The organism is Micromonospora sp. NPDC049051, from assembly GCF_043197575.1.
GTDB lineage: Bacteria > Actinomycetota > Actinomycetes > Mycobacteriales > Micromonosporaceae > Micromonospora.
In genome coordinates, this window is sequence record NZ_JBICTL010000002.1 from 817858 (window position 1) to 875015 (window position 57158).

Here is a 57158-nt window from a genome sequence, read left to right on the forward strand (position 1 = left end):
CCCAGGTCCGCCGGGGTACGCAGCCGCAGCGCCACGCCGATCAGCAGGAGCAGCACGCCGAGCACCTGCGGCTTGGTGGCGGCGTGCATCCGGTCCAGCGTGCTGGGGAAGCGCAGCACGCCGATCCCGGCGGCGAGGCTCAGCAGGGCGCCGACCACCAGGCAGCCGCCGCCCAGCCAGTCGGCCAGCGTGTCCCACATCAGGCTCCCCCGCCCTCGCGGACGGCGAAGCGGACCAGCGACACCGATCCGACGAAGCCGAGCATGGAGAGCACCACCAGCACCGGCAGGGTGGTGGCGTGCCGGTTCACCGCGGCCTCCGCGCCGACCGCGCCGACCAGGGTGGCGAGCAGCATGTCGGCCGCGACCACCCGGTCGATCAGCGACGGCCCCCGGTAGAGCCGGATCAGGGCCAGCATCGCGGTCACCGAGAACAGGGTGGTGAGGATGACGGCGAGGAACGTGGTCACGGGTCGGGTCCCCTCTCGACGGGATCGGCGCTCACCCGGTGGACCTCGGCGGCGGAGCCGACCGCGCGGACGATCCGCCGCTCGACGGCGAGGATCCGCCGCCGGCTGCCGTCGAGGTCCTGCGGACCGTGGGTGTCGAACACGTGCACGTAGAGGACCCCGAGGTCCCGGTCCACCTCGACGATCAACGTGCCCGGCACCAGCGAGATCGCCTCGGCGGTGAGCGCGAGGTTCAGGTCGGTGCGGACCCGCAGGCGGACCGCGATGATCGCCCCGCGGGGCTGGTACCCGGGCTGCACCGCGACCCGGGCGACGTGCGCGCTGGCGCTGACCAGTTCGGCGGCGAAGCGCACCGCGAAGACCAGGAGCGGTCCGGGGCGCAGCCGGCCGCCGAAGCTCACCGGTGGCAGCGGGAAGAACACCAGCACGGCGGCGGCCACCAGCATCCCGCCCGCGAGGTTGCCCCAGGAGAAGTCCCCCCAGAACAGGCTCCAGACGAGCACCAGCCAGCCGAACGCGATGAGCTGGTCCCGCCGCCGTCCCCAGCCGCGTCCCCGTGCCGGGGTCACGGGGCACCGACCGGCAGCACGGAACGGATGTACGGGGTGCGCTCACGCAGGTCGGCCGCCGCGTCGGCGGTGACGTCGAACAGCGGTCCGGCGACGACGGTCAGCGCCAGCCCCAGCCCGACCAGCGCGATCGTGGCGCCGACCATCAGCGCGGGCAGGCGCACGACCGGGGCGGTGGTGGCCAGCTGGGGGGACCGCCAGAAGGCGATGTTCCACACCCGGGAGGCCACGTAGAGGGTGAGCAGGCTCGTCACCGTGCCCGCCGCGACCAGTACGCCGGGCAGCGGCTCGCCGGCCGCGACGCCGGCCTGGAGCAGGCCGAGCTTGCCGAGGAACCCGGAGAAGGGCGGGATGCCGGCGAGGTTCATGGCCGGGACGAAGAAGAGGACGCCGAGCAGCGGGGCCACCCGGGCCAGGCCGCCGATGCGACGCAGGTCGGTGCTGCCGGCCCGCTCCTCGACCAGCCCGGTGACCAGGAACAGCGTGGTCTGGATGGTGATGTGGTGCACCACGTAGAAGATCGCGCCGGAGAGCCCCGCGACGCTGCTCAACGCCACCCCGAAGATCATGTAGCCGATGTGGCTGACCAGGGTGAACGAGAAGAGGCGCTTCATGTCCGACTGCGCCACCGCGCCGAGGATGCCCACCACCATGGTCAGCCCGGCCACCACCATCAGCAGCCCGGCGAGCTCGCCGCCGGGGAAGAGCAGCGTCTCGGTGCGGATGATCGCGTACACGCCGACCTTGGTGAGCAGGCCGGCGAAGACCGCCGTGACGGGGGCCGGCGCCGTCGGGTAGCTGTCGGGCAGCCACGCCGAGAGCGGGAAGACCGCCGCCTTGATCCCGAAGGCGAGCAGCAGCATCAGCTGGAGGGTCAGCCGTACGCCGTCGGGCAGCGCGTCCAGCCGGTGCGCCAACTGGGCCATGTTCAGGGTGCCGGTGGCCGCGTACACCATGCCCACCGAGGCGAGGAAGATCATCGAGGAGAGGATGCTGACCACCACGTACGTCGAGCCGGTGCGGATCCGGGTCTCGGTGCCGCCGAGGGTGATCAGCACGAAGCTCGCGGCCAGCAGGATCTCGAAGCCGACGAAGAGGTTGAACAGGTCGCCGGCGAGGAACGCGTTGGTGACGCCGGCGGTCAGCACCAGGTAGGTGGGGTGGTAGATGGTCACCGGGACGGTCTCGCCGAAGTCCCCCTGCCCCTGGCCGACAGAGTAGAGCAGCACGCACAGGGTCACCGCCGAGGAGATCACCAGCATCAGCGCGGCGAGCTGGTCGGCGACCAGCACGATGCCCACCGGCGCCGGCCACCCGCCGACCTGGACCACCACGGGTCCGTGCCGGTACGCCTGCACCAGCAGCACCGCCGCCACCGCCAGCGTGGCCGTCAGGCAGGCCACGCTGACGAACCGTTGCGCCCCGGGCCACCGGGCCAGCAGCAGGGTCAACGCCGCGCCCAGCAGCGGCACCACCACGGGCAGCGGCACGAGCCGGCTCATCGGGCGCCCCGTCCCGCGTACCCGGTCATCCGAGGCCGTCCCCGCGCCGGAGCCGGCGCGGCGGCTCCGGGTCGACCTGTTCGGGGTCGGCGTCGGGGCCCTCGCCGCCGAGGTCGACGGCGGCCAGGTTGTCGTGCTCGGCCGCCTCCCTGATCTGCCGGTCCTCGATGTCGTCGGGCACCTCGTCGTCCCCCGTGAGGTACCAGCTGCGGTAGCTCACCGACAGCAGGAACGCGGTCAGCCCGAAGGTGATCACGATGGCGGTGAGGATCATGGCTTGCGGCAGCGCGTCGCTCAACCTGCCCGGGGGCGCCGTGCCGACCACCGGGGCGGCCCCCGCCCGCCCGCCCAGGAGGATCAACACGTTGACGCCGTTGCCGAGCATGATGACGCCGAGCAGGATCCGGCTCAGGCTGCGTTCCAGCAGCAGGGTGACCCCGCAGCCGACCAGCATCCCGGCGGCGACGACGAGCGCCAGGGCCGGCCCCGCGGCGTCCGTCGTCACGTCCGCTCCCCCTGCCGGTCGACGCGCAGCCCGCCCCCGGGCTCGCCGGCCGCCTCGATGTGCCGGTCCACCTCGGCGCCGAGGCTGCGCAGGATGTCCAGCACCAGCCCGACCACGACCAGGTACACGCCGACGTCGAAGAAGAGGGACGTGACCAGGTAGAACTTCCCGATCACCGGCAGCCACAGGTCGACCCGGGTGCTCTCCAGCACCGACCCGCCCGCGAACAGGGCGACGGCCCCCGCGCCGACCGAGACGAACAGGCCGGCGCCGAGCACCGTGCCGGCCCCGACCGGGGCGGCCTCGGCCAGCTCGTAGCGCCCGCCGGCCAGGTAGCGCACGGCCAGCGCCAGGCCCGCCACCAGACCACCGGTGAAGCCGCCGCCCGGGGCGTTGTGGCCGGAGAAGAGCAGGAACAGGGAGAAGACCACCACCGTGTGGAAGACCAGCCGGGTCACCACCTCCAGCACGATCGAACGCTGCCGCTTGTGCAGGGTCGCCCCGCCGCGCAGCCAGACCCGGTGCCCCGGCAGCTGAACCCGGTTCGGCGGCTGTGGGCGGCGGGGGCGGGGTCCGGTCCGGGACTGCTGGAAGACCAGGCTGGCCACGCCGGTCGCGGCCACCACCAGCACCGCCAGCTCGCCCATCGTGTCCCAGGCCCGGATGTCGACCAGGGTCACGTTGACCACGTTGCGGCCGTGCCCGTAGGTGACGGCCAGGTCCGGGAACGCGTCGGAGATGGTGGGCGCCTGCCGGGCCGCGGCGGCGGTCAGGGCCAGCCCGCCGACCACCACGCCGACGACCGCCCCGATCGTGCGGCGTACCCACCGCCTGCGTCTCGGGCGGGCCGAGAACCGCTCCGGCAACCGGCGCAGCACCAGCACGAACACCGCGATGGTGGCGGTCTCGACGAGGAACTGGGTCAGCGCCAGGTCCGGCGCGCCGTGGATCACGAAGAGCATCGCGGTGCCGTAGCCGGTCATGCCGACCAGCAGCATCGCCGTCAGCCGCCGCCGGGCGCCCACCGCCAGCAGCGCGGCGACCGTCACCACCGCCGTCACCACCACCTGCAACGGGCTGTCCCAGAGGGCGATCCGGTCCTGCCACGGACGGGTCGCCAGCATCGCCCCGCCGGGCACGACGGCGAGCACGACCAGGATCACGCCGAGGTACTGGGGCAGGGAGCCCCGCTGGGTGGCGCCGGTGACCTCGATGGCGAGCCGGTCGAAGCGGCCGATGAGCCACTCGTATCCCTGGTTGCCGCTGACCGGGACGTGCAGCCGGGCCAGCACCGGGGCGAGCGGGCCACGCAGTGCGAACAGCGCCGCCCCGCCGGCCACGGCGAGCGCGGAGAGGCCGAGGGCCGGGGTGAGGCCGTGCCACAGCGCCAGGTCCTTGCCGACGGCGCCGAACAGCTCGGCGTACGGGCGCAGCAGGCCGTCGAGGATCCCGGCGGCCGGACCGGCGGCCAGCCCGACGGCGGCCAGCAGGACCGGCGGGGCGAGCATCGACGCGGGGATCCGCCCGAGGACGGTCGGCTCCACGCCGGGGCGGGTGGCGAACGCGCCCCAGACGAACCGGGCGCTGTAGGCGACGGTGAGCGCCGTGCCGGCCACCAGCACGGCGACGACGGCGGGCTGGTCGGTGAAGGCGGCCAGCACGGCCTCCTTGGCGACGAAACCGACCAGCGGCGGCAGTCCGGCCATCGACGCGGCGGCGAGCACCGTCACGGTGACGAGCAGCGGCGCGCGCCGCCCCAGCCCCGACAGCTCCCGCAGGTCACGGGTGCCGGCACCGTGGTCGATGATGCCCACGACGAGGAAGAGCGGCGCCTTGAACAGGGCGTGGGCCAGCAGCATCGCCGCCCCGGCCAGCGCGGCGTCCGGGGTGCCCGCCCCGACCGCCACCGCGAGCAGGCCGAGCTGGCTGACCGTGCCGTACGCCAGCAGCAGCTTCAGGTCCGTCTGCCGCAGCGCCGCCCAGCCCCCGGCGAGCATGGTGACCAGACCGGCGACCACGACCACCGGCCGCCACGGGCCGGCGCCCGCGAGCACCGGGGCGAGCAGCCCGATCAGGTAGATGCCCGCCTTCACCATCGCGGCGGCGTGCAGGTACGCGCTCACCGGCGTCGGCGCCGCCATCGCCACGGGCAGCCACGAGTTGAACGGCACCAGCGCCGACTTGGACAGCGCCCCGGTCAGGATCAGCAGGACCGCCGTGACCAGGTACGCCCCGCCCGGCGGCGGGCCGGCGGCGATCTCCGACCAGCGGTAGGTGCCGGCGTGCTCGCCGAGCATGATGAACCCGACCAGCATCGCGAGCCCGCCGAGGGTGGTCACGGTCAGCGCCTGCGCCGCCGCCCACCGGCTGGAGCGCCGCTCGGTGCTGTGCCCGATCAGCAGGTACGAGAAGACGGTGGTGAGCTCCCAGCACGCGTAGAGCAGCAGCAGGTCGTCGGCGAGGACCAGGCCGAGCATCGCCCCCGCGAAGGCCACCAGCACGGCCGCGAAGCGGGCCACGCCCCTGGACTCCCGGCCGAAGTAGTGGGCGCTGTAGACCAGTACCAGCGCGCCGACCCCGCCGACGAGCAGGACCATCAGCCAGGACAGGGTGGTCAGCCGCAGCGCCAGGTCGACGCCGAGCTGACCGATCCACGGGTACGTCTCGACCACCTCGCCGCCGTCGCGGACGGCGGGGGTGCGGGCCAGCGCCCAGCCGAACGCGGCGGCCGGCGCCAGCGCCAGCGGGTAGCAGGCGCGGGGGCCCCACCACCGGACGAGCAGCGGCGCGACGAGGGCCGCCACGAGGTGGAGGATCAGCAGTACGAGCACCCGCGCTCCCGGTCGAGGTTGCTGCGGCGCGCGCCGGAGGTGGGACGGCACCTAGGTGCGATCTCACGCCAGTTCGTCGCCCTGCGGGCGGTTTTGCGCGAATTCGCCCCTGTCGCGGCGTACGTCAGGCGACGGTGACTTCGGCCGCGGGGGCCGCGGATTCCCGGACGGGGCGCTCGCCACGGGGCTCCACCAGCAGGTCGGGACGGCCGAGCTGGACCACGACCTTGTTGACCACCCGCTGGGCGGCGGCGAGGGAGCGCACCGGCAGCAGCCGGCCCCGGCCCTCGCGGCGCAGCACGAAGTAGTGCACCGCCGCACGGACCTGGCCCCGGTCGGCGGCGCTGGCCTGCGCGGTGGAGACGACCAGCTCCCGCAGCGCGGCGGCGAGCCGCTCGGCCAACTCCAGCTCCGGGCCGGACAGGCCGGTGCGGACGGCGGCGAGGTGACTGTCGACCTTGCGGATGAGCACGTCGGTGCCGGGCTCGAAACTCCGCTGCTCGACGGCCAATCCGATCCCCTCCACCCAGGCTGACGCTCCGGGTGAAGTTACTTTATGTTGCGGTACACAATCAAGCTGTTAAGTAAGACTTAATGGATTAAACGCTCAAACACCGCCAGTTGCCCAGCCGTGCCGGCACCGATCCGGAGCCGATGAGCCGGAGCGAGGCGCCCGTGGCCCGCCGGCGAGTCAGGATGTCGGCCCCGCGGGGCAGGATGGATGGCGTGACGGAGGCGATGGCGGGTTTCGGCGCGGCGACCAGAGAGTGGTTCGGCGCCGCGTTCGCCGCGCCCACCGCCGCCCAGACCGGCGCGTGGGCCTCCGTCTCGGCGGGGCGCAGCGCGCTGGTGGTGGCCCCCACCGGCTCCGGCAAGACGCTGGCCGCGTTCCTCTGGTCACTCGACCGGTTGGCCCGCGAGCCCGCCCCGGCCGATGCCCGGCACCGGTGCCGGGTGCTCTACGTCAGCCCGCTCAAGGCGCTCGCGGTCGACGTCGAGCGCAACCTGCGCACGCCCCTGACGGGCATCCGGCAGGCCGCCACCCGGCTCGGCGTGGCGCCTCCGGAGATCACCGTCGGGATGCGCACCGGCGACACCCCCGCCGACGAGCGGCGGGCCTTCGCCCGCACGCCGCCGGACATCCTCATCACCACGCCCGAGTCGCTGTTCCTGCTGCTCACCTCGGCCGCCCGCGACTCCCTGCGCGGCGTCGAGACCGTGATCGTCGACGAGGTGCACGCGGTCGCCGGCACCAAACGCGGCGCCCACCTCGCGCTCTCCCTGGAACGCCTCGACGAGCTGCTGCCCGCCCCGGCGCAGCGGATCGGCCTCTCCGCCACCGTCCGGCCGGTCGACGCGTGCGCCCGCTTCCTCGGCGGCGCCCGCCCCGTCGACGTGGTCGCGCCGCCCACCGCCAAGACGATCGAGGTCAGCGTCCAGGTCCCGGTGGAGGACATGACCCGCCTCGACGAGCAGGAGCCGCCGGAGGACGATCCCGGTGGTCTCGGCGCCCGTCGGGCGTCGATCTGGCCCGCGCTGGAGGAGCGCGTCTTCTCCCTGGTCCGGGCGCACCGCTCGACCATCGTCTTCACCAACTCGCGGCGTTCCGCCGAGCGCCTCTGCGCCCGGCTCAACGAGCTGGCCGGCGAGGCGGCGGCCGGGCAGGAGCCGACCGGCGCGTCCACGGCGCCGGAACGCGAGGCGGACGGGTGGGGCGGCCCCGCGGGGCCGGTACGCGTCGGTCGTACGCCCGCGGAGCTGATGGCGCAGGCGGGCGCGGCGGCCGGCGCACCCGCCGTGATCGCCCGCGCCCACCACGGCAGCGTCTCCCGGGAGGAACGCAAGCACATCGAGGAGGCGCTCAAGTCCGGCCAGCTGCCCGCCGTGGTGGCCACCTCCAGCCTGGAGCTGGGCATCGACATGGGCGCCGTCGACCTGGTGGTGCAGATCGAGGCGCCGCCCAGCGTGGCCGCCGGGCTGCAACGGGTGGGCCGGGCCGGCCACCAGGTCGGCGCGGTCTCCCGGGGGGTGGTCTTCCCGAAGCACCGGGGCGACCTGCTCTCCTGCACGGTGGTGGCCGAGCGGATGGTCGACGGCGCCATCGAGGAGCTGCACCACCCGCGCAACCCGCTCGACGTGCTGGCCCAGCAGATCGTCGCCATGGTGGCGCTGGAGCCGTGGCGCGTCGGCGACCTGGCCGTGCTGGTACGCCGGGCGGCGCCGTTCGCCGAGCTGCCCGACTCGGCGCTGCACGCCGTGCTCGACATGCTCTCCGGCCGCTACCCGTCGACCGCGTTCGCCGAGCTGCGGCCCCGGCTGGTCTGGGACCGGGCCACCGACACGCTCACCGGCCGGCCCGGCGCGCAGCGGCTCGCGGTGACCAGCGGCGGCACGATCCCCGACCGGGGCCTGTTCGGTGTCTTCCTGGCCGGGGCGGAGCGGGCCGCCCGGGTCGGCGAGCTGGACGAGGAGATGGTCTACGAGTCGCGCATCGGCGACGTGTTCCTGCTCGGCTCGTCGTCCTGGCGGATCGAGGAGATCACCCCCGACCGGGTGCTGGTCTCCCCGGCACCGGGGCAGGCGGCGAAGATGCCGTTCTGGAAGGGCGACCAGCTCGGCCGGCCCGTCGAGCTGGGTCGGGCCATCGGCGCGCGCGTACGGGCCCTGCTGCGGCAGGACGACGAGACGGCGACCGCCGCGCTGCGGGCCGGCGGCCTGGACGACTGGGCCGCGGGCAACCTGATGGCCTACCTGCGCGAGCAGCGCGCCGCCACCCGTTCCCTGCCCGACGACCGCACGGTGGTGGTCGAGCGGTTCCGCGACGAGCTGGGCGACTGGCGGCTGGCCGTGCACAGCGTGCTCGGCGCCCGGGTCAACGGGCCGTGGGCGCTGGCCATCGGCCGCCGGCTCGCCGAGCGCTACGGCGTGGACGCCCAGGTGATGCCGTCCGACGACGGCATCGTGGTCCGCCTGCCCGACACGGCCGACGAGCCGCCCGGCGCCGACGTGGTGGTCTTCGAGCCGGAGGAGATCGCCCAGCTCGTCGAGGAGTCGGTCGGCACGTCCGCGCTCTTCGCGTCCCGGTTCCGCGAGTGCGCCGCCCGGTCGCTGCTGTTGCCCCGCCGCGACCCGCGCCGCCGCCAGCCGCTGTGGCAGCAGCGGCAACGCGCCGCCCAGCTCCTCGACGTCGCCCGCGAGTACGCCGACTTCCCGGTCACCCTGGAGGCGGCCCGGGAGTGCCTCCAGGACGTCTTCGACCAGCCGGCGCTGGCCGAGCTGATGCGCGACCTGGCCGCCCGGAAGGTGCGCCTGGTCGAGGTGGAGACCGCCCAGCCGTCGCCGTTCGCCCGGTCGCTGCTCTTCGGCTACGTCGGGGCGTTCCTCTACGAGGGCGACGCGCCGCTGGCCGAGCGCCGGGCCGCCGCGCTCGCGCTGGACTCGACCCTGCTCGGCGAGCTGCTGGGCCGGGTCGACCTGCGGGAACTGCTCGACCCGGCGGTGCTGGCCGAGACCGAGCGGCAGCTGCGCTGGCTGACCGAGCAGCGCCGCCCGCGCGACGCGGAGGACGTGGTCGAGCTGCTCCGTGTGGTCGGCGACCTCTCCGAGGCCGAGCTGGTCGGGCGGGGGGCCTCCCCCGGGTGGCTGACGGAGCTGGCGGCGACCCGCCGGGTGCTGCACGTACGCGTCGCCGGGGAGGAGCGCTGGGTCGGCATCGAGGACGCGGCACGCCTGCGCGACGCCCTCGGCGTGGCCCTGCCGGTCGGGGTGGCCGAGGCGTACCTCGCCCCGGTGGCCGATCCGCTCGGCGACCTGGTCGCCCGCTACGCGCGTACGCACGGGCCGTTCGCCGCCGCCACCTGCGCGGCCCGCTTCGGGCTCGGCGTCTTCGTGGTCGAACAGGCGCTGCGCCGGCTCGCCGCCACCGGGCGGGTGGTCGCCGGCGAGTTCACACCCGACACGGCCGGCAGCCAGTGGTGTGACGCGGAGGTGCTGCGGCTGCTGCGCCGCCGTTCCCTGGCCGCGCTGCGCCGCGAGATCGAGCCGGTGCCGCCCCGCGCGCTGGCCGCGTTCCTGCCCCGCTGGCAACAGGTGGGCTCGTCGGCGCGGGGGATGGAGGCGCTGGCCGCCGCCGTAGAGCAGTTGCAGGGGGCGGCGGTGCCGGCGTCGGCGCTGGAACGGCTCGTGCTGCCCGGCCGGGTGGCCGACTACTCCCCCGCCCAGCTCGACGAGCTCTGCGCCAGCGGCGAGGTGCTCTGGGCCGGCTCCGGGGCGATCTCCGGCGGGGACGGCTGGGTCACCCTGGCCTACGCGGACGTCGCGCCGCTGCTGCTGCCCCCACCCGACGAGGCGCTCACCCGTACCCCGCTGCACGACGCGGTCCTGGACGCGCTCGACGGCGGGCAGGCGCTGTTCTTCCGCTCGCTGTCCGACCGGGTCGGCTCGACCGACGACGCCGCGCTGACCGCCGTCGTCTGGGATCTGGTGTGGGCCGGTCACCTCACCAACGACACCCTGGCGCCGCTGCGCGCGGCGCTCGGCGGCGGCGGGGCGCACCGGTCCCGTCCCGCCGCGCCGCGCACCCGCTACCGCCGCCCCGGGCGGGTGACCCTGCCGACGCGTGGCGGCCCGCCGACCGTCGCCGGCCGCTGGTCGCGGCTGCCGGAGCGCGACACCGACCCGACCCGCCGCGCCGCGGCCCTGGCCGACGTGCTGCTGGAGCGGCACGGCGTGGTGACCCGGGGCGCGGTCATGGCCGAGCAGGTGGCCGGCGGTTTCGCCGCGGTCTATCCGGTGCTCGCCGCGCTCGAGGAGCGCGGCGCCGCCCGGCGGGGCTACTTCGTCGAGGGCCTGGGCGCGGCGCAGTTCGCGGTGCCGGGTGCGGTGGACCGGATCCGGGCGCTGGCCGAGACGGCGGACGGCGGGCGGGGGCGCGGCGGCCCCACCCTGGTGCTCGCCGCCACCGATCCGGCCAACCCCTACGGCGCGGCGCTGTCCTGGCCGGAGCGGGTGGTCGACTCGGGCGACGGGGCCGCCCCGGCGTCCGGGCACCGGGCGGGGCGCAAGGCCGGTGCCGTGGTGGTGCTGGTCGCCGGTGACCTGGTGCTCTACGTCGAACGCGGCGGGCGGACGATCCTGTCGTACACCGACGACGGCGACCTGCTGGCGGCGGCCGGGAAGGCGTTGGCCGACGCGGTCCACTCCGGCGCGCTGGGCGCGATGTCGGTGGAACGGGCCGACGGCGAGGCGGTGCGTTCCTCTCCGCTGCGCGACGCCCTCACCGCCGCCGGCTTCCGCGCCACCCCGCGCGGCCTGCGCCTGCGCGGCTGACCCGCCCCGACACACGCCGGTGTCGAGGGTCCGCCGGTCCGGAGGGCCGCCGACGGGCCGCGCGAGCCGGGGGCGGGTGTCGGTACGCGGGGCCGGGGCGTCAGCGCAGGCTCGTGAGCACCTTCTCGTACCCGGCGCGGTCGGCCTCGGGGGTCTTCGCCTCCAGGTAGTTGAGCACCACCGTGCCCCGCCGGAACGACTGGCCGCCCCAGATCTCGGCGATGTCGCTGGCGCTGGTCTCGTCGGGGAAGACGTACACGGTGACGGCGTCGGTGGCGATCAACTCGGAGCAGCCCAGGCCGAGCCCGTCCGGTCCGCACTCGACCGACCGGTCCCGGGGGTTCGGCGCCTTCAGCCCGGCGGCCTTGAACGCGTCGACGACCTGCCGCGCGCCGGGAGTGCCGGTCGGCCGGACGGGCAGCTTCACGGGCGGCGGGCTGGCGGGGCGGCGCTCGGTGGTCCCGCCGGCGCTCGGTCCGGCCGGGCCCGGGAGCGCGGCGGGCGGCGTCGGCGCGCCGGTGGGGCCCGACGTGGGCAGGTCCGCCGGAGTCGACGGAGAGGTGGCCGGGGTCGACGCGGCGGCGGCCGGGGGCGGGGCGCTCGGCTTCTCCGCGTCGTCACCGCAGGCGGCGGTGAGGGCGGCGGCGATCACGAGTACGGCGACGGCGGGCAGGCTCCGGTTGGTCACCCCTGGCAGTCTGCCCGAACCCGATCCCGTCCCGGCAGGGGCCGGTCGGCCAGTGCCACTGTCCCATTTCCGCCATTCCGCTCCGGTCGGCGGGGCCGCGTTGCCGGCGTCGGTACGATCCCGACCGGTCGACGAGGGGAGCCGGGGATGACGGGGGCGGACGCAGCGGCCGGGGTGACCGTACGGCCGGCGCGGGCCGGGGACCGCGCTGCGGTCGACGCGCTGCACGAACGTGAGTGGGGTGGGCCGTACGTCGTCGCCCACGACACCCGCCACGACCTGCGTACGCTGCCGACGCTGGTGGCGGTCGACGGCGCCGGGGCGGTGGTCGGCGCGCTCGCCCACCGCGCCGACGCCGACGGGCTGGAGGTGGTCAGCCTGGTGGCCGCGACGCCGGGCGGCGGCGTCGGTACGGCGCTGCTGGCGGCGGCTGGGGAGGTGGCCCGGGCCACGGGCCGGTCCCGGCTCTGGCTGGTCACCACGAACGACAACCTGCGCGCGCTGCGCTTCTACCAGCGGCGCGGGCTGCGGCTGGTACGCGTGGACCGGGGCGCGGTGGACCGGGCTCGCCGGATCAAGCCGAGCATCCCGACGGTCGGCGAGGACGGCATCCCGCTGCACGACGAACTGGTCCTGGAGCTGCCCCTCGCCGCCGGCCAACGGGTACCCACCGACGGTGCGGAGCACGGCGCCCCCGACGCGACCCGCGTCCCGTGGATCTCGCTGACCACCGACTACGGCCTCGCCGACGGGTTCGTCGCCGCGTGCCACGGGGCGATCGCCCGGCTGGCCCCGCAGGCCCGGGTCGTCGACGTGACCCATCTCGTCCCGCCGGCCGACGTACGCCGGGGCGCGGCGGTGCTCGCGCAGGCCGTGCCGCACCTGCCGGAGGGGGTGCACGTGGCCGTCGTCGACCCGGGCGTGGGCACGACCCGCCGGGGCGTCGCGCTGGCCACCCCGCGCGGGCTGCTCGTGGGGCCGGACAACGGCCTGCTGCTCGACGCCGCGCAGGCGCTGGGCGGGGTGACCGCGGCCGTCGAGCTGACCGATCCGCGGTGGCTCGCGCCCGAGGTGTCCCGCACGTTCCACGGTCGCGACGTCTTCGCGCCGGTCGCCGCGCGGCTGGCGCTGGGGGCGCCGCTGGCCGGGATCGGCCCGGCGGTCGACCCGGAGTCCCTGGTCCGGCTGCCGGCGCCGGTGCTCCGACGGGAGACGGACGGGTTCGTGGCCGAGGTGCTGACCGTCGACCACTTCGGCAACGTGCAACTGGTCGCGCCGGCCGAACTGCTGGCGCCGCTGCCCGCCCGGGTCCGGGTGGGGCCGGGCAGCGGCGCCGGGTCCGGCCGGGCGGCCGTGCACGGGCGTACCTTCGGCGACGCCCCGCCGGGCGGGCTGGTGGTGCACGCCGACTCCGCCGGCCACGTCGCCGTGTCGGTCAACGGCGGGCGGGCGGTGGACCTGCTGGCGGTGGCGCCGGGCGACCTGCTGCGGGTCGCGGCCGGCTGAGCGCCCGGACCGCCGCCTGGCCTGGCAGGGCGGCGGAGCGGGCCGCCGCCGCCCGACCGACCGGGCCCTGGCCGGGCCAGCGCGGTCGCCGTGCCGGGCCGGCGGATTGCTCCGTCCGGCCCGGCGGGCGTACGCGGGCGGCGGTCAGCAGAGCGGCACGGTGCCGCCGTGGACCGCCGAGACGTACGCGTGGCTGACGTACTGGCCGCTGGCGACGCGGTTCCACCGGTTGGAGGTCCCGTACGGCCCGGCGACGCTCTGCCCGGTCACGTAGCACTCGATCGGCACGTTGGCGTGCCGGGCGGCGAGGCCGCGCACCGCGTAACCCGTGCCGGCGCCGGCACGGATGTTGAGCGGACCACCGCCGACCACGCCCCGGGGGCCGCTGCCGGTCCACAGGTACGCCACGTCGACCCAGGCGTTGGTGGTGAGCTGGAGCCCGTCCCAGAACGTGCCGTCGGCGAGGTCGATGCCGGCCGGGCTCAGCACCGTCCGGCCGAACTGGTCCCGCCCGCCGTTGTAGCCGGACTGGTAGGCCGCCTGTGCCTGCGGCAGGCCCTGCGGCAGGTCCTTCCACTCCTCCCGCACGTCGCTGGGGTTCCAGTAGTCGTTGCGGGTGTTCCACGGGCCGACGTCCCAGACCGGGGCGTACTCGCAGCGGCTGCCGGTGGTGGTGCAGACCCGGACGGTGTAGTCGCCGGTGTTCCGCGGGGACAGGCCGCGCCACGACGGCAGCGCGACGAAGTGGTCCCGGGAAACGATCGTGTGCCCGTTGGCGGTCACTCCGCCGACCAGCCCGATCCGGGTGGCGTACACCCGGTAGGTGAGGCCGGGCGTGGCGGCGGAGACGGTGGAGTTGGCGGCGGAGGCGGTGTCGGCGGCGGCAGCGGCCGATACGGGGCTCGGGGCGGGTAGGAGGGCGAGGGCGAGGATGACGGTCATGGCGGTGGTGAGCGCACGACGATGGGACAGAATCATGGGCATTCTCCTGCAACTTTTCGATCCTGCCCCTTTATAGATCGACAAGAATCTTCACACAACCAGCGATGCATGTGAATTTTTTGCGAACGAGGAGGGACGGACCGGTGCCCGAAGGCGACACCGTCTGGAACACCGCCCGCGTGCTGCACCGCGCCCTGGCCGGCGCCCGCCTGACCGGCAGCGACTTCCGGGTGCCGCAGCTCGCCGCGGCCGACCTGACCGGCTGGACCGTGCGGGAGTCCGCCAGCCGCGGCAAGCACCTGCTGCTGCGCCTCACCGCCCCACCGCACGCCGCACCCGCACCGGCTGCCCCGCCGCCAGCGGAGGAAGCGATCCCGGCGACGGGCGCGGTCCCGGTGGAGGGCGTCGGCCCTGCCGGGGACGCGGCAGACGACGGCGGGGCGCGCTGGACGCTGCACTCGCACCTGCGGATGGACGGCGCCTGGCGGGCGTACGCGCCGGGGGAACGGTGGACGGCCCGGCCGGCGCACCTGATCCGGGTCGTGCTGCACAGCGCGCGGGCCGTCGCCGTCGGCTACCACCTGCACGAGCTGGCCCTCGTGCCGACCGCCGAGGAGGACTCGCTCGTCGGGCACCTCGGCCCCGACCTGCTCGGTCCGGACTGGGACCAGTCGGAGGCGGTACGCCGGTTGACCGCCCACCCGGACGTCACCATCGCGGAGGCGCTGCTCGACCAGCGCAACCTGGCCGGCGTCGGCAACCTCTACAAGTGCGAGGTGCTCTTCCTGCGCGGCGTCTCGCCGTGGACCCCCGTACGCGCGGTGCCGGACCTCGCCGGCACCGTGGCCCTGGCACGCAGGCTGCTCGCGGCGAACCGGGGTCGGTGGACACAGAGCACCACCGGGTCCCTGCACCGGGGGCGGACCAGCTACGTCTACGGCCGGCGCGCCCAGCCCTGCCGCCGGTGCGGTACGGCGATCCGCAAGGAGGAACTGGGCGAGCGGGTCACCTACTGGTGCCCGGTCTGCCAGCCGGAGCGCCCCGCCTCCTGACGCCGGCGTGTCGGGCGGGACACTCCGTCGCTGCGGCGACGAGTCGCATCCCCGTCACAGAAACGGACGATTGGGTACTTCCTAACCTCCCGTCGAGGTCGCATGCTGCGGTTGACTCCTCACGCATCGTCAGCGAAGCGCGTCACGCCGCCGTGGCGGCCACCGCGCCCCGACACCGGGGAGAGCCATGGAGCTGTTCCGCAGACTCCGGATCCCGTGGGCGGATCGCGCGACGGCCCGCGCCGACGACGTCGACGGGACCGGGGCGGCAGCCGTTCCGGCGGCCCGGCGCGCGACGGAGCCGGTCGTCGCGCCGGTCAGCCTCGACCCGGCCGCCGTCCCGCGCTACTTCGGTCCGGTACCGAACCACGCGCGCAGCCCGCTGCCGGTCGTCGACGCCGACGGCGGCGTGCTGCCCGGCACCGGCATCCGCAAGTTCGTCGACGCGCTGCCGTGCCCCGGCGCACCCGACCCCGCCGAGCCGGGCGCCCACCTGCCGGTGGCGGTGCCGGACACCATCAGCTACCCGGGCTGCGACTACTACGAGATCGGCCTGGAGCAGTACGCGCAACGCCTGCACCGGGACCTGCCGGCGACCCGGCTGCGCGGCTACCGGCAGCTCAACCTCGGCACGGACGCGCACGGACACAACACGGTCGTGCCGGCGGGACGCCCCTGGCACCTCGGCCCGCTCGTCCTGGCCCGGCGGGGCCGGCCGGTCCGCGTCAAGTTCATCAACCAGCTCCCCACGGGCCGCTCCGGCGAGCTGTTCCTGCCGGTCGACCCGACCGTCGACGGCGCCGGGAGCGGCCCGCTCGACGGCCCCGCGCCCTATCCGCAGAACCGGGCCGTGCTGCGCCTGGCGGGTGCGCACACCGGCTGGATCAGCGCCGGCAGCCCCTGGCAGTGGGTGACCCCGGCCGACGAGATCACCCCCTACCCGACCGGGCCCGGCCTGACCCATGTGCCCGACATGCCGCCGCCCGGCGCGGGCGCCACCACGCTCTACTACCCCAACGAGCAGAGCGGGCGGCTGTGCTGGTTCCACGACAACACCGTCGGCCTGGCCCGGCTCACCGTCTACTCCGGGCAGGTCGCCCTCTACCTGCTCACCGACCCCGCCGAGGAGCGGCTCGTCGCGGACGGGGTGCTCCCCGCCGACCAGCTGCCCCTGGTGATCGAGGACAAGACCTTCGTGCCGGAGGACGCCCAGCTCGCCGGGGAGGACCCGACGTGGGACCGGGACCGCTGGGGCTCCCGGGGCAGCCTCTGGCACCCGCACGTCTACCAGCCCCGGCAGAACCCGCACCGGGCCGACGGAACGAACCCGACCGGCCGGTGGGACTACGGGCCGTGGTCGCGTACGGGCGACGAGACCGGGCAGCGGGAGCACGGCGGAACCCACCACCGGGCGGCCCCGGTGCCGAACCCGCACCACGATCCCGTGACCGCGCCCGACGAGCCGCCGCTGGCGCCCGGCGTACCGCACCCCGCGGCGGTGCCGGACGCGTTCGGCGACACCGTGCTGGTCAACGGGGTCGCGTACCCGTACCTGGAGGTCGAGCCGAGGACGTACCGGTTCCGGATCCTCAACGCCTGCCTGGACCGCGGCCTGAACCTCCAGCTCTACCGCGCCCGCTCCGACGGACCGATGTGGGACCCGGACGGCGGGCTGGCCGACGCGGGCGCCGGTGAGGTGCCGATGGTGGAGGCGGTACGCGCGCCGGGCCGGCCGCCCGGCTGGCCGACCGACGGGCGGGACGGCGGCGTCCCGGACCCGCGCGCCGCCGGCCCGGAACTCGTCCAGATCGGCAACGAGTGCGGCCTGCTCCCCGCGCCGGTGGTGGTGCCGAACCAGCCGGTCGGCTACCGGTACGACCGGCGCGACCCGACCGTGCTCAACGTCGACTCGCACGCGCTGCTGCTCGCCCCCGGGGAGGCGGCCGACGTGCTGGTCGACTTCTCCGCGGTCCCGCCCGGCGCCACGCTGATCCTCTACAACGACTGCCCGGCCCCGCTGCCCGGCTTCGACCCGCGCGCCGACCACCACACCGACGGCCCGGACCGCACCGCCGAGGGTGGGACGACGACCCGTCCCGGGTACGGGCCGAACACCCGCACCCTGCTCCAGTTCCGGGTCGCCGGCACCCCCGCGCCGCCGTACGACCTGGCCCGGCTGCGCGGGCGCCTGCCCGCCGCGTACGCGGCCAGCCAGCGCCCGCCGATCGTGCCGCAGCCGGCGTACGACGCGGCGTTCGGCACCCGGACGGCGCGCGACACGGTGGTCGGGGTGCACGCCGGCACGGTCAGCTTCGTCCCGGCGGGTGCCGCCGCCCCGGTGCTCCTGCCGCTGGAGGTCAAGGCGGTGCAGCAGGTCTTCGAACCGGACCACGGGCGGCTCGTCGGGCGGCTCGGCGTCGGGCACCCGTACGCCGGGCCGCTCTCCCCCACCGTCCTGCCGCTCGGGCCGACGGACCCGGCCACCGAGGTGCTGCACGTCAGCGACCCGGCGGTGCCGGTGGGCGGGCCCGCCGACGGCACCCAGCTCTGGCGGATCCGCGGCAACAGCCGGCAGACCCAGCCGGTGCGGTTCAGCGGCTGCGACGTGCAGCTGGTCGGCCGGGTCGGCTGGGACGGCGTCACCCGACCACCGCACCCGGCGGAGCGGGGCTGGAAGCAGGTCGTCCGCGTCGACCCGCGCGAGGACGTGATCGTCGCGCTCCGGCCGGTCGCGCCACCCCTGCCGTTCAAGATCGGCGACAGCGTACGACTGCTCGACCCGGTACGGCCGGCCGGCGCCCGGACCGGCTCGACCCCGGTGAGCCCGGCGGACGGCCGGCCCGCGGTCGTGGTGAACCAGCTCGTCAACCTCGGTTGGGAGTACCACTGGCACAGCCAGCTCGGCGGCCACCGGGACCAGGGCATGACCCGGCCGCTGGTGCTGCGGGTGTCGCCCCGGGCACCGACCGGGCTGACCGCGACCCCCGCCCCCGGTTCGGCCACCGCGCTGCCGGCCATCGCGCTGACCTGGACGGGCAACGGCAGCCGCCCGCCGGGCACCAGCCACCTGCTCCAGCGGGCCACCGACGCCGCCTTCACGCAGGGCCTCACGGCGATCACCGTGGCAGCCACCGCGACCCGCCACACCGACGCCAGCGTCACCCCCGGGGTGACCTACCACTACCGCATCCGGGCGGAGAACGCGGTGAGCTTCTCCACCTGGTCGAACAGCGTGCCGGCCTCGGTGCACCTCGCCGCGCCGGCCGGGCTGACCGCCGCGATCCCACCGGCCGCGCCGCTACGGATCGCGCTGCGCTGGGCCAACCGCTCCTTCGCCACCGGGATCGACGTGCAGCGGGCCACCAATCCGACGTTCAGCAGCGGGCCGGGCACCACCGCGATCGGCGTCGGCGACAACCATCTCGACGCCGCCGTGGCCCCCGACACCACGTACTACTACCGGGTGCGGACCACCTATCTCGGCGCCGCGTCGGCCTGGTCGACCGTGGCCCGGGCGACCACCCCGCCGGCGCCGGGCCCGCCCACGGGCGTGACCGCCACCGCGACGGCGCCCGGACCGGACACAGCGACGGTGATCCTCGGCTGGGCGGCGAGCAACCCGGCCGCGCCGGGCGCGGGGTTCATCGTGCAGCGGGCGCTGGACCCGGCGTTCAGCCGGGAGGTGGCGACCTTCACCGTCACCGGCCGGGGCTTCACCAACACCGGCCTGGCGCGCGGCGTCACCTACCACTACCGGATCCGGTCGTTCAACGTCGTCGGCAGCTCCCCGTTCACGGGCCCGATCCCGATAACCACACCCCCCTGACCCTGCCCCCGGGCCCCGGCGCCGGCGCCGACGCCGATCATGCAGTTGTGGTGGGGTGCGAAACGCCCGAAAAGGCGCTGATCCGGCACCACAACTGCATGATCGACCGCGCGGGAGGGCGCGCCCGGGCGGGAGGGCGCACGGGGAGGGCGCGGGGCTTTAGGGGGTGCGGAGAGGGGTGTTGACGGCACGGAGTTCCGTCAGGGCCGAGGCGACGCCGTGCAGCAGGTCCGTCGCCTCGGTGAGGCGGGAGGCGGCCGGATGCGCGGCATCGGGGTGGGCTTCCCCGGCGACGTAGCCGGCGGCGGCGACGACCAGCCGCTCGTACGCGGTGACGCCCTGCTCGAGCTGCGCGGTCAGGGCCCGGTGCGCCTCGGCCAGTGGCGGCCGGGACTCGGGCGGGGCGAGCCGGAGCGTGCGCTCGACGCTGGCCACCCGGTCGGCGAGGTCCCGCAGCGACCGGTCGGCCTCGGCGGCCTCCAGCACGGCAGGACCGGCCAGCCCCGTGAGCCGACCGGTCATCCCGGCAAGGGTGAGGGCGGCCCGGTCCAGGCGGGCCCACGGCTCGGCGGCGCTGGTGCCGCGCAGCGCCACCCGGGAGCGCACCCGCCGGACCTCGGCCAACACACCGGGACCGACGGGGAGCCGCTCGACGGCGGCGACGAGCCGGGCGCGGGACCGGGCGGCGGCCTCGGCCGGATCGAGGGCCGGCGGGGCCGGTTGGGCGGCCAGCGCCCGCAGGTCGACCCAGCGCCAGGCGGCGAGCACCAGCGCGCCGCCCGCCCCGGCCGCCCAGGCCGCGTCGGGCAGTCCCAGCCCGGCGTACGGGGTCAGCACGGCGGCGGCACCACTCAGGCCACCGGCCGTGACACTCCACCGACGCGCGGACGCCCGCAGCCGGGTCAGGCGCCGGAAGTACCGCGTGCGCTCGTCTGCCACCTCTGCCTCCTCGCCCCGGCCGCTCAGCCGGCGGCGGTGGTGTCCCCGGTGCCGCGCTCGCGGCCCATGCTGGCCCGGATCTCGTCCAGCCGGGCGGCGGCGGCCGGGTCGGCGGCCGGCGCGGCGGGCTGAGCCTGCTCCACGCCCGGTCGTTCCTGCTTGCCGCCGAGCTGCTCGCCCGCCATGCTCGACCGAATCTGCTCCAGCCGGGAGGAGCCCGCCGAATCGAGCGTCGCCTTCTGGATCTCCAGCATGCGGCCCTCGACGGAGTTGCCGGCCAGCTCGGCGCGACCCATCGCCGTCGCGTAGCGCTGCTCGATGCGGTCACGCACCTCGTCGAGCGAGGGCGTGTTGGCCGGGGCGGTCAACGCCGACATCGACTCCAGCGAGCGGGCCACGCTCTCCTGCATCTTGGCCTGCTCCAGCTGGCTGAGCAGCTTGGTGCGCTCGGCGAGCTTCTGCTGGAGGATCATCGAGTTGTTCTCGACCGCCCGGCGGGCCTGGGCGGCGGCGCCGAGCGCCTGGTCGTGCAGGGTCTTGAGGTCCTCCGTGGCCTGCTCGGCCGAGACCAGCTGGGTGGCGAGGGTCTGCGCGGACTGCTCGTAGCGGCCGGCCTCGGCCTCGTCGCCCCGGGCGCGGGACTGGTCGGCGAGGACCAGCGCCTGCCGGGCGTTGGCCTGCAACCGCTCGACCTCGGACATCTGACGGGACAGCTTCATCTCCAGCTGCCGCTGGTTGCCGATCACGGCGGCGGCCTGCTGGACCAGCGCCTGGTGCTGCCGCTGGGCCTCCTCGATGGCCTGCTGGATCTGCACCTTCGGATCGGCGTGCTCGTCGATCCGGGCGCCGAAGAGCGCCATCAGGTACTTCCACCCCTTGACGAACGGGTTCGCCATCTTTGCGTTGTCCCCTCAGTAGCGTCGCTCCGCCTCGACCGCGCCGGGTGTTCCCGGCCGGCTCCGGCGCGGCAGTGGCTCCATCGTCCCAGCCGGACGCCACCGGGGCATCCGTACCGGTGAGCGAAACGAGCGCCGACGCCGTCCGCGATCAAGGGTACGCGGCGCGGTCGAACCCGACCACGTGGCGTCGTAGGGGGTGGATCAGGCGGCGCAGACCACGTCGCGCTCGCTGCCCCGGACCCGGGAGCTGCGCAGCGTGGCCTTGAGCGGGGAGTCCTGGCGGACCTGGACGGCGACCGTGCCGTCCGAGCTGACCTGGTGCACGCCCCGACCCGTGCTCCTGCGTACGGCGACGGGGGCGGCCGGCGCGGCCGGCTCGTCCTGCACCGGCACCAGCACGCCGGGCATCTGCTCGGCGAGGGCCACGGTGTCACTGACCTCGCGCAGCAGCTCCGACAGACGCGCCCCGAGGGCGTCGCAGATCGCCGCCAGCAGCTCGCTGGAGGGCTCCTTCTGGCCGCGCTCGATCTCGGACAGGTAGCCCAGGCTGACGTTGGCCGCGGAGGAGACCTCCCGCAGGGTGCGGTGCTGCCCCTGCCGGCGCGCCCGCAGTGCGTCACCGATCACGCGGCGTAGCAGGACCATTCGCACCTCCCCCTGAGGGACACCACTCGTCCACGCGGCCCGCCCGGCACGTCTAGCCGGACCGGCCGCCGGAGCCTTCCCGCAACCGTACCTGTTGCAGGCCACCAGGACATCCCACCCCGCCCCTCGGAATCACGGGAGACCGGTCAGCGGCGGCCCGCGCCGGCGGGGTCGGCCCGCCCGCCGCCTCTCTCCACGGCGTCGCTCTCGCCCGCGTCGACCTCGGCGGCGGCCTCGGTGCCTCCGGTGTCGGCGGCGGGCTCGGTGGCCCCGGTCTCGGCCGCCTCGGTCTCGTGGATCCGCGTGGCGAGCAGCCGCAGGGCCTCGACGACCGCGGCGGATCGGATGTGGTCCCGGCCGCCGTCCAGGTCGAGCTGCCGGACGTGGGTGCCGGACGGCCCGGCCACCGCGACGTAGACGAGCCCGACCGGCTTGCCGTCCTGCGGTTCGGGGCCGGCCACCCCGGTGGTCGCCAGGCCCCAGTCGGCCCCGCAGCGGCGCCGGCCGCCCTCCGCGAGGGCCACCGCCACGTCCGGGTCGACGGGCCCCCGCTCAGCCAGCAGATCCTCCGGTACGTCGGCGAGCCACGACTTGAGCTCGGTGGCGTAGACCACAAGGCCGCCCCGGTAGATCCCGCTCACCCCGGCGATCTCCACGATCGAGGCGGCCAGCAGGCCGCCCGTCAGCGACTCGACGGTGGCCAGGGTCTCGTGCCGTTCGGAGAGGCTGTGCACCACACCGGCTGCCGGGCTCCCGACCGGCCGCGCGCCGTCAGCGTCACTGTCCATGTCTGGGATCCTTTCCCCACCCCGCCGGCCCTACTCATCCTCCCCGACCGGGTCGCCCGCCGGTGGGTCAGCTGCTCGGGCGGCGCAGCCGGAGGGCCTGGACGACGTAGTCGAAGCCGGTGACGACCGTGACGCCGACCGCGGCGACCATGATCCACGGACCGACGGCGGCGAGGGCGGCGGGCATCGGCCACAGGTACCACGTGATGGCCAGGATCTGGAGGGCGGTTTTGATCTTGCCGCCCCGGCTGGCCGCGATCACGCCGTGCCGGATCACCCAGAAGCGCAGCGCGGTGATGCCCAGCTCGCGGACGAGGATCACGGCGGTCACCCACCAGGGCAGCCGGTCGTACCAGGAGAGCAGCACCAGGGCGGCCCCCGTGAGCGCCTTGTCGGCGATCGGGTCGGCGACCTTGCCCACCGAGGTGACCAGGGCGAACCGGCGGGCGATCCAGCCGTCCACCAGGTCGGTCGCGGAGGCGACGGCGAAGATCAGGCAGGCCACCATCTGCCAGCCGGCGTGGGTCATCGCCGAGACGGCCACGGAGGCCGCGAAGACCGGCACCAGGAGCAGCCGCAACGCGGTGAGCGCGTTGGCCGCGTTCAGCACGGGCACCCGGGCCACCACCGGCGCGGGCGTCGGTTCGGCCGCCCCGGCCACCTCAGCCGCCCCGGTCACCGCCGCACCCCGCTGCGGCCTCCGTGGCGTACCTGGCACCCCACCACGCGGCTCCCCCGCTCCGTCCGGGCCCGCCGTCACCGTGTTGCGCCGGGCGCAGCCGAGATCATCTCATCCGGGACCGCCACCAGGTCCACTCCCTCGGTGCTGGTCACCGTCGCCCGCACCAGGTCGCCCGGGCGCAGCGCGGCCAGGTCCACCCCGCCGTCGGCCGGGGCGACGAGGGTGGTCGAGCCGTCGACCTCGGGAGCCTGGTGGGCCGCCCGCCCCTCCACCACGCCATCCTCGACCGAGTCGACCAGCACCTCGACCGTGGAGCCCAGGCGCTCCTCGGCCCGCTGCGAGCAGAGCTCGTCGGCGAGCGCGCTGAGCCTGTCGTAGCGGCGCTTGACCGTGGCGGCGGAGACCTTGCCGGGCAGCCCGGCGGCCTCGGTGCCGTCCTCGTCGCTGTAGTCGAACACGCCGATCGCGTCGAGCCGCGCCTCGGTCAGGAACCGGACCAGCTCCTGGTAGTCGGCCCGGGTCTCGCCCGGGAAGCCGACGATGAAGTTGCTCCGCGCGCCGGCGTCCGGCGCCAGCGCCCGGGCGCCGGCCAGCAGCTCCAGGAACCGGTCGGTGGAGCCGAAACGACGCATCCGACGCAGCACCGGCTCGCTGGAGTGCTGGAACGACAGGTCGAAGTAGGGTGCCACGCCGGGCGTGGTGGCGATCGCCTCGACCAGGCCCGGCCGGGTCTCGGCCGGCTGGAGGTAGCTCGCCCGTACCCGCACGATGCCGTCGATCGCGGCGAGCTGCGGCAGCAGCTTCTCCAGCGCCCGGGGGTCGCCCAGGTCCTTGCCGTACGAGGTCGAGTTCTCGCTGACCAGCACCAGCTCACGGACGCCGGACTTGGCCAGCCACTCCGCCTCGGCGAGCAGCTCGTCCGGCGTACGGGAGACGAAGGCGCCGCGGAAGGCGGGGATGGCGCAGAACGCGCAGCGCCGGTCGCACCCGCTGGCGAGCTTGAGCGAGGCGACCGGGCCGGTGTCGAGCCGGCGGCGCAGCACCTGGCGCAGGTGGGCGGGGGTGTGCTCGTCGGTCTCGGCGACGTTGCGGACGGGGGTGCCGTGGCCGGGCAGCGACACCGCGCTGTCCCGCCGGGCGACGGGGGTCAGCGGCAGCAGCTCGCGCCGGTCGCGGGGGGTGTGCGCGTCGATCCGCTCGCCGGCGACCACCGCGTCCAGCCGGGCGGCGATGTCCGGGTAGTCGTCGAAGCTCAGCACCGCCTGCGCCTCGGGCAGGCTGTCGGCCAGCTCACGGCCGTAGCGCTCGGCCATGCAGCCGGCGGCGACCACCTTGGCGCCGGTGTCGGCGGCGGCCAGCAGGGTTTGGATGGAGTCCTGCTTCGCCTTCTCCACGAAGCCGCACGTGTTGACGACCACCACGTCCGCGCCCTCGCCGTCGGTGGTCACCTGCCAGCCGTCGGCGTGCAGCCGGGCGGCCAGTTCCTCCGAGTCGACCTCGTTGCGGGCACAGCCCAGCGTCAGCAGGGCGACCCGGCGGCCGTCGGGGGTCGACGACTCCAGGTCGTGGCGCGGCGTCGGACGTGCCGAGCTGGACTCGTCGGTGGCGGAGGTGGCAGACACCATCCGAGGGTACCGGGCGGGCGGACGGCGCCCCGCAACGGCAGGCCACCCGTATCCCCCCGCACACCGCCCGCCGTCCCTGGCCGGCTCAGGCCACCGCCGCGCCCACCCGGACCAGCTGGTCGAGCAGGAAGACCTCCGTGCCGGCCAGGCCGGTCGAGCAGAAGACGGAAACCTGGTCCGCGCCGGTCCGGCCGGGCACGGCGCCGGCCAGCACCGCGCCCAGGTCACCCAACCGCCCGGCGTACGCGGGCAGCGCCGCCAACATCGGCGGGTCGTACGCGGCTGCCTGCGCCGGCGAGTCGGTGACCAGCAGATCGGCGGCGTCCAGCAGGTCGGTGCCGAACTCGTGCCGGTCGACCTGCTTGAAGCCGACCGTGTTGACGTGGGTGCCGGGGGCCAGGTCGGCGGCGTCGAGCACGGAGGTGACGGCGGTGGTGGCGAGCACCACGACGTCGCGCTCCCGCACGGCGGCCGACGCCGAGCCGACCGCCCGTGCCGGCACGCCCAGCTCGGCGCGCACCCGGGCGGCGAACGCCTCCCGCCGGGCGGCCGAGCGGCTGTACACGGTGACCTCGCGCAGCGGGCGCACGGCGGCGGCGGCCCAGACCTGGGTCCACGCCTGAGCGCCCGAGCCGACCACGCCCAGCGTGGCGGCGTCCGGGCGGGCCAGGGCGTCCACGGCGACCCCGCCGAGCCCTCCGGTACGCCGGGAGCCCAGCTCGTCCCCGACCGCCACCGCCCGGACCGCCCCGGTGCGCCCGTCGTGCAGCACGACCACCTGCTCGCTCTCCGGGTGCCCGAACGTGTCGTAGGAGCGGTAGCCGTACCACTCGCCGGTGAGGTGGCCGGCGGTGAGCACCATCCGTCCCCCGCCCAGCGGCGCGGCGGCCCGGGGCGGGGCCACCAGGCGGCCGGCGTACGCGGCGAGCAGGGCGTCCCGCATCGCGGCCACCGTGGTGGGGGCGTCCAGCGCGGTGGCGACGTCGGGATCGGTGAAGAGCAACGGCATGACCCGAATACTGCAACTTGAAGTTAGGTTTACGTCAACCGGTGGTGGCCCGGCTCACCCCGGCAACCGTCCGGCCGGTGCTAACGTCGGTCGTGGCGGCCCCAGGGTCGCCCCGGACGAGTGGTGGGCGTACCCGGTCAGGCCAAGACGCCTCACGTGTGAGTACGAGCCCACTCGCCCTGGCACCGCAGGTCCCGGGCGCCGAAGCAGAGGTGTTGCGCCATGGCCTGGATCGTGTTGGTGATCTCCGGACTTCTCGAGACCGCGTGGGCGATCGCCCTCGACCGCAGCGCCGGCTTCAGCCGGCTCGTACCGTCCCTGGTCTTCGGGGTGACCCTCGTGCTCAGCATGGCCGGGCTGGCGTACGCGCTACGCGAGATCCCGGTCGGCACCGGCTACGCCGTCTGGGTCGGCATCGGGGTGGTCGGCACCGCCCTGGTCGGCATGGTCGCGTTGCACGAGCCGGTCAGCCTGCCCCGGATCGCCTGCCTGCTGCTGGTGGTCGCCGGCGTCGTCGGCCTGAAGGTCCTGCACTGACGACACTGCGGGCGAGGCACCGGGGCACCCGCCGCGGTGAGGCGTGGCGGACGACCACAGTGGGTAGAACTGTGCCTGGCACCGGAAGGCTCTCACCCACGGAGGCAGACATGGCCGACATGCACTCGACCGCCCGCCCGCGCACCAACGCCGCCCGCATCTGCACGATCGTGGCCTTCGTGTTCGCGGTCCTGGCGCTCCTGATCAGCCCGCTCATCTTCGGCATCCTCGGGCTGATCCTGGGCATCGTCGGCGCGGTGCTCGGCGACAAGCCGCTCGGCTGGTACGCCGCCGCCGCCAACGTGGCCGCCATCATCGTCAGCCTGTTGATCGTCAGCGCGATCGTCAACAACTGATCCGCTCCCCCGGCGGAGACCGGGCCCGCCGGCATGCCGGCGGGCCCGTCGCGTATGCCCGGGCGGCCTCTTCCGTGTGCCGGCGGGCCCGTCGCAGGTGCCCGCGACGAACCGGCCCGACCCTACGACGACACGCCGGCCGGGCTCGTGCTCAGCCCTCGTCGCCGCGCAGGCCGACCAGGACCTCCTCCAGCTCGTCCGGCTTGACCAGCACGTCGCGGGCCTTCGAGCCCTCCGACGGGCCGACCACGCCCCGGGTCTCCATGAGGTCCATCAGTCGCCCCGCCTTGGCGAAGCCGACGCGCAGCTTGCGCTGGAGCATCGACGTCGAGCCGAACTGCGAGGTGACCACCAGCTCGACCGCCTGCACCAGCAGGTCGAGGTCGTCGCCGATCTCCTCGTCGATCTTCTTCTTGCCGGCGTCGGGCGCGACGAGCACGTCGGGGCGGAACTCCGGCTCGCGCTGGTCCTTGCAGAACTTGACCACGTCGGAGATCTCGCGCTCGGTCACCCAGGCGCCCTGGATGCGGATCGGCTTCGAGGCGCCCATCGGCAGGAACAGCCCGTCGCCCCGACCCAGCAGCTTCTCCGCGCCCGGCTGGTCGAGGATGACCCGGGAATCGGCCAGCGAGGAGGTCGCGAACGCCAGCCGCGACGGCACGTTCGCCTTGATCAGGCCGGTGACGACGTCGACCGACGGGCGCTGGGTGGCCAGCACCAGGTGGATGCCGGCCGCGCGGGCGAGCTGGGTGATCCGGACGACCGAGTCCTCCACGTCGCGCGGGGCGACCATCATCAGGTCGGCCAGCTCGTCCACGATCACCAGCAGGTACGGGTACGGACGCATCTCCCGCTCGCTGCCCGGCGGGGCCTTGATCTCGCCGTTGCGCACCTTGCGGTTGAAGTCGTCGATGTGCCGGACCCCGTTGGCGGCGAGGTCGTCGTAGCGCATGTCCATCTCGCGGACGACCCACTCCAGCGAGTCGGCCGCCTTCTTGGCGTTGGTCACGATCGGGGTGACCAGGTGCGGGATGCCCTCGTAGCCGGTCATCTCGACCCGCTTCGGGTCGATCAGCAGCAGCCGCACCTCGTCCGGCGTGGCCCGGGTGAGGATGGACACCAGCAGCGAGTTGAGGCAGGACGACTTGCCCGCGCCGGTCGCGCCGGCGATCAGGATGTGCGGCATCTTGGCGAGGTTGGCCACCACGTAGCCGCCCTCGATGTCCTTGCCGAGCGCCACCACCATCGGGTGGTGGTCGCTGGTGGCCGCCCGCGAGCGCAGCACGTCGCCGAGCGCCACGTTCTCCGGGTCGGTGTTCGGGATCTCCACCCCGACCGCGCTCTTGCCCGGGATCGGGCTGAGGATCCGCACGTCGGGCGACTTCACGGCGTACGCGATGTTGCGGGACAGCTGGGTGATCCGCTCGACCTTGACGCCCGGGCCCAGCTCCACCTCGTAGCGGGTGACCGTCGGCCCACGGGTGAACCCGGTGACGGCGGCGTCCACCCCGAACTGCTCGAAGACGCCGGTGAGCGCGACGATCACCTCGTCGTTGGCCTTGCTCCGGGACTTCGGGGCCGCGCCGCTGCCGAGCATGTTCGCCGGCGGCAGCGTGTAGTCGCCCGCCAGCCCGGTCAGCGCGAGCTGCTCGGCCCGGGTCGGCGCGGGCGAGTGCTCCGGCGGCTCGGCCGGCTTGCGGCTGGCCGGGACCCGGCCCGGGGGCTTGCGCGGCAGCACCAGGGTCTCCTGGAGGTCCACCCCGTCGAGGTCGTCGTCGAAGTCCGCCGGATCGGGCGGCGGCGGAGTCGCCCGCTTCGCCGGGCGGCGGCGGGGCGCCCGCTTGACAGGCTCCTCGTCCGTCTCCTCCTGCGCCACCGGCGGGGCGATCCGGGTGCCGAACAGCAGGCCGAGCCGCTCCGGGACCTTGTTGATCGGGGTCGCGGTGACCACCAGCAGGCCGAAGACCAGCAACAGGATCAGCAGCGGTACGGCCACCCAGGCGGTGACGGCCCGCTCCATCAGGCTGCCGACGCCGGCGCCGACCAGGCCGCCGGCGAAGTCGCGCTGGCCCGCGTCGGCCGGGTCCTGTCCGATGTGCAGCATCGCCGCGGTGGCGACCAGCATGGACGTCCACCCGACCAGGCCCCGGCCACGGTGCTCGGGATCGACGGGCTCGCGCATCAGCCGCCAGGCGCCGATCATCAGCAGCACCGGCACCACGACCGAGATCGCCCCGAGGAAGAGCCGGAAGGTGTCGGCCAGCCGCGCGCCGACCGGGCCGGCGCCGGAGAACCAGACGGCCACCGCGCTGAGCAGCGCGAGACCGAAGACCAGCAGTCCCGCGCCGTCGCGGCGCTGCTCCGGGTCGAGGCCCCGGGCCGAGCCGGCCTGCCGGAACGCCCAGCCGACGCCGTGCGCCATGCCCATCCACAGGGCGCGGGCCGCCTGCCCGACGATCACCCCCGGGCCCCGCCGGGCCGCCGGCCGCCGCCGGGGCGCCGCACGGCCGGTCTTCTTCGCCGGCTGACGGGCACGACTGTTCGTGGTGCCACGCGGCGACGCGCCGCGCCGCCGGCTCGCCTGAGAGGTACGGCCCGCCATAGCATCAACCTAATGGCGTGACCCGGCAGATCGCCGCCTTTCCGGGTCGTGTCCGCGTGTCGCAGCGCGGGCCCCGCCTGGTCACGTGATATCTGCCTCAGAAGGGATGCCCCCATGGCGTCGCCGGGAACCGAGGACGGCCGGCACGGCCCCCCGACCGGACACCCGGGGGCGCTGGAGCCGCTGACCGGCGACCTGATCGCCGCCGTGCTGCACAGCCGGGGGTACCGCGTCGGGGCCGACGCCGACGGCGACCTGGTCGGCCGCTGGGACGACAGCCTGATCTGGTTCCTGCGCCCCGGCGCCGCCGGCGAGCTGCTCCAGGTCCGCACGCTGACCGCGCCGACGTTCCCGATCGAGTACGTGCCCGCCCTGCACGCGTTCTGCAACGCGTGGAACCACGACCGGCTCTGGCCGAAGGCGTTCGTGCACGTCGAGGATGACGGGCGAGCCCGGGTCTGCGGCGAGGTCATCACCGACCTGGAACGCGGGGTCACCGCGCACCAGCTCGACCAGCTGCTCGACTGCGGCATCGCCACCGGCTGCCAGCTCGCCACCGAGGTCGCCCGGCTGCCCGGCGGGGTGGTGGCGTGACGGGCCGCGGCGGGGAGCTGGCCGGCCGGGGCCTCGACCCGTTCGGGCTGCCCGGCTGGTGGAGCGGGCTCCGGCGCGGGGGCCGGCAGCCCGACCCGGCGCTGGCCGCGGCGCTCGCCGACGCCCGCGACACCCCCGACGGCGAGGCCCGCAGCACCGAGCTGGAACGGATCGCCGCGCACGCCGACGCGACGGGCGACGACCAGACGGCGCTGGCCGCCCGGTTCGCGCTGGTCGAGGCGTACCTCGTGCACGGGGAGCGGTGGCGGCTGGTCGAGCCCGTGCGCCGCTGCCTCGCCACCGCGCAGCGCCGCCCCGACCTGCTCGCGGCGGACCAGGCCGAGCTGCTGCGGCGCTACCGGCGGTACGCGGTCGAGGCCCTGCTCGGCTCGCCCCGGGTCGGGCTGGACCAGGCCCGCTCCATGCTGGACGACCTCGCCGCGTACGCCGCCGACGACCCGGCCGCGATCGCCGAGCTGCGCTGCCGCATCGCCGAGCACCTCGGCGACGAGCCCACCGCCCGGCGGTGGTACGAGCACTGGTCCACGGCCGACCCGGGACCGGTCGGCGGCTGCCCGGACTGCGCGGCGGCCCGACGGGCCGAGCTGCTCGCCGGCTGGGGCGACCACCCGGCCGCGCTGGCCGTCCTGGGGGGCACCTCGGACGGTGCCGGCGGCTGCACCGAGCAGCCGGAGCGGACGCTGGCCGCCGGGATGCTGTCCTGGCTGCGGGCCGGGGCACCGGAGCGGGCGGCCGAGGCGCACGTGCGGGCGTACCGGCGGCACCGGCGGGAGCGGGCCGCCTTCCCGTTGCTCGCCGCGCACCTGCGGTGGTGCGCGCTGGCCGGGCACCCCGCCCGGGGTCTCGACGTCCTCGCCGAGCAACTGCCCCGGCTGGACCAGCCGCACGACGACTTGTCCGCGATGGAGTTCGCCGCCGCCGGGGCGCTGGTCTGCGCCCTCGCCGTCGAGGCGGGGCTCGGCGGGCGGACGGTGCACCGCCCGGCGTACGGGGTGCGCCCGGCCGCCGACCTCGACGTGGCCACGCTGGGCGCGACCCTGCTGGGGGTGGCCACCGCGCTCGCCGGCAGCTTCGACGCCCGCAACGGCACCGGCCACCAGTCCGGCCGCATCGCGTCCTGGCTGGCCGAGCGGCCGACCGCCGCCCCGGTGCCCCTGCCGCCTGACGACGGCTCCGACGACGTCGACGACCCGCCCGGGGAGGACCCGCCGGACACGGAGCCCCGCCCGCTGAGCCTCGCGATGATCACCGCCGTGCTGGACCGGCGCGGGGACCGGTACGCCGTGGACGACCGGGGCGCCGTCACGGGCCGGTGGGGCGAGGCGCTGATCCAGTTCCGGCAGGCCGGCGAGCGGGGCGAGATCCTCCAGGCCCGCTCCGTGGCGAGCCGCCGACTGCCGACGGACCGGCTGGTCGAGGCGTACGCCTTCTGCAACGCCTGGAACCACGACCGGCTGCTGCCGAAGGCGTACGTGCACGAGGGCGAGGGCGAGCTGCTGCTGGCCGGCCAGGTCGCCACCGACCTGGCGCACGGGGTGGCCCCCGCCCAGCTCACCGTCCTGCTCGACGCGGCCGTGCAGACCGCCGTCGCGTACGCCGACGCGGTGGCCGCCCTGCCCTGACCCGGACGGCCCGTCCGACGACGACGCCCGCCGGCACACGGGGGTGCGGGCGGGCGTCGCGGCGGGTGCGGGTCAGACCTCGACGACGGTCGGGACGATCATGGGTCGGCGCCGGTACGCGTCGTTCACCCACCGTCCCACGGTGCGCCGCACGATCTGCTGGAGCTGGTGCGGGTCGGTGATGCCGTCGGAGGCGGCCCGGTTCAGGGCCTCGGTGACCAGCGGGATCACCGGGGCGAACGCCTCCGGGTCCTCGGAGAAGCCCTTCGCCGACAGGGTCGGGCCGGCCACCACCTTGCCGGTCACCGAGTCGACCACCACGGTGGTGGCGATGAACCCGCCGTCGCCGAGGATCCGGCGCTCGGTGAGCAGCGACTCGCTGACGTCGCCGACGGCGAGGCCGTCGACGTAGACGTAGCGGCTCTTGACGTGCCCGACGAGGCTGGCGCGGCCCTCGACGAGGTCGACGACGTCGCCGTCCTCGCAGAGCACCACCCGGTCGGGGGCGACGCCGGACTCGATGCCGAGCCGGGCGTGCGCGCGCAGGTGCCGCCACTCGCCGTGCACCGGCATCAGGTTGCTGGGACGGACCACGTTGAGCAGGTAGAGCAGCTCGCCGGCGGGGGCGTGACCGGAGACGTGCACCTTGGCCACGTCCTTGTGCACCACCACGGCGCCGGCCCGGGCCAGCCGGTTGATCACCCGGTAGACCGAGGTCTCGTTGCCGGGCACCAGCGACGAGGCGAGCACCACCGTGTCGCCGGGGGCGATGGTGATGTGCCGGTGGTCGCCGCTGGCCATCCGGCCCAGGGCGCTCATCGGCTCGCCCTGCGAGCCGGTGGACATCAGCACGATCTGCTCGGGCGGCATGTTCGTCGCCTCGTCCAGCCCGACGACCAGGCCGGACGGGATGTTGAGCAGCCCCAGGTCGCGGGCGATGCCCATGTTGCGGACCATGGACCGGCCGATCAGGGCGACCTTGCGGCCGTGCTCGGCGGCGGAGTCGAAGACCTGCTGCACCCGGTGCACGTGCGACGCGAACGACGCGACGATGATCCGGCCCTTGGCCTTCGCGAAGATCGAGTCGAGCACCGGCCCGATCTCGCGCTCCGGCGTGACGAAGCCGGGGATCTCCGCGTTGGTGGAGTCCGAGAGCAGCAGGTCCACGCCCTCGGCGCCGAGCCGGGCGAACCCCGCCAGGTCGGTGATCCGCCCGTCCAGCGGGAGCTGGTCCATCTTGAAGTCGCCGGTGTGCAGCACCAGGCCGGCGGGGGTGCGGATGGCCACCGCGAGCGCGTCGGGGATCGAGTGGTTGACGGCGAAGAACTCGCACTCGAACGGGCCGAGCCGCTCCCGGCCGCCCTCCCGCACGGTCAGCGTGTAGGGCTGGATCCGCCGCTCGGCGAGCTTCGCCTCGACCAGGGCGAGGGTGAACTGGGAGCCGACCAGCGGGATGTCGGGCTTGTGCGCCAGCAGGTACGGCACCGCGCCGATGTGGTCCTCGTGGCCGTGGGTCAGCACGATCGCCTGGACGTCGTCGAGCCGGTCCAGGATCGGACCGAAGTCGGGCAGGATCAGGTCGACCCCGGGCTGCTCCACGTCGGGGAAGAGCACCCCGCAGTCGACCACCAGCAGCTTGCCGTCGTACTCGAAGACGGTCATGTTGCGACCGATGGCGCCGAGCCCGCCGAGCGGGATGATCCGCAGCCCACCCTCCGGCAGCGCTGGGGGCAGTTCCGTCTCGATGTGCGCCTCGGTCACGCGTCCACCTCATTCTGCGACGCCGTCACTCGGCGTCCGTCGTGTCGTTCGGTCATTCGGGCAGTTCCACGCCCGCCGCCGCGCTGTCGGCGCGGAGCTGGGCGATCTCGCCGTCGGTCGCGTCGACCAGCGGCGAACGCACCGGCCCGGCGGGCTTCCCGAGCGCCGCCAGGCCCGCCTTCACCAGGATCACGCCCTGGGTACGGAAGATGCCGGTGAACAGCGGCAGCAGCCGCCGGTGCAGGTTCAGCGCGGTGGCGGTGTCCCCCGCGTCGTACGCCTCGATCAGCTGCTTGGTGAGCACGCCCGTGAAGTGGGTCGAGGTGCCGACCACGCCGACGCCCCCCACGGCCAGCGAGGGCAGGGTCAGCGAGTCCTCGCCGCTGTAGACGGCGAGGTTCGTCCGGCTGGTGACCCAGCTCGTGGCGGTCAGGTCGCCCTTGGCGTCCTTCACCGCGACGATCCGGCCGTGTTCGGCCAGGCGCACCATGGTCTCGGTGTCGATCGGCACGCCCGCCCGGTGCGGGATGTCGTAGAGCATCACCGGCAGGCCGGTGGCGTCCGCGACGGCGGTGAAGTGCCGCAGCAGGCCGCTCTGCGGCGGCTTGTTGTAGTAGGGGGTGACCACGAGCAGGCCGTGCGCGCCCGCCTTCTCGGCGGCCACGGAGAGCTCGATGGTGTGCCGGGTGTCGTTGGTGCCGACCCCGGCCACGACCTTGGCGCGGTCGCCGACGGCCTCCACCACGGCCCGGATCAGCTGTTCCTTCTCCGCCTCGGTGGTGGTCGGCGACTCGCCGGTGGTGCCGTTGACCACCAGCGCGTCGTTGGCCTGCTCGTCGACCAGGTAGCTGGCGAGCTGCGCGGCGCCGTCGAGGTCGAGGGAGCCGTCGGCGGTGAACGGGGTCACCATGGCCGTGAGCACTCGCCCGAAGGGGCGGGACACCGCCCGCGCGGGCGTGTCAGGGTGGTCGTGCGTCATGCCACCAACCTAGCGGACGAGCACCGGCGCCCCACGGGGGAAGGGTTCAGGACTCACTCGCCGTGCGGGCTGGCGGCCACCTCGGTGCCGTCGGGCAGCGTCGAGATGACGAAATCGGCGAAGACGTTCGGGGCGACGCCCTGGAGCTGCCGCAGGCACTCCACCGCCAGCTCACGGATCTCCACGTCGGCGTGCTCCGTCGCGCGCATGGCGATGAAGTGCCGCCAGGCCCGGTAGTTGCCGGTGACCACGATGCGGGTCTCGGTGGCGTTGGGCAGCACCGCGCGGGCCGCCTGGCGGGCCTGCTTGCGCCGCAGCGTGGCGTTCTCCACGTCGGCGAAGCGCCGCTCCAGCCCCTCCAACAGCTCGTTGTACGCGCGCACGCTCGCCTCGGCGGCCTCCACGAACTTCTTGTGCAGCTCCGGGTCGTCGGCGATCACGGCGGGCTCGACCATGGCGGCGTCGCGCTCCGGCACGTACCGCTGGGAGAGCTGGGAGTACGAGAAGTGCCGGTGCCGGATCAGCTCGTGGGTGAAGGACCGGGACACCCCGCTGAAGTAGAAGCTGACCGAGCCGTGCTCCAGCACACTCAGGTGGCCGACCTCGAGAATGTGGGCGAGGTAACCCGCGTTGGTGGCGGTGGCGGGGTTCGGCTTCTTCCAGCTCTGGTAGCAGGCCCGCCCGGCGAACTCCGCCAGCGCCTGGCCGCCTTCGGCGTCGGTCGACCACGGCACGTCGTCGGGGGCCTCGAAGTGCGTCCACGCGACGAGCTTGACCTGGGGCTGCACCATCTCCGGCATTCCTCGGACTGTAGTGCCGTGGACCCGGCCCGCCCAAGCCAGGCTCGCCCGGTGCAACGTCGGTCACCGAAACGACGCCGGCCGGCGCGGGGCGGCCTCGTTCCGCTCACCGCACAGGCAGTCGTGACCCGGCTTCGGATGTGGCCAGCAGCAACACGAGAGCCGTCGGACCTCGCGCCGGGGACCCGGGGAGCGGGAGCCGGAGGTCGAGGGCTGGAAACCCGGTTCGAGGGCGAGGGCTGCTGGAGGCGGGGACCGGGCCGAACACACCGGCTTGTGCACGCTGTCGAACTGAATCGTCTGCGACATCAGCGAGCGGCGACGGCCTCGGCCTGCCGGCCGCCACCGTTTCGGACCTCAGAACGGGTTCCCGTATCCGCCGGCTCACCGGGCACCGCCCGTGCGTGTGAGCGTCGAGGCGAAAGGGCTTCGGGAGCGTGATGTCGCAAACGATTCAGCTCGACAGGACGCTTGCACCACTCCGCGTCGGTCCCTGTGTCGACGATCACCACGGAGCGCCCAGCTTCGCGTCAGGCCCGAGCCCTTGGCCCGGGCGGGACGACCGGCTCGGTCGGTACGAGAGCCAGGAAGCCCGTACATCCCCGCCCGACGTGACACCCGCCCGGCCCGCAGCCCGGCCGCCCCTAGCCCCAGGCGACGCGGCCGGGTGGGCCGGGACGCGCCGCCGGGGGTACAGAGGTCAGCCGTGGAGGGAAGTGAGCCGCGAAACGCCGTCGGTGGGCGTTCCGCACCAGCCCAGTTCTTCCGCCACTTCCCCCGGCCGGTCAGACGTAGAGGGTGGTGAAGGGGGCCCAGGGCAGGTTGCGCAGGATCGTGAAGGCCAGCCAGGCGGCCAGGAAGACGCCGATCACCCGGGAACTGATCCGCAGCTCGGGCAGGCGCCAGCCGAACGCCTGCTTCCCGGCCCAGGCGACGAAGAGGTAGGCCAGGAAGGGCAGCGCGAAGACGAAGAGGAAGTGGTGCCGGGCGGCGGCCGGCAGGTCGGCGTGCAGGACGTACCAGAGCGCGCGGGTGCCGCCACAGCCCGGGCAGTCCAGCCCCGTGGTGAGCTTGAGCAGGCAGGTGGGCGCGGCGTCCGGCGCCGAGCGGGTGGGGTCGCTGATCAGGGCGTAGCCGATGCCGGCGGCGACGCAGCCGAGCGCGGCGAGCGGCACGGCCCAGCGCGGCGAGCGCTCGTAGAGACGGACGACGAACCGGGTGAGCCGGTCCGGCTCCGCCACGGGATAGGGCACCGTCGGGTAGGCCGCCCCCGGATAGGGCGCCCCCGGGTGCGGCGAACCCGGGTGCGACGAACCTGGCTGGGGCGGCCCCGGGTGGAGCGGCCCCGCGTGGGGCTGCGCCTGGTCCGTGGGCCATCCGCCGGCCGGTGCGGCCGGGTCAGCCGGCGGCGGGGCGTCGAGCCCGGCCGTCTGCGGATGCGGCGGGGAGGCCGGTCCGTCAACGCTCGTCACGTCGCTCACCGTACACCGGCCACGCCCCCCAACGCGGCGGCCAGCGGGACAGCCAGGTCGCCGGCGGTGGGCGGGGCGACCGCGTCCAGCCCCAGCCAGCCGGCGAGTCGGTGCAGCTCGGCGGCGAGCGCCAGCGCGGTCTCGCCCCGGTCGACGCCCGGCTCGCCCCAGGCCGCCGGCACCAGCAGCACGCCCGCCCTGCGGTCGGCCTTCAGGTCGACCCGGGCGGTGAAGCGCTCCCCCTGGAGGAAGGGCAGCACGTAGTAGCCGTAGACCCGCTGCGGCGCCGGCACGTAGATCTCGATGCGGTAGCTGAAGTCGAAGAGCCGCTCGGTGCGGGCCCGCTCCCAGACCAACGGGTCGAACGGGCTGACCAACGTGTTGCCGCGCACCCAGCGGGGCAGCCGCGCCCCGGCGTGCAGCCAGGCGGGCCGCTGCCAGCCCTGCACCGCGACCGGCAGCAGCTCGCCCGCCTCGACCAGTTCGGCGATGGCCTGCCGGGCGCCGGCCACCGGCAGCCGGAAGTAGTCGCGCAGCTCCGGCTCGGCGGCCACTCCGAGCGACCGTGCGGCGATGCCCACCAGCGCACGGTGGGCCTCCGCGTCGGTCGGCGTGGGCGCGTCGAGCACCGCGGCCGGCAACACCCGCTCGGGCAGGTCGTAGCGGCGGGCGAACGACGTGGTGCGCTCGGCGGCGGTGACCTCCCCCGCCCAGAACAGGAACTCCAGCGCCCGCTTCACGGCCGACCAGTTCCAACCCCAGTTGCCGGTCTCCCGGGGCGCGTCGTGCTCGATCTCGGCGGCCGTCAGGGGACCCCGGGCGGCCACCTCGTCGCGCACCCAGGCGACCAGGCCGGGCTGCTCCTGGGCGATGCGCCGCATCCCGCCCCAGGCCTCCGAGCGGGCCCGGGCCATCCGCCAGCGCAGCGCCGGGTGCAGCCCGACGGGCACCAGCGACGCCTCGTGGCCCCAGTATTCGAACAGCTCGCGGGGACGGCGGTAGGCGGCGGTGTCGAGCAGCGTGGTCGGATAGGGCCCGAGGCGGCTGTAGAGCGGCAGGTAGTGCGCCCGTTGCAGCACGTTGACCGAATCCATCTGGATCAGCCCGACCCGGTCGAGCACCCGGCGCAGGTGCCGGCGGGTGGGCACGCCAGTGGGCGCGGGGTCGGCGAAGCCCTGGGCGGCGAGCGCCACCCGACGTGCCTGGGCGAGCGAGAGCGATTCCGGTGCGGCCATCGTCGGCACCCTAATCCAGGGGTACGACACCGGTGCGGACGCTGGACCGGTCGCCCGTCGAGGCATAGAACGGACCCATGCTCACAATCCGGCGCGAGGAGCCCGACGACGCCGAGGCGGTCGCCCGGGTGCACATCCACGGCTGGCAGGCCGGCTACGCCGGCATCATGCCCGAGGAGGTGCTGCGGCGGCTCAACGTCACGGCCTGGGCGCAGCGCCGCCGGGACCTCGGCACGGCCGACCCGGAGCACCCCTTCACCACGCTGCTCGCCGAGGTCGACGGGACGCTGGCCGGTTTCACCACGTTCGGCCCGTACCGCAACAACCAGGACCGGGGCGACCTCGACGCCGCGCACGGCGAGGTGGTGGCGATGTACGTCGAGCCGGCCTGCTGGGGCGACGGCACGGCGCTCGCGCTGCTGGCCGCCGCTCGGCGCGGGCTGGTCGCGCGGGGCTGGTCCGACTGCCGGCTCTGGGTGCTGGAGGCCAACCACCGGGCCCGCCGGTTCTACGAGCGGGCCGGGCTCTCACCGGACGGTGAGCGGTCGACCTACGCGGTGCCCCTGGCCGGCGGGCGCCCGCCGGTCGGGCTCGTCGAGCTGCGGTACGCCGGACGCCTCGACGGCTAACCCGGCCGACGTCGCTGAACGACGGCTGATCCCGCCGGCGTCGCGCCCGCGACGGCTGGGCCGGCTGTCGTCGCCCCCGCGACGGATGGGCCGGCTGTCGTCGCCCCAGCGACGGATGGGCAGGAACGCCAGCAGGGCCAGGCTGATCCAGACGTAGGTGTTGCTGCCGAGGAAGCCGTCGAGCCCGGTGAAGTCCTTCTCCCAGGCCCAGACGATCCGGCTGATCAGGAAGCCGTACCCGACGATCGCCGCACCCAGCAGGAGACGGCGCCGGCGGCTGCCGGCCGGGGCGTTCATCCCGTTGTCCACCAGCAGGATCAGCGCGGGCAGCAGCCAGACCAGGTGGTGCACCCAGGTGACCGGGCTGACCAGGCACATCACCGCTCCGGTGAGCGCCAGGCCGGTCGCCTCGTCGCCGGCGGCCACCGCGGCGCGGGACCGCCAGGCCCACAGCGCCAGCGTGGCGAGCACCAGCGCCAGCCAGGCCAGGGTGCTCGGGTGTTCCGGGTTCAGCCGGGCGACCACGCCGCGCAGCGACTGGTTGGAGACGAACGCCAACTCACCCACCCGGCCGGTGTTCCACAGCGCCTCCGTCCAGAACTCCCGTGCGGCGTCGGGGAAGAGCGCGGCGGCCAGCAGGGTCACGCCGGCGGCGGCGGCCATCGAGGTGACCGCGGCGCGCCAGCGGCGGGTGACCAACAGGTAGACGATGAAGATGCCCGGGGTCAGCTTGATCGCGGTGGCCAGGCCGATGCCGACGCCCGCCCAGCGGTTGCCGCCCGGCAGCAGCCGGAGCAGGTCGACCGCGACCAGGAAGAGCAGCAGCATGTTGACCTGGCCGAAGTTGACGGTCTCGCGCATCGGCTCGTACGCGGCGGCCAGGCAGAGCGCCACGGCGAGGGCGAACCAGCGGGTCCAGCCCGACCGGCGGGAGATGGGGTCCACCAGCCACCAGAACAACACGGCGGTGACGACCACGCTGGCGGCCACGCTGACCGCGATCGCCGCCGACCACGGCAGGTACGCCATCGGCAGCATGACCAGGGCGGCGAAGGGTGGGTAGGTGAAGCCGTACTGGGTGCCGGGCTTCAGGAAGTCGTAGATCTCCCCGCCGTCGTGCACCCACCAGGTCAGCGCGCCGTAGTAGACCTTGAGGTCGAAGAAGCCGTGCCGGACGGCGGCCACGGAGAGGAAGAGGGCAACCGCGGCGGCTAGCCCGACGACTCCGACGACCTGCCCGATCGTCTTTCTGGCACCCTGCGACACCATCGCCTCCCTCGCCCTGCGTAGGCTTCCGTCCCATGGCTCTCGGGTACGTCCGCCCGGCGCGTCCGGAAGACGCCGGCGAGATCGCACGCATCCAACTCGCGACCTGGCGGGTCGCCTATCGCCGGATCCTGCCCCGGCATGTGCTCGACAACCTGGACGAGGCGTGGCTCGCCCGGCGGTGGAGTGCGGCCGTGCAGGAGCCGCCCTCCGGCGCCCATCGGGTGCTGGTCGCCGTCGAACAGGCCGAGCAATCCTATCTGGTGGGGTTTGCCGCCTCCGGTCCGGCCGATGCCGAGGCGCTCGCGCCGGGCGAGCCGGCGGAGGCCCTCGGGCCGGACGTCGCCGCGGTGACGGACCTGCTGGTGGAGCCGCGCTGGGGCCGGCGCGGCCACGGCAGCCGGCTGCTCGCCGCGACCGTCGACCTGTGGCGTGCCGACGGGTTCACCCGCGCGCTGGCCTGGGCCTTCGACGGCGACGCGGCGACCCGGAAGTTCCTCACCAGCACCGGCTGGGAGCCCGACGGCGCGGCCCGCGCGCTGGACGTGGAGGACATGCTCGTCCCGCAGGTACGCCTGCACGTGGCGGTGCCCGGGGACCCGGATCCGGCGGACGCGACGCCCGCCGAGGCGACGTTGCCCGACCTGCCGCCGGGTGGGTCGTCGCCCGCGACGCCCGGGGACTGACGCACCGCCTCGCGGTCCGGGCGACACGCCGGCCACTGTCGGGGGCATCGCCTACGGTGACCCCATGGTCACTGTGGCGGCGCCCACGAGAGGGAGGCACCTGGCATGTTCGCGGACACGAGGGCGTGGAGCAGTTTCTCGGTGGACGACACCGGGCAGGCCGAGCGGTTCTACACGGACACGCTCGGTCTGCGGGTGTCGCGGGACGACGCCATGGGCGGCCTGCTGACGCTGCACCTCGCCGGCGGCCGGGACGTCATGGTCTACCCGAAGGCGGATCACACCCGGGCGGCCTACACGGTCCTCAACTTCCCCGTCGAGGACGTCGACCGGGCCGTCGACGAGTTGACCGCGCGCGGGGTCCGGTTCGCGCAGTATCCCGGTCTGCCCCAGGACGAGCGGGGTGTCATGCGCGACAACGGCCCGACCATCGCCTGGTTCACCGACCCGGCCGGCAACATCCTGTCGGTGATCGAGGAAGGCTGATCCGGAGACGGGAGCGGGCGGGGCCAGCTCAGCAACGGGACCGGGCAGGCTCCGGAGCAGGGCGGGGCAGGCCGCTCAGGAGCGGGACGGGGCCGGGGTGGGCGCGAGGAGTTCGGCGACCAGTTCGTCGTCCTCCATCGCCCCGGTCGGGACGAAGCCGAGGCTCGTGTAGAGGCGGGCGGCCTGGACGTTGTCGGGATGGTAGGAGAGCCGGACGGGGTGGCCGCCGCCGTCCTGACCGCCCAGCCAGCCGGCCAGGGTGCGTACGGCCGCCCGGCCGACCCCCCGGTCCTGCTCGGCCGCGTCGATCACCATGCCGCCGATCCAGCGGGACCCGTCGTCGTCGACGCCCCACATGACGTGCCCGGCTACGGTCTCGTCCGCGTACACGGCCAGCGAGGTCCACACGTCCGAACGCGTGGTCAGCAGCAGGTAGCGGGCGGCCAGTGCCGCGACCCACGCGCGCTGGTCGTCGCGCGGGGCCACGTCGGCCACCGCCCGCCAGTTGTCGTCGTCCACCGGGCGCAGGGTGACCCGGCGCCCGGAGCGGTCGGAGAGTCCAGAATCGATCACCCGGGCAGCCTAGGGGGCGGGCCGGGTGCCCGCGACGGGTTTGCCCGTCAGCCCACCGTCGCCCGTCAACCCAGCGTCGCCCGTCAGCGCCCAGCTTCGCCCGTCAGGCCAGCGTCGCCCGTCAGCGCCCAGCGTCGCCCGTCAGGCCAGCTTCGCCCGTCAGTCGAGCAGGGGGTCCAGGCCGACCGTCAACCCGGGCCGGGTGCGGACCGCGCGGACGGACAGCAGCACGCCAGGCATGAACGAGACCCGGTCGTACGAGTCGTGCCGGATGGTCAGCGTCTCCCCCACGGTGCCGAAGAGCACCTCCTGGTGGGCGACGAGGCCGGTGGCGCGCACGGCGTGCACGCGTACCCCGTCGATGTCGGCGCCCCGGGCGCCCGCCACCTCGTCGGAGGTGGCGTCCGGCACGGGGCCGAGCCCGGCCTCGGCGCGGGCCGCCGCGACCAGCCGCGCGGTGTGCGTGGCGGTGCCGCTGGGGGCGTCCAGCTTGCGGGGGTGGTGCTGCTCCACGATCTCGACCGACTCGAAGTGCCGGGCGGCGCGGGCGGCGAACTGCATCATGAGCACGGCGCCGATGCCGAAGTTGGGGGCGATCACCACGCCCACCTCGGGCTTGTGGGCCAGCCAGTCCCGCACCTGCGCCAACCGCTGCTCGGTGAAGCCGGTGGTGCCCACCACCGCGTGGATACCCTGGTCGACGCACCACTGCAGGTTGTCCATGACGACGTCCGGGGTGGTGAAGTCGACGACCACCTCTGCCCCGGCGTCGGAGGCGGCGAACAGCCCGTCGCCCTGGTCGACCATGGCCACCAGCTCCATGTCGGCGGCGGCGTCCACGGCCCGGCACACCTCGATGCCCATCCGTCCCCGGGCGCCCAGCACACCGACCCGGATCAGCTCGTCCGGGCTCTTCTCCTGCTCGTCAGTCACGGGGCACAACCTATCCCAATCGGGACGGGCGCACCCCGGCGGACCGTGACGGGCACCGCCACGCGCACTGGTCGTCTGTGTGGCGCTGAGCGTCCGCAACGCGCGTACCCCGGCGGAGCGTGACCGGGCAGGGCCACGGGACGGCTCAGTTCGCCGCGAAGTCCCCCGCGTCGAACGGGCCGACCACCGCCAGCGACATCGGCCGGCTCAGCAGCTCGGCGGCCAGGGTGTTGACGTCGGCCACGGTGACCGCGTCGACCCGGCCGAGCAGCTCGTCGACCGGCATCAGGTGACCGTAGAGCAGCTCGCCCTTGGCCAGCCGGCTCATCCGCGAGCCCGTGTCCTCCAGGCCCAGCACGAAGGAGCCCTTGCTCATCCCCTTGCCCCGGGCCACCTCGGCCTCGGTCAGGCCGTCGGCGGCCACCCGGGCCAGCTCCGCCCGGGTCAGCTCCAGCACCTCGTCGACCTTGCCGGGGGCGCAGCCGGCGTAGACGGCGAAGAGGCCGCTGTCGGCGTACTGGCTGGCGTAGGAGTAGACCGAGTAGGCGAGGCCGCGCCGCTCGCGGATCTCCTGGAACAACCGGCTCGACATGCCGCCGCCGAGGATGTTGTTCAGCACGCCGAGGGCGAAGCGGCGCTCGTCGAGCCGGTCGATGCCGGGGCAGCCGAGGATGACGTGCGCCTGCTCGGTCTCCTTCGGCTCCACCAGGGTGGTGGCGGGCTTCGTGCGTACGGCCGGGGTGGCCGACCGGTGCGCCGCGGGCGCCGCCGGGTCGGTGTCCAGCGGAGTGCCGCGCAGCGCCTGGCGCACCAGCTTGACCACCGTGGCGTGGTCGAGGTTGCCCGCGGCGGCGACGACGATCCGCGGCGGCGTGTAGTGGCGGCGGTAGAAGCCCTGGATCTGCCGCCGGGTCATCGGGGTGACGGTCTCCTCGGTGCCGGAGATCAGCCGGCCCAGCGGGTGGTCGCCGTAGGCGGCGCGGGCGAAGAGGTCGTGCACCTCGTCGCCGGGCTCGTCGTCGTGCATGGCGATCTCTTCGAGGATCACGCCCCGCTCGGTCTCCACGTCGGCTGCTTCCAGCAGCGAGTCGGCGACCGCGTCGCACATGACGTCGATGGCCAGCGGCAGGTCCTCGTCCAGCACGCGGGCGTAGTAGCAGGTGTATTCCTTGGTGGTGAAGGCGTTGGTCTCGCCGCCCACCGCCTCGATCTCGGCGGAGATGTCGAGCGCGCTGCGCTTGTTGGTGCCCTTGAAGAGCAGGTGCTCCAGGAAGTGCGCCGCGCCCGCCTGCGGGCCGGTCTCGTCGCGGGAACCGACCGCCACCCAGACGCCGAACGAGACGCTGCGCATGGCCGGGATCGCCTCGGTGAGCACGCGCAGCCCGCTGGGCAGCACGGTACGGCGTACCGTGCCGCCCAGCGGGTCGTCGCTGATGGTGCGGGTCACCGCGCGGGAGGCGCCGCCGGAGCGGGCCGCCCCGGTGCTCCGGTGGCTGGCCCCGGCGGGGGCCGGGACGGACGCCACCCCCCGTCGATCCGGCGGAAACGGCGCGCTGACGGCCCGACTCACGTGTTGCTCCCAGATCGACGAGGGGTGGGTGATGCGCTGGTGCGGTGGGTCAGCTGCGCCGGGTACGGCGGCGCGGACGCTCGCCGCCCTCGCCACCCTCGCCGCCGCTCTCGCCGCCACCCGGGCCACGACCGCCCCGGTCGCCGCCACGCTCACGGTCGCCACGGTCGCGCGGTCCCCGGTCGCCCCGGTCCCGGCCGGCCGGACGCTCCTCACCGGCGGCCTCGGCAGCCGGCGCCTCGGCGCCCTCCGGGCGGACCTTGTCCAGGTAGATCTTGCCGCGGGCGTCGATGTCCGCGATCTCGACCTCGACCCGGTCGCCGACGTTGAGGAAGTCCTCGACCTTCTCGACCCGCTTGCCGTCGCCCACCTTGGAGATGTGCAGCAGGCCGTCGCGGCCCGGCAGCAGGGAGATGAACGCGCCGAACGCGGCTGTCTTGACCACCGTGCCGAGGAACCGCTCCCCGACCTTCGGCAGCGTCGGGTTGGCGATCCCGTTGATCCGATCCACCGCCGCCTGGGCCGCCGGGCCGTTGGTGGCGCCGACGTAGATCGTGCCGTCGTCCTCGATGGAGATCTCGGCGCCGGTCTCGTCCTGGATCGCGTTGATGGTCTGCCCCTTCGGGCCGATCACCATGCCGATCTTGTCGACCGGGATCTTGACGGTGGTGACGCGCGGGGCGTGCTCCGACATCTCGGCCGGGCCCTCGATCGCCGCCTGCATCACGCCGAGGATGGTCTGCCGGGCCTCGTACGCCTGCTGCAGCGCGGAGGCCAGCACGTCCGACGGGATGCCGTTGAGCTTGGTGTCGAGCTGGAGCGCGGTGACGAACTCCGGCGTGCCGGCGACCTTGAAGTCCATGTCGCCGAACGCGTCCTCGGCCCCGAGGATGTCGGTCAGCGTCACGTACCGGGTCTTGCCGTCCACCTCGTCGGAGATGAGCCCCATGGCGATGCCCGCCACCGGCGCCTTCAGCGGCACACCGGCCGAGAGCAGGCCCAGCGTCGACGCGCAGACCGAGCCCATCGAGGTGGAGCCGTTGGAGCCGAGCGCCTCGGAGACCTGCCGGATGGCGTAGGGGAACTCCTCGCGCGACGGCAGCACCGGGATCAGCGCCCGCTCGGCGAGCGCGCCGTGGCCGATCTCGCGCCGCTTCGGCGAGCCGACCCGGCCGGTCTCACCGGTCGAGTAGGGCGGGAAGTTGTAGTTGTGCATGTAGCGCTTGCGGTTCTCCGGGGACAGGGTGTCCACCATCTGCTCCATGCGCAGCATGTTCAGCGTGGTGACGCCCAGGATCTGGGTCTCGCCACGCTCGAACAGCGCCGAACCGTGCACCCGGGGCAGCACGCCGACCTCGGCGGTCAGCGGGCGGATGTCGCGCGGCCCACGGCCGTCGATGCGGACCTGCTCGCGCAGCACCCGGTTGCGCACCTCGGACTTGGTGAGCGACCGGAAGGCGGCGCCGAGCTCCTTCTCGCGGCCCTCGAAGCGACCGCCGAGCTCCTCGGCGACCTTGGCCTTGATCCGGTCGAGGGCCTCCTCGCGGTCGGCCTTGCCGGCGATCTGGAGCGCCTCGGCGACCTCGGCACGGGCCAGGTCGGCGACCGCCTCGTAGACGTCGTCCTGGTAGTCCAGGAAGACCGGGAACTCGGCGACGGGCTTGGCGGCCACCTCGGCCAGCTCGGCCTGCGCGCGGCACAGCTCGCGGATCGCCGGCTTCGCGGCCTCCAGGCCGCTGGCCACGATCTCCTCGGTCGGCGCGGTCGCGCCGCCCGCGATCAGGGTCACGGCGTTCGGCGTCGCCTCGGCCTCGACCATCATGATCGCGACGTCGCCGTCCGGCAGCGAGCGGCCGGCCACGACCATGTCGAAGGTGGCCCGGGCCAGCTCCTCCAGGGTCGGGAAGGCGACCCACTGGCCGTCGACGTGCGCGACCCGGGTGGCTCCGATCGGGCCGGAGAACGGCAGGCCGGAGAGCTTGGTCGACATCGAGGCGGCGTTGATCGCCACGACGTCGTAGGGGTGCTGCGGGTCGAGCGCGAGGATGGTCTCGACGACCTGGACCTCGTTGCGCAGGCCCTTGACGAACGACGGGCGCAGCGGCCGGTCGATCAGCCGGCAGGTGAGGATCGCGTCCTCGCTGGGGCGCCCCTCGCGGCGGAAGAACGAGCCGGGGATGCGGCCCGCGGCGTACATCCGCTCCTCGACGTCGACGGTCAGCGGGAAGAAGTCGAACTGCTCCTTCGGCTGCTTGCCGGCGGTGGTGGCGGAGAGGACGACCGTCTCGCCGAGCTGGGCGACGACGGAGCCGGCGGCCTGACGGGCCAGCCGGCCGGTGGAGAAGGTGATCTCACGGGTGCCGAAGGACCCGTTGTCGATCACGGCGGTGCGGGATTCGGTGCCGAGGTTGGTCTCGGTCATGGTGCTGTCGTGCTCCTTCGCATCGGGGGCCCACGACGCGGGAAGCTGCTCAGACGGCCGGTCTTCGATCGAAGCGCCCGGGTGGCCGGCGAAGGCCGGGGTGCCCGGGGGCCACTACCGGAGACCGGTACGCTGACCGGCTCCCCTTCTCGGGTGGTCGCGCGGCCCGGTTTTCGTGTGGTCACACGGCGGGGGAGCGGCCCGGTCGGGCCACTCCCCCGTCACGTCACCGGCGCAGACCGAGCCGCTCGATGAGCGACCGGTAGCGGTTGATGTCCTTCTTCTGGACGTAGTTGAGCAGCCGACGGCGACGGCCGACCAGCAGCAGCAGCCCACGGCGGCTGTGGTGGTCGTGCTTGTGCACCTTCAGGTGCTCGGTCAGCTCGGCGATCCGCTTGGTGAGGACCGCGACCTGCACCTCCGGCGAACCGGTGTCGCCCTCGGCGGTCGCGTACTCCGCGCGGATCTTGGCCTTGGCTTCCTGGTCGAGCGCCATGTTCTCCCTGTTTCGTGGGTTGTTCGATGATGTCCGTCGGATCGGTCAGTGGACCGGAAACGGACCGGTACCTCGCACCCGCGGCGTCGTGCAGGCACGCGAGGCCCCACGTCGGTCAGCCGACGTCGGGGCCAGACTACCAGCCCGGCCGGGTGCCGGCCTGTCAAGGGCCGCGACGCGGGTCAGCCGAGCACGCGCCGGGTGCGCTCGACGTCCTGGTTCATCTGGGCGATCAGCGGCTCGACCGCGTCGTAGCGGATCTGCCCGCGCAGGTGCGCCACGAAGTCCAGCGCCAGCCGCTCGCCGTAGAGGTCGCCGGTGAAGTCGAGCACGTACGCCTCCACCCGCCGCTCCCGGCCGGAGAACGTCGGGTTGGTGCCGACCGACACCGCCGCCGCCATGGTCTCGGTGTGGCCCCGGCGCACGAGTCGGGCGGCGTAGACGCCGTCGGCGGGGATCGCCGCGTACCGGTGGCAGAGCAGGTTGGCGGTGGGGAAGCCCAGCTCGCGCCCGCGCTGGTCGCCGCGGACCACCACGCCCTCGACGCGGTGCGGCCGGCCGAGCGCGGCGGCGGCGGCCGTCACGTCACCGGCGTCGACGCAGGAACGGATGTACGTGGAGGAGTAGACCGTGCCCGCCTCGGCGACCAGCGGGGCCCCCTCCACGCCGAAGCCGAAGGTGCGGCCGAGCCGCTCCAGCAGCGCCACGTCGCCGGCGGCCTTGTGCCCGAAGCGGAAGTTGTCGCCCACCACGACCAGTGCGGCGTGCAGGTGCTCGACCAGGATGTCATGCACGAACGCCTCGGCGGGCAGCCGGGAGAACTCCGGGGTGAACGGCACCACGCAGAGCACGTCCACGCCGAGCGCCTCGATCAGCTCGGCCTTGCGGGCGGTCTCGGTGAGCACCGCCGGGTGCGAGCCGGGGCGCACCACCTCCGCCGGATGCGGGTCGAAGGTGACCACCACCGACTGCACGCCCAGCTCGCGGGCCCGGGACACGGCGTGCCCGATGGTCGCCTGGTGTCCCTTGTGCACGCCGTCGAAGACGCCGATGGTGACGACCGACCGCCCCCAGCCACCGGGCGCCGCGTCGTACCCCCGCCACCGCTGCATGCCGCTCCTCCCCTGCCTCTGCGGGCGGCCCGCGCCGGCCCCCGCTCCTTCGCCCCGTCAGGCGGGGGCGAGCACGATCTCCGCGCGGGCCCGGCCGTCCCGCTCGCTGACGATAGCGATCAGCCCGCCGTCGGGGCCGAAGACCGCGTAGGGGCCGGGAATCCCCGCCGGGTCGAGCGGCCCGCCGTGGGAGAGCACCTTCGCCTCGTCGGCGCCGGCGTCGCGGCGCGGGAAGAACCGGTCGGCCGCCGCGGCCAGCGGCAGGTTCACCACCTCGGGGGCGCGCTGCTCCAGCTCGTCGAGGGTGGCGGCCTCCGCGAGGGCGAAGTTCCCCACGGCGGTACGGCGCAGCGCCGTCAGGTGGCCGCCGACCCCGAGCGCCAGGCCCGCGTCCCGGGCGATCGCCCGGATGTACGTCCCGGAGGAACAGGTCACGTCGATGTCCACGTCGACGACGTCCGGCATGTCGCGGCGTACCGCCAGCAGCTCCAGCCGGGACACGGTGACCCGGCGGGCGGGCAGTTCGACGCTCTCCCCCTCACGCACCCGCTTGTACGCCCGCTGCCCGTCGATCTTGATGGCGCTGACCGCACTCGGCACCTGGTCGATCTCCCCGGTCAGCGCGGCCAGCGCGGCCCGGATCGCCTCGTCGGTGACCTGACCGGCCGGCGTGGTGGCGATCACGTCGCCCTCGGCGTCGTCGGTGACGGTGGCCTGGCCGAGCCGGACGGTGGCGGTGTAGCTCTTGTGCGCGCCGATCACGTAGGTGAGCAGGCGGGTGGCCCGCCCGACCCCGATCACCAGGACGCCGGTCGCCATCGGGTCGAGGGTGCCGCCGTGGCCCACCCGGCGGGTCCGCGCCAACCGGCGGATGCGCGCCACGACGTCGTGCGACGTCATGCCGCCGGGCTTGTCGACCACGATCAGACCGTCTGTGCTCACGACACCCAAGCCTGCCAGACCGGGTCGGACGCCCCACCGCCGCCGTACGTCCGGAGGCCCCGCCGGCGTTGCCTCCCGCCCGCGCGGCGGTGGGAGCCGCCTCCGATGGTCGGCCGATGTGCCGTCAGCCACTCAGGCGGGATCGCGGCGGCGGTGGCGTACGGGATCACGTCCCGGACGACCGGGTGCGAAGATCATGCGCCCTCGATGGACCGTTCCCCAAGGACATGCCGATGACCACACCCCCGCCGGCGGACGAGCCGTCCCCGCCGAGCCGGTCGGCTCCCCTGGCCTCCCACGACGAGTCGGGACAGGTCCCGGAGTGGCTGCGCCAGCCGGCCGAGGAGCATCCGGTCGGCGCCCTGGAACGGCTCCGCCTGTTCTGGGAGAACCACACCCAGGCGGTCACCGCCGTGGTCGGGGGCGGACTGGTCCTCGTCCTCCTGCTCGGCGCGGGGTGGTTCGACCTGTGGCGGCGGGCCGGGGAGACGCCGCGCGGCTACCCGACGATCAGCCCGCCGTCGGGCGTCTCCGCGACGACCGACACGAAGCCCGCGACGAGCGGCACGAAGCCCACATCGGCTGCCGACACCTTCGCGGGTACCCCGGCGGCGACCTTCGCCGAGGGGGCGGCCGGGATCACGCTGCCGCCCGCCCGACGCGCGGGTGTGTTCAGCGCCACCGAGGTGGCGGCGGCCCTCGCGGACGTCCGCGCGGCGCTGCGGCTCGCCCGGCTGGACCGGAAGTTCCTGGCCGGCGGCGAGTTCGACCGGTTCGTACGGATGTTCGCTCCCGCGTCCCGGTCGGAGATCCGGGCCGACTTCCGCGACACCTCCTTCGCCACGTACGCGACCCGACTGGCTCCGGGTGCCCGGCTGACCGCTGACCAGCCCCGGGTCAAGGGCCGGGTCACCTACCGGGCGACCCGGGACAATGAGGGCATCCGGGTGCTGGAGATCACCACCAACTTCGTCTGGGCGTACGCGTTCCACACCCTCGACCCCACTCCGGGCGCCGGTGTGGTGGTCGTCCACGACACCGTCGTCTGGCACGTGCCGCACCCCGACGACGTCGCGAGTTCAGGCGTCGGGCTCTGGCTCATGGAGTCGGAGTCGTACGCCTCCAACATGGACTGCGCGTCGTTCGACAAGGGTCTGCTGGCTCTGGGCACCCCGAGCTACGGCCTTCCGGTCGCCACGGAGGACCCGGACGCGGTGTTCGACCCCGATCGTTCCCTGGACATCACAGACACCTGCTGAGCCGGACCGGAGCACCCATGGCACCCGACACACGACCTGCCCACGAGCACCACGCCCGGGTCGACCTCCCGGACTGGATGCGCAACCCGACACCACCGCGACGGACCCTCGGCCGCCACGTCGCCGACCTGGTCGAGCGGTTGCCCGTGCTTCGTGGGGCCCGGCGTTCGCTGTGGCGGTGGCGGGACCGCAGGAGGGTGACCGAATCCCGCCCGGTGGTCACGGTGGCCGTGTTCATCGTCACCGTGACGGCGACGTTCGCCCTGGCCGCCTGGTTCTTCTACTGGCTCTACCTGACCCTGCGCGACACGCTCTGAGGCGGAGACGATGCACACCGACCCGTACGCCGACACTCCCGGGACCACCGACCAGGCGCGGACGCCCGAGCAACCCACCGCCGAGGTGACGCCGGCCGGACAACCCGCCGCCGACGCGACGCCGGCCGAACAACCCAGCGCCGACGCGACGCCGACCGAGCAACCCACCATCGACGCGACTCCGGTCGCCGACCGGCCACCAACCGGCAGTGCGGCCGAGGGGCGACGGGAGGTCGTGGTCGCCGAGGCGGAGCCGGTGCGGCTGCCCGACTGGATGCGGTCGATGGGGCAGGAACACCAGCCGACCGGGTTGGACCGGGTGCGCTTCTTCCTCGCCCGGCACAACGGCCCGCTGACGGTCGGTCTCGCGTTCGCTCTCGCGCTGGTGATGGTCGTCGCGGCCGGGTGGATGGTCGTGCGGGTGGCCGACTGGCGCCGGACGGCGACCGTCGCACCGAGCGCGAGCGCGACGCCCGAGCCGATCAGCGCCGTCGGCACGCCCCGAGACCACTTCGCCGGTACTCCGGCTGCGTCCTTCCCCGTCGGGAAGGAGTCGATCGTGCTGCCGCCGGCCACGGCTGCCGGACCGTTCAGCGCCGCCCAGGTACGTGCCGCGCTGGACCTGGTCGGCAGGGCCCTGGTCGAGAGCCGGCTGGAGCTGAGGATGATGGTCGGGGACACCGGGAAGTTCCTCGCCCTGCTCGCTCCGGACGCCCGCGCACAGGTGCAGCCGTGGCTCAACGAGGGCCGCCTGCTGACCTTCGCCACCCGCACCGGGTCCCAGGTCCAGCCGGTGGACGACGCGCGGGCCCGGGGGCGGATCAGCTACCGGGCCACCGAGGCGAACGGCATCCGGCTGCTGGAGGTGACCACGGAGTTCGTCTGGGCGTACCCGTTCGACGTGGTGCGCCGCGCTCCGGCGGGCGCGGGGGTGGCGGTGATCCGTGATCGGGTGGTGTGGCACGTGCCGTACGCGGCCGACGTCGTCGCCTCGTCGCGGGGGCTCTGGCTGGACTCCGCGAAGATGATCACCTGGAACGTCGACTGCGCCAAGCACGCCGACGGCTGGCTCGACGTGATCCGGTGGATGCCCGAGCAGCATGGCGAGCGTCCGCCGGGCGGCGACCCGGGTGCTATCTTCGACCTGGATGCGCCCCGACCGGTCACCAGGCGGTGCTGAGGCTCAGCGGACCGCGCCGACCACGGCCCAGCCGCCGGAGCGCAGGCGCCACAGCAGGGCGACCAGCCGGAGCACCACGAAGAGCGTGAGCCCCGCCCAGATGCCGCCGAGGCCGAGGCCGAGCCCGTACGCCAGCCAGATGGCGGGCAGGAAGCCGCCGAGCGCCGCCACGACGGTGAGGTTGCGCAGGTAGCGGACGTCCCCGGCGCCGATCAGCACGCCGTCGAGGGCGAACACGACGCCGGCCAGCGGCAGCATCGCCACGAACCACGGCCAGGCGAGCATGGCCTGGGCGCGTACCTGCGGATCGGAGCTGAAGAAACCGGGCACCACGCCGGCGCCGGCGGCGATGAGCACGGCGAACGCCACGCCGCAGACGCCGCCGAGCAGCCCGATCCGGCGCGCGAGGTCCCGGGCGGCGTCCGCGTCGCCGGCTCCGAGGGCGGCGCCGACCAGGGACTGGGCGGCGATGGCGAGCGCGTCGAGCACCAGGGCGGTGAAGAACCACAGTTGCAGGGCGATCTGGTGCGCGCCCACGGCGGCGGCCCCGAAGCGGGCGGCGACGGCGGTGGCGGAGAGGAAGCTGGCCTGGAACGCGACGCCCCGGATCAGCAGGTCCCGGCTGAGCGCCAACTGCTGCCCGATCAGCCTCGGGCGGGGGCGCAGCGAGATCCGTTCGGCGACCAGCGCCCCGGCGAAGAGCGCCCCGCCGATGCTCTGGGCGATCACGTTGGCCACGGCGGAGCCGACCAGTCCGAGCCCGGCCGGATAGACCAGCAGTGGGCAGAGCACGGCGGAGAGCAGGTTAGGGCCGAGCACGAACAGCAGCGGGCGGCGCATGTCCTGCACGCCGCGCAGCCAGCCGTTGCCGGCGGCGGCGAGCAGCAGGCCGGGCGCGCCGAGCGCCGCGACCCGCAGCCACTGTGCGGCGGCGTCGGCCACCTCGCCGGGGCCGCCGGCGAGGGTACGCGCCAACGCCCCGCCGCCGATCTGCATGCCGAGCGCGACCAGCACCCCCACCCCGAGGGCGAGCCAGGACGCCTGCACGCCCTCGGCGACGGCGGCCGCCCGGTCGCCCGCGCCGAACCGCCGGGCGGAGCGCCCCGTGGTGCCGTACGCGACGACCGTGCCGAGCCAGGCGATGAGCGTGAGCACCGTCCCGCCGACGGCGAGGGCGGCCAGCGGCACCCGGCCGAGGTGCCCCACCACCGCCGTGTCCACGAGCACGTAGATCGGTTCGGCGGCCAGCACCACCAGCGCCGGAAGGGCCAGCGCGGCGATCCGGCGGGGCGCGACGGCCCGGGGGTCGGCAACGGCGGGAGTGCTCATCGCCGCCGATCCTGGCACGGACACGTAAGGATCGCAATGCAGCCGATCACTTACCGACGATACGGCCGCGCGGGCCGGCTATCCGGCCGTTGAGCGCAGGTGGACGACGGCCACGGCACCGAGCAGGAGCACCCCTCCGACGATCACCGGCGCGGGCAGCGACTCGCCGACGAGCCAGCCCGCCAACAGCACGGCGGTGAGCGGCTCCGCCAGGGTGGCCAGCGCGGCGGCGCTGCCGGTGACGCTGCGCAGCCCGGCGTAGAACAGGGCGTACGCCACCGCCGTGGTGACCACACCGAGGTGGAGCAGCAGGCCGACGGGCGCGAGCCGGGCCGGGACGCCGATCCCCTCGGCCAGCGCGATCGGGGCCAGCGCCACGGCGCCGACCGCCGCCGACACCGTGGTGAGCGCCATCGGCGCGACGCGCTGCGCGGCGTGCCGGCTCAGCACGGTGCTGGCGGCGTAGCCCACCCCCGAGCCGAACGCCGCGAGCAGCCCGAGCAGCGGGCGCGGCGCGGTCGCGCCCGGTTGCCCGACCGACACCGTGATCAGCACGAGGCCGATGACGCCGGCCACCAGGGCGCCCAGCATGGTCCGGCCGGGCAGCCGCCGCGCGCGCAGCGACTCCCAGCCGAAGATGAGCACGGGGGCGAGCCCCAGGCTGACCACGGTGGCCACCCCGACGCCGCCCGACGCGACGGCGAGGAAGTACAGCGCCTGGTAGCCCCCGAGCCCGACGCCGACCCCGACGAGGGTCACCGGTTCCGCCCGCAGCGCCGCGAGCACCGGCCCCAGCCGGTGCGCCAGCAGGGCGACCAGCACCAGCGCGCCGATGGTGAGACGGTAGAAGCCGATGCCCGTCGGGGTGAGCGTGGTGGACTCGCGGACGAACTGCACGGCGACGCCGGTGGTGCCCCACAGCACGGCGGCGCCGGTGACGTACAGCAGCCCTCGGCGTACGCCGGCCGGCGCGCGGCGGGCACGCAGGACGGACGCGGACAGGGCGGACGAAGAAAGGGACGTTCGAGACATAGGTGCGCTCCAGGGCAGGGTCGAATCACGGCGGGGTCGACGTCTGTCGGAGCGCACGCACGACGAACGGAAGCCGGGCGGCTGCGCCCGGTCCCGAGGTCTCACGGGTCAGGTGGATGACCGGCGACGTCCCCCACACGGGGACGCGGCCGGTGGTGTGGCGCTCCGGTCAGGAGCGCGGCGGCGGCAGGACGCCCTGGAACGGCCTCATGCCCGCACTCTAGCCCAGCGCTGCGGGGCCGGGCGGGCGGTGACGCTGTGGCGTACGTCGACGCCTACAGCGTCACCGCCGGTCGACCTTGGTCACTGCCGGGTGTCCATGGACGTCTGCAGCGCGCGGCGCATCTGCTCGCGGGCCTCGTCGGTGGTCTGCGGCTTCGGCTTGCTCGGCATGGTGGTCCTTCCAGGGGCGCGGGCCACCGGCGGACGGCAGCCCTCATCGGGCGGTCGTGCTGAGCGCCCGGCAGCGGTCCGGGGTCACCGGAGCGGCTGGTGGGCAGCGAGAGCCCGGGTCGGTCCGACCCTGGAGGGAGGCGCCGCCGGGTGTGGCGACACCGCCCGTTCGCCGGCGCCGCCACACGACACCGGTCGATTCCCAAGCTATCGTTCAGTTCCACATGCTGCCCGGTGTTCCCGCGATTTGGACTCACGTCCGCCCCGGCCCGGCCCGCGTCACGGGCTCCCCCGGGATGCGGCAGGGGCGGGGGTCAGCGGGCCAGGAAGTGCCAGCCCAGCCACCACCAGAAGCCGAACAACCCGATCCGGCCGACCGGCACCGGGCCCACCTCGTAGCGCATCACGTACGCGCAGACCTCGCCGAGCGTGGGGATCCGGGAACCCTCCCGGCGGGCCGCCCACTCGACGGCGGCGAAGAGCACCAGCGAGACCAGGAACCCACCGATGGCCACCATCCGCATCATCGCCGCACCAACCCCCAGAACGCCGCCAGCCAGCCCAGCCAGGCCGCCGAGCGGACCAACTGGTCCTCCAGCAGCGGATCGGCCAGCCGGGAGAAGGTGGGGAACTCGTCCCCCGCAGCCATCACGAAGGTGGCCCCCTCGAAGACGCCGAAGACCACCACCGGCAGGGCCCACCAGGCCGCCGGGGCGCCCAGCCGGCGTGGCGCGGGCCGTCGGGGCACCCGGTTGCTCAGACCCAGCCAGATCAGCACCCCGCCGGTGCCGAGGGTCCAGAGATTGGCCTCGGTCGAGAAGGACGGGAACCGGCCGCCGACCAGCGAGAGGCAGACCAGCACCGGCACGGTGACGGCGGGACGGTCCCAGGCGCGAGGCGCCTCGACGGTGAGGTCGTGGGGCTGTTCCATCTCGCGATTCTCCCCGTACTCGCCGGAACCGGGAAGACGGACACTCCCCGAGCTCACCCTGATCTTCCTGTGCCCGGCCCTTTCCGTTCAGTCCCGGCCGGAGCCGGTCAGCGCGCCGTCGAGCTCCGCGCGGATCCGGTCGACGACCTCGTCGACGGTGCCCGAACCGGTGAAGCCCGCCGCGAAGCGGTGCCCGCCGCCGCCCAGCGCGACCGCCACCCGGCTGACGTCCACCGCGCCCTTGCTGCGCATCGACACCGCCCAGTCGCCGGTCGGCGTCTGCTTGACCACGCAGCTCACGTCGGCCTCGGCCGTGCACCGGACCGAGTCGATCAGCGCCTCCAGCACGTACGGGCGCTGGTCGTGCCGGGCCAGGTCGTCCTGCGTCGCGTACGTCCACACCAGACCGTGCCCGGCGGCCGCGGCCGGCTCCAGTCGGGCCCGGCCGAGCACCTCCCCGAAGAGGCGTACGGCGCCGAACGGCCGGGTGTCGAAGATCCGGCGGGAGATCTCGCCGGGCCGGATGCCCGTGGCCAGCAGCCGGGCCGCCAGCTGGTGCACCGCCGGAGTCGTCGCCTCGAACCGGAACGAACCGGTGTCGGTGCTCAGCGCGACGTAGAGACACTCCGCGATCCCGGCGTCCAGCGGAACGCCGAGCCGGGCGAGCAGCTCCTCGGCGACCACCGAGGTGGCCGCCGCGTGCGGGTCCACCAGGTTGATCCGTCCGAAGCGGGTGTTCGACCCGTGGTGGTCGAGCACCAACGCGGCGCCGGCGGTCTCCAGCCGGTCGACCAGGTCGCCGAGGCGCGACTCGCTGGCCGCGTCGAAGCAGATCACCAGGTCCGGGTCGGGGTACGCCTCCGGGGCCGGCACCAGCAGGTCCAGCCCGGGCAGTCCCCGCAACTGCTCCGGCACCTCCGGCGGGCCGGGGAAGGTCGCCTGCATCCGCCGCACACCGAGCCGGAGCAGCCCGAGCCCGAAGCCGAGCATGCTGCCCAGCGCGTCCCCGTCGGGGTTGACGTGGCAGATCAGCAGCACCCGCCCGTCCGGCGGCAGATCCCGCACGGCCGCGACGGCGGCGGCCCATTCCGCCTCGCTCGGGCCGGAGTCGACCGGAAACGCCGCCGCACCAGGTCCGGGATCGGCCGGTGGCGCCGCACCCAGGGCGGCGTGGGCCGGGAGCCCCAGTGCGCCCGGGCCGGGGTCGGCCGGAAGCCCCGCCCCGGTCGGGCCGGAGTCGGCCGGGAGCGCCGCCTCGGCGAGGGCGCCACCGGCCGGGCCACCGGAGGGCTCCGTCACCTCGGATCCCCGCCCCGGGGCGGGGTCTCGTCCTCGTCGCGCGCCTCGTCGCCGTCCTCGTCCTCCTCCAGCCGGTACGGCTGGGGCTCGCCCGCGTACTCGGCGCGGGCGGCGAGGCGCTGCACCTCCGCGTCGGCGTTGCGGGCCTGGGCGAGCAGGTCGTCGATGTGCTTGACCTGATCCTGCACGTCGTCCAGGACGAAGGTCAGCGTCGGCGAGTGCCGCAGCCCGAGCGCCTTGCCGACGGTGCTGCGCAGCATGCCCTTCGCGCTCTCCAGGGCCGCCGCCGTGCCCGCCTGGGCCGCCGCGTCGCCGAGCACCGTGTAGAAGACGGTCGCGTCGCGCAGGTCGGCGGTGATCCGGGCGTCGGTGATGGTGATCATGCCGAGCCGGGGGTCCTTGATCTGGCTGCGCACCACCGACGCGACCAGTTCACGCACCCGTTCCGCGTGCCGGCGTACCTTGGCCGGATCCGACATCTCGCACCTCCACGGCGTCCCGCTCCCGACCGTCACCGGC

The 57158-nt window shown here is 74.6% G+C and carries 49 protein-coding genes, 2 pseudogenes and 1 riboswitch (1 of these 52 running past the window's edge); of the genes and pseudogenes, 15 read left to right on the top strand and 36 right to left on the bottom strand.

Annotated elements, in window-relative coordinates:
• The 7 genes from mnhG to ACGFIR_RS10935 form a co-directional block, all read right to left on the bottom strand.
• On the bottom strand, positions 1-200 hold the 5' portion of the coding sequence (gene mnhG, locus ACGFIR_RS10905; protein WP_393004198.1) for a monovalent cation/H(+) antiporter subunit G. Its footprint begins 133 nt before the window's first position; the window shows 200 of its 333 coding nt (coding positions 1-200); its start codon is at positions 198-200; its stop codon lies beyond the left edge, outside the window.
• Positions 200-469, bottom strand: a complete 270-nt coding sequence (locus ACGFIR_RS10910; protein WP_393004200.1) for a monovalent cation/H+ antiporter complex subunit F — start codon at positions 467-469, stop codon at positions 200-202. Before ACGFIR_RS10910 ends, mnhG begins: the two co-directional genes overlap by 1 nt.
• Positions 466-1038: a Na+/H+ antiporter subunit E gene (locus tag ACGFIR_RS10915; RefSeq protein ID WP_393004202.1), complete on the bottom strand. Its 573-nt coding sequence runs from the start codon at positions 1036-1038 to the stop codon at positions 466-468. Before ACGFIR_RS10915 ends, ACGFIR_RS10910 begins: the two co-directional genes overlap by 4 nt.
• Entirely contained in the window at positions 1035-2540 is a 1506-nt protein-coding gene (locus tag ACGFIR_RS10920) for a Na+/H+ antiporter subunit D (RefSeq protein WP_393004204.1), read from the bottom strand. The genes ACGFIR_RS10915 and ACGFIR_RS10920 overlap by 4 nt, the downstream gene beginning before the upstream one ends.
• 25 nt (positions 2541-2565) lie before the next feature.
• Positions 2566-3045: a Na(+)/H(+) antiporter subunit C gene (locus ACGFIR_RS10925; RefSeq protein ID WP_393144488.1), complete on the bottom strand. Its 480-nt coding sequence runs from the start codon at positions 3043-3045 to the stop codon at positions 2566-2568.
• Positions 3042-5876: a Na+/H+ antiporter subunit A gene (locus ACGFIR_RS10930; protein ID WP_393144490.1), complete on the bottom strand. Its 2835-nt coding sequence runs from the start codon at positions 5874-5876 to the stop codon at positions 3042-3044. Before ACGFIR_RS10930 ends, ACGFIR_RS10925 begins: the two co-directional genes overlap by 4 nt.
• 124 nt (positions 5877-6000) lie before the next feature.
• Positions 6001-6402, bottom strand: coding sequence for a hypothetical protein (locus tag ACGFIR_RS10935; RefSeq protein WP_393144492.1), 402 nt, complete (start codon positions 6400-6402; stop codon positions 6001-6003).
• Positions 6403-6614: 212 nt separating this feature from the next.
• On the opposite strand from ACGFIR_RS10935, the gene ACGFIR_RS10940 reads away from it, so the two are divergent.
• The gene (locus tag ACGFIR_RS10940; protein ID WP_393144746.1) at positions 6615-11204 is read left to right on the top strand and encodes an ATP-dependent helicase; all 4590 of its coding nucleotides are present in this window, start codon (positions 6615-6617) and stop codon (positions 11202-11204) included.
• A gap of 100 nt (positions 11205-11304) precedes the next feature.
• Here the strand turns inward: ACGFIR_RS10940 and ACGFIR_RS10945 are convergent, their stop codons facing one another.
• A complete protein-coding gene (locus tag ACGFIR_RS10945; protein WP_393144494.1) occupies positions 11305-11892 on the bottom strand; it encodes a hypothetical protein in 588 nt (195 codons plus the stop codon).
• 147 nt (positions 11893-12039) lie between these two features.
• On the opposite strand from ACGFIR_RS10945, the pseudogene ACGFIR_RS10950 reads away from it, so the two are divergent.
• Positions 12040-12405 (top strand): annotated as a pseudogene (locus tag ACGFIR_RS10950) (GNAT family N-acetyltransferase); the annotation flags it as partial.
• Between the two features lie 204 nt (positions 12406-12609).
• Complete coding sequence (locus ACGFIR_RS10955) at positions 12610-13398, top strand: S-adenosyl-l-methionine hydroxide adenosyltransferase family protein (RefSeq protein WP_393004715.1); 789 nt, start codon at positions 12610-12612, stop codon at positions 13396-13398.
• A gap of 144 nt (positions 13399-13542) precedes the next feature.
• Here the strand turns inward: ACGFIR_RS10955 and ACGFIR_RS10960 are convergent, their stop codons facing one another.
• Positions 13543-14376 carry a hypothetical protein gene (locus ACGFIR_RS10960; RefSeq protein ID WP_393144496.1) on the bottom strand — a complete coding sequence of 278 codons (834 nt, stop codon included), beginning with the start codon at positions 14374-14376 and terminating at the stop codon, positions 13543-13545.
• A 107-nt stretch (positions 14377-14483) separates the two neighbouring features.
• Between ACGFIR_RS10960 and ACGFIR_RS10965 the strand changes: the two genes are divergently transcribed.
• Both ACGFIR_RS10965 and ACGFIR_RS10970 read left to right on the top strand, forming a co-directional pair.
• Positions 14484-15392 (top strand): zinc finger domain-containing protein, encoded by a 909-nt coding sequence (locus ACGFIR_RS10965; protein ID WP_393004211.1) that lies wholly within the window; start codon positions 14484-14486, stop codon positions 15390-15392.
• A 187-nt stretch (positions 15393-15579) separates the two neighbouring features.
• Positions 15580-19218 carry a hypothetical protein gene (locus tag ACGFIR_RS10970; RefSeq protein WP_393144498.1) on the top strand — a complete coding sequence of 1213 codons (3639 nt, stop codon included), beginning with the start codon at positions 15580-15582 and terminating at the stop codon, positions 19216-19218.
• A 159-nt stretch (positions 19219-19377) separates the two neighbouring features.
• On the opposite strand, the gene ACGFIR_RS10975 is transcribed toward ACGFIR_RS10970, so the two are convergent.
• From ACGFIR_RS10975 to ACGFIR_RS11005, 7 genes and pseudogenes are all read right to left on the bottom strand, one after another.
• On the bottom strand, positions 19378-20157 hold the full coding sequence (locus ACGFIR_RS10975; protein WP_393144500.1) for a hypothetical protein: 780 nt from the start codon (positions 20155-20157) through the stop codon (positions 19378-19380).
• Positions 20158-20180: 23 nt separating this feature from the next.
• Positions 20181-21053, bottom strand: coding sequence for a PspA/IM30 family protein (locus ACGFIR_RS10980; RefSeq protein WP_393004214.1), 873 nt, complete (start codon positions 21051-21053; stop codon positions 20181-20183).
• Positions 21054-21257: 204 nt separating this feature from the next.
• Positions 21258-21701, bottom strand: a complete 444-nt coding sequence (locus ACGFIR_RS10985) for a helix-turn-helix domain-containing protein (RefSeq protein ID WP_393144502.1) — start codon at positions 21699-21701, stop codon at positions 21258-21260.
• 236 nt (positions 21702-21937) lie between these two features.
• A pseudogene (locus ACGFIR_RS10990) lies at positions 21938-22489 on the bottom strand (CinA family protein); the annotation flags it as partial.
• Positions 22490-22556: 67 nt separating this feature from the next.
• Entirely contained in the window at positions 22557-23150 is a 594-nt protein-coding gene (pgsA, locus tag ACGFIR_RS10995) for a CDP-diacylglycerol--glycerol-3-phosphate 3-phosphatidyltransferase (protein WP_393144748.1), read from the bottom strand.
• Positions 23151-23245: 95 nt separating this feature from the next.
• The gene (gene rimO, locus ACGFIR_RS11000) at positions 23246-24796 is read right to left on the bottom strand and encodes a 30S ribosomal protein S12 methylthiotransferase RimO (RefSeq protein ID WP_393004215.1); all 1551 of its coding nucleotides are present in this window, start codon (positions 24794-24796) and stop codon (positions 23246-23248) included.
• A gap of 85 nt (positions 24797-24881) precedes the next feature.
• A complete protein-coding gene (locus tag ACGFIR_RS11005; RefSeq protein WP_393144504.1) occupies positions 24882-25805 on the bottom strand; it encodes an ornithine cyclodeaminase family protein in 924 nt (307 codons plus the stop codon).
• 92 nt (positions 25806-25897) lie between these two features.
• A riboswitch (guanidine-III (ykkC-III) riboswitch) is annotated at positions 25898-25962 on the top strand.
• A 65-nt stretch (positions 25963-26027) separates the two neighbouring features.
• Between ACGFIR_RS11005 and ACGFIR_RS11010 the strand changes: the two genes are divergently transcribed.
• Together ACGFIR_RS11010 and ACGFIR_RS11015 are read left to right on the top strand one after the other, a co-directional pair.
• Positions 26028-26342, top strand: coding sequence for a DMT family transporter (locus ACGFIR_RS11010; RefSeq protein ID WP_393004219.1), 315 nt, complete (start codon positions 26028-26030; stop codon positions 26340-26342).
• A 110-nt stretch (positions 26343-26452) separates the two neighbouring features.
• Complete coding sequence (locus ACGFIR_RS11015; RefSeq protein WP_393004221.1) at positions 26453-26698, top strand: hypothetical protein; 246 nt, start codon at positions 26453-26455, stop codon at positions 26696-26698.
• Between the two features lie 151 nt (positions 26699-26849).
• On the opposite strand, the gene ACGFIR_RS11020 is transcribed toward ACGFIR_RS11015, so the two are convergent.
• Positions 26850-29300 (bottom strand): DNA translocase FtsK 4TM domain-containing protein, encoded by a 2451-nt coding sequence (locus tag ACGFIR_RS11020; protein WP_393144506.1) that lies wholly within the window; start codon positions 29298-29300, stop codon positions 26850-26852.
• 114 nt (positions 29301-29414) lie between these two features.
• Between ACGFIR_RS11020 and ACGFIR_RS11025 the strand changes: the two genes are divergently transcribed.
• Positions 29415-29894: a YbjN domain-containing protein gene (locus ACGFIR_RS11025; protein WP_393004225.1), complete on the top strand. Its 480-nt coding sequence runs from the start codon at positions 29415-29417 to the stop codon at positions 29892-29894.
• Positions 29891-31537, top strand: a complete 1647-nt coding sequence (locus ACGFIR_RS11030; RefSeq protein ID WP_393144508.1) for a YbjN domain-containing protein — start codon at positions 29891-29893, stop codon at positions 31535-31537. The genes ACGFIR_RS11025 and ACGFIR_RS11030 overlap by 4 nt, the downstream gene beginning before the upstream one ends.
• A gap of 72 nt (positions 31538-31609) precedes the next feature.
• Here the strand turns inward: ACGFIR_RS11030 and ACGFIR_RS11035 are convergent, their stop codons facing one another.
• The 5 genes from ACGFIR_RS11035 to ACGFIR_RS11055 form a co-directional block, all read right to left on the bottom strand.
• Complete coding sequence (locus ACGFIR_RS11035; protein ID WP_393004229.1) at positions 31610-33298, bottom strand: ribonuclease J; 1689 nt, start codon at positions 33296-33298, stop codon at positions 31610-31612.
• A gap of 52 nt (positions 33299-33350) precedes the next feature.
• Positions 33351-34277, bottom strand: a complete 927-nt coding sequence (gene dapA, locus ACGFIR_RS11040) for a 4-hydroxy-tetrahydrodipicolinate synthase (RefSeq protein WP_393004231.1) — start codon at positions 34275-34277, stop codon at positions 33351-33353.
• 53 nt (positions 34278-34330) lie between these two features.
• Complete coding sequence (gene thyX, locus ACGFIR_RS11045; RefSeq protein WP_393004719.1) at positions 34331-35068, bottom strand: FAD-dependent thymidylate synthase; 738 nt, start codon at positions 35066-35068, stop codon at positions 34331-34333.
• A 794-nt stretch (positions 35069-35862) separates the two neighbouring features.
• Positions 35863-36558 (bottom strand): DUF2752 domain-containing protein, encoded by a 696-nt coding sequence (locus tag ACGFIR_RS11050; protein WP_393004233.1) that lies wholly within the window; start codon positions 36556-36558, stop codon positions 35863-35865.
• Entirely contained in the window at positions 36555-37784 is a 1230-nt protein-coding gene (locus tag ACGFIR_RS11055) for a winged helix-turn-helix domain-containing protein (RefSeq protein WP_393004235.1), read from the bottom strand. The genes ACGFIR_RS11050 and ACGFIR_RS11055 overlap by 4 nt, the downstream gene beginning before the upstream one ends.
• A gap of 77 nt (positions 37785-37861) precedes the next feature.
• Between ACGFIR_RS11055 and ACGFIR_RS11060 the strand changes: the two genes are divergently transcribed.
• Positions 37862-38413, top strand: coding sequence for a GNAT family N-acetyltransferase (locus ACGFIR_RS11060; protein WP_393004237.1), 552 nt, complete (start codon positions 37862-37864; stop codon positions 38411-38413).
• Here ACGFIR_RS11060 and ACGFIR_RS11065 read toward each other — a convergent pair.
• Positions 38312-39679 (bottom strand): glycosyltransferase 87 family protein, encoded by a 1368-nt coding sequence (locus tag ACGFIR_RS11065; RefSeq protein WP_393144750.1) that lies wholly within the window; start codon positions 39677-39679, stop codon positions 38312-38314. The genes ACGFIR_RS11060 and ACGFIR_RS11065 overlap by 102 nt on opposite strands.
• Before the next feature lie 35 nt (positions 39680-39714).
• Between ACGFIR_RS11065 and ACGFIR_RS11070 the strand changes: the two genes are divergently transcribed.
• Positions 39715-40365, top strand: a complete 651-nt coding sequence (locus ACGFIR_RS11070) for a GNAT family N-acetyltransferase (RefSeq protein WP_393144510.1) — start codon at positions 39715-39717, stop codon at positions 40363-40365.
• A gap of 105 nt (positions 40366-40470) precedes the next feature.
• Positions 40471-40851 carry a VOC family protein gene (locus ACGFIR_RS11075; RefSeq protein ID WP_393144512.1) on the top strand — a complete coding sequence of 127 codons (381 nt, stop codon included), beginning with the start codon at positions 40471-40473 and terminating at the stop codon, positions 40849-40851.
• Positions 40852-40926: 75 nt separating this feature from the next.
• Here ACGFIR_RS11075 and ACGFIR_RS11080 read toward each other — a convergent pair whose 3' ends face one another.
• The 7 genes from ACGFIR_RS11080 to truB all read right to left on the bottom strand — a co-directional run bounded on the left by ACGFIR_RS11080 (position 40927) and on the right by truB (position 48899).
• On the bottom strand, positions 40927-41424 hold the full coding sequence (locus ACGFIR_RS11080; RefSeq protein WP_393004245.1) for a GNAT family N-acetyltransferase: 498 nt from the start codon (positions 41422-41424) through the stop codon (positions 40927-40929).
• A gap of 159 nt (positions 41425-41583) precedes the next feature.
• Positions 41584-42357, bottom strand: coding sequence for a 4-hydroxy-tetrahydrodipicolinate reductase (gene dapB / locus ACGFIR_RS11085; RefSeq protein ID WP_393004247.1), 774 nt, complete (start codon positions 42355-42357; stop codon positions 41584-41586).
• 145 nt (positions 42358-42502) lie between these two features.
• Positions 42503-43927, bottom strand: a complete 1425-nt coding sequence (locus ACGFIR_RS11090; RefSeq protein WP_393004249.1) for a M16 family metallopeptidase — start codon at positions 43925-43927, stop codon at positions 42503-42505.
• A gap of 49 nt (positions 43928-43976) precedes the next feature.
• Positions 43977-46349: a polyribonucleotide nucleotidyltransferase gene (locus tag ACGFIR_RS11095; protein WP_393004251.1), complete on the bottom strand. Its 2373-nt coding sequence runs from the start codon at positions 46347-46349 to the stop codon at positions 43977-43979.
• Between the two features lie 226 nt (positions 46350-46575).
• Positions 46576-46845, bottom strand: coding sequence for a 30S ribosomal protein S15 (rpsO, locus tag ACGFIR_RS11100; protein WP_043962418.1), 270 nt, complete (start codon positions 46843-46845; stop codon positions 46576-46578).
• A gap of 182 nt (positions 46846-47027) precedes the next feature.
• Positions 47028-47957, bottom strand: a complete 930-nt coding sequence (locus ACGFIR_RS11105) for a bifunctional riboflavin kinase/FAD synthetase (RefSeq protein ID WP_393004253.1) — start codon at positions 47955-47957, stop codon at positions 47028-47030.
• 57 nt (positions 47958-48014) lie between these two features.
• On the bottom strand, positions 48015-48899 hold the full coding sequence (gene truB, locus ACGFIR_RS11110) for a tRNA pseudouridine(55) synthase TruB (RefSeq protein ID WP_393144514.1): 885 nt from the start codon (positions 48897-48899) through the stop codon (positions 48015-48017).
• A gap of 233 nt (positions 48900-49132) precedes the next feature.
• On the opposite strand from truB, the gene ACGFIR_RS11115 reads away from it, so the two are divergent.
• The 3 genes from ACGFIR_RS11115 to ACGFIR_RS11125 are packed head-to-tail and all read left to right on the top strand — an operon-like array spanning position 49133 to position 51655.
• Positions 49133-50158 carry a hypothetical protein gene (locus ACGFIR_RS11115; RefSeq protein WP_393144516.1) on the top strand — a complete coding sequence of 342 codons (1026 nt, stop codon included), beginning with the start codon at positions 49133-49135 and terminating at the stop codon, positions 50156-50158.
• A gap of 17 nt (positions 50159-50175) precedes the next feature.
• The gene (locus tag ACGFIR_RS11120) at positions 50176-50475 is read left to right on the top strand and encodes a hypothetical protein (protein WP_393144518.1); all 300 of its coding nucleotides are present in this window, start codon (positions 50176-50178) and stop codon (positions 50473-50475) included.
• Between the two features lie 10 nt (positions 50476-50485).
• Positions 50486-51655: a hypothetical protein gene (locus ACGFIR_RS11125; RefSeq protein WP_393144520.1), complete on the top strand. Its 1170-nt coding sequence runs from the start codon at positions 50486-50488 to the stop codon at positions 51653-51655.
• Positions 51656-51658: 3 nt separating this feature from the next.
• Here ACGFIR_RS11125 and ACGFIR_RS11130 read toward each other — a convergent pair whose 3' ends face one another.
• The 6 genes from ACGFIR_RS11130 to rbfA all read right to left on the bottom strand — a co-directional run bounded on the left by ACGFIR_RS11130 (position 51659) and on the right by rbfA (position 57118).
• On the bottom strand, positions 51659-52984 hold the full coding sequence (locus ACGFIR_RS11130) for an MATE family efflux transporter (protein WP_393004263.1): 1326 nt from the start codon (positions 52982-52984) through the stop codon (positions 51659-51661).
• A 78-nt stretch (positions 52985-53062) separates the two neighbouring features.
• The gene (locus ACGFIR_RS11135) at positions 53063-54016 is read right to left on the bottom strand and encodes a DMT family transporter (protein WP_393004265.1); all 954 of its coding nucleotides are present in this window, start codon (positions 54014-54016) and stop codon (positions 53063-53065) included.
• A 707-nt stretch (positions 54017-54723) separates the two neighbouring features.
• Positions 54724-54933, bottom strand: coding sequence for a DUF6186 family protein (locus ACGFIR_RS11140; protein ID WP_393004721.1), 210 nt, complete (start codon positions 54931-54933; stop codon positions 54724-54726).
• Positions 54933-55340, bottom strand: coding sequence for a hypothetical protein (locus ACGFIR_RS11145; RefSeq protein ID WP_393004267.1), 408 nt, complete (start codon positions 55338-55340; stop codon positions 54933-54935). The genes ACGFIR_RS11140 and ACGFIR_RS11145 overlap by 1 nt, the downstream gene beginning before the upstream one ends.
• An 87-nt stretch (positions 55341-55427) precedes the next feature.
• Entirely contained in the window at positions 55428-56504 is a 1077-nt protein-coding gene (locus ACGFIR_RS11150) for a bifunctional oligoribonuclease/PAP phosphatase NrnA (protein ID WP_393004723.1), read from the bottom strand.
• Between the two features lie 131 nt (positions 56505-56635).
• On the bottom strand, positions 56636-57118 hold the full coding sequence (gene rbfA / locus ACGFIR_RS11155; protein ID WP_393004269.1) for a 30S ribosome-binding factor RbfA: 483 nt from the start codon (positions 57116-57118) through the stop codon (positions 56636-56638).
• Positions 57119-57158 lie beyond the last annotated feature (40 nt).

Coding starts and splice junctions, on each gene's coding strand:
- ACGFIR_RS10920 (WP_393004204.1), bottom strand. CDS start 2,540: ATGAGCCGGCTCGTGCCGCTGCCCGTGGTGGTGCCGCTGCTGGGCGCG.
- ACGFIR_RS10940 (WP_393144746.1), top strand. CDS start 6,615: ATGGCGGGTTTCGGCGCGGCGACCAGAGAGTGGTTCGGCGCCGCGTTC.
- ACGFIR_RS10960 (WP_393144496.1), bottom strand. CDS start 14,376: ATGATTCTGTCCCATCGTCGTGCGCTCACCACCGCCATGACCGTCATC.
- ACGFIR_RS10970 (WP_393144498.1), top strand. CDS start 15,580: ATGGAGCTGTTCCGCAGACTCCGGATCCCGTGGGCGGATCGCGCGACG.
- ACGFIR_RS10980 (WP_393004214.1), bottom strand. CDS start 21,053: ATGGCGAACCCGTTCGTCAAGGGGTGGAAGTACCTGATGGCGCTCTTC.
- ACGFIR_RS10985 (WP_393144502.1), bottom strand. CDS start 21,701: ATGGTCCTGCTACGCCGCGTGATCGGTGACGCACTGCGGGCGCGCCGG.
- rimO (WP_393004215.1), bottom strand. CDS start 24,796: ATGGTGTCTGCCACCTCCGCCACCGACGAGTCCAGCTCGGCACGTCCG.
- ACGFIR_RS11005 (WP_393144504.1), bottom strand. CDS start 25,805: ATGCCGTTGCTCTTCACCGATCCCGACGTCGCCACCGCGCTGGACGCC.
- ACGFIR_RS11010 (WP_393004219.1), top strand. CDS start 26,028: ATGGCCTGGATCGTGTTGGTGATCTCCGGACTTCTCGAGACCGCGTGG.
- ACGFIR_RS11015 (WP_393004221.1), top strand. CDS start 26,453: ATGGCCGACATGCACTCGACCGCCCGCCCGCGCACCAACGCCGCCCGC.
- ACGFIR_RS11020 (WP_393144506.1), bottom strand. CDS start 29,300: ATGGCGGGCCGTACCTCTCAGGCGAGCCGGCGGCGCGGCGCGTCGCCG.
- ACGFIR_RS11025 (WP_393004225.1), top strand. CDS start 29,415: ATGGCGTCGCCGGGAACCGAGGACGGCCGGCACGGCCCCCCGACCGGA.
- dapA (WP_393004231.1), bottom strand. CDS start 34,277: ATGACGCACGACCACCCTGACACGCCCGCGCGGGCGGTGTCCCGCCCC.
- thyX (WP_393004719.1), bottom strand. CDS start 35,068: ATGGTGCAGCCCCAGGTCAAGCTCGTCGCGTGGACGCACTTCGAGGCC.
- ACGFIR_RS11055 (WP_393004235.1), bottom strand. CDS start 37,784: ATGGCCGCACCGGAATCGCTCTCGCTCGCCCAGGCACGTCGGGTGGCG.
- ACGFIR_RS11060 (WP_393004237.1), top strand. CDS start 37,862: ATGCTCACAATCCGGCGCGAGGAGCCCGACGACGCCGAGGCGGTCGCC.
- ACGFIR_RS11070 (WP_393144510.1), top strand. CDS start 39,715: ATGGCTCTCGGGTACGTCCGCCCGGCGCGTCCGGAAGACGCCGGCGAG.
- ACGFIR_RS11075 (WP_393144512.1), top strand. CDS start 40,471: ATGTTCGCGGACACGAGGGCGTGGAGCAGTTTCTCGGTGGACGACACC.
- ACGFIR_RS11095 (WP_393004251.1), bottom strand. CDS start 46,349: ATGACCGAGACCAACCTCGGCACCGAATCCCGCACCGCCGTGATCGAC.
- rpsO (WP_043962418.1), bottom strand. CDS start 46,845: ATGGCGCTCGACCAGGAAGCCAAGGCCAAGATCCGCGCGGAGTACGCG.
- ACGFIR_RS11105 (WP_393004253.1), bottom strand. CDS start 47,957: ATGCAGCGGTGGCGGGGGTACGACGCGGCGCCCGGTGGCTGGGGGCGG.
- ACGFIR_RS11115 (WP_393144516.1), top strand. CDS start 49,133: ATGACCACACCCCCGCCGGCGGACGAGCCGTCCCCGCCGAGCCGGTCG.
- ACGFIR_RS11120 (WP_393144518.1), top strand. CDS start 50,176: ATGGCACCCGACACACGACCTGCCCACGAGCACCACGCCCGGGTCGAC.
- ACGFIR_RS11125 (WP_393144520.1), top strand. CDS start 50,486: ATGCACACCGACCCGTACGCCGACACTCCCGGGACCACCGACCAGGCG.
- ACGFIR_RS11130 (WP_393004263.1), bottom strand. CDS start 52,984: ATGAGCACTCCCGCCGTTGCCGACCCCCGGGCCGTCGCGCCCCGCCGG.
- ACGFIR_RS11135 (WP_393004265.1), bottom strand. CDS start 54,016: ATGTCTCGAACGTCCCTTTCTTCGTCCGCCCTGTCCGCGTCCGTCCTG.
- ACGFIR_RS11140 (WP_393004721.1), bottom strand. CDS start 54,933: ATGCGGATGGTGGCCATCGGTGGGTTCCTGGTCTCGCTGGTGCTCTTC.
- ACGFIR_RS11145 (WP_393004267.1), bottom strand. CDS start 55,340: ATGGAACAGCCCCACGACCTCACCGTCGAGGCGCCTCGCGCCTGGGAC.
- rbfA (WP_393004269.1), bottom strand. CDS start 57,118: ATGTCGGATCCGGCCAAGGTACGCCGGCACGCGGAACGGGTGCGTGAA.